Source organism: Limnohabitans simekii (SeqCode), assembly GCF_965234735.1.
In the GTDB taxonomy this organism is placed as follows: Bacteria; Pseudomonadota; Gammaproteobacteria; order Burkholderiales; family Burkholderiaceae_C; genus Limnohabitans; species Limnohabitans simekii.
The window spans coordinates 220,993-263,447 of record NZ_OZ248544.1; the positions used below are offsets into that span (position 1 = coordinate 220,993).

Here is a 42,455-nt window from a genome sequence, read left to right on the forward strand (position 1 = left end):
CCCCCCGATCTATGATGGCCTTGCCTGCTACTTTGGCCAAAGCCACGGTGTCATAGGCATAGTGAATGGTGTAGGGGGTGCATTCTTCGTTGGTCAAGCGAGCAGAGCCTGCCCCAATATTGATGTAGATGCGCTTCTTTTCTGCCGCCACTCGGCTGGTGGCCAGGGCCGTCCCAGAGTTGGTGCCGCCTAAAATCATGGCCACGTTTTGTTGGTCAATCCATTCACGCGCTTTGGATGCGGCGATGTCGGCTTTGTTTTGGTGGTCGACCGTCAAGAGTTCAATGTTGCGGCCCAAAACTTTGCCGCCAAAATCAGCAATCGCCATCTTGATCACTTCGGCACCTGCAGGTCCATCAATATCTGCATACAAACTCGACATGTCGGTGATAAAGCCGATTTTCAAGGGTGTATTTTGCGCATGCGCCGCAAACAAAGCAGCGGAACAAACTGCGGCAACGAGTATTTTTTTGAATTTCATTTGTAACTCCTCAAGTCATCTGAATTGGATTTGGCAGGCCATCAAACGCCCAGTAATTCGTTCAGTGCTGACATTTGACTTTGCAATTCATCGGCTGAGAATTGCAAAGCCACCTTGCCATGCTCAATCACGTAAAACCGATCGGCCAAAGGTGCTGCGAAATGAAAGTTTTGCTCGACCATGACAATGGTGAAACCTTGTGCTTTCAAGGTGGTGATCATGCGAGCCAAGGCCTGCACAATAACTGGCGCCAGACCTTCTGAAATTTCATCAAGGAGCAACAAATTGGCACCGGTGCGCAGAATCCGGGCCACCGCCAACATTTGTTGCTCGCCACCCGACAAACGCATGCCGGGGCTGTGTTGCCGTTCTTTCAAATTGGGGAACATGGCATAAATGGCATCCAGCGACATGGGCTTGCCACGGCCAGATACCACTGGCGGCAACAACAGGTTTTCTTCACAAGACAAACTGGCAAAGATACCGCGCTCTTCGGGGCAATAACCCACACCGTGGTGCGCAATTTTGTGGGTGGGCAAGCCAATGGTTTCTTCGCCATGCAAACGAATGGAGCCTTGCCGTTTGCCCACCAAGCCCATGATGGCTCGCATGGTGGTTGTTCGGCCTGCCCCATTGCGACCCAACAGCGTGACCACTTCACCAGGCTGCACTTGCAGACTCAAGCCATGCAAGATGTGTGATTCGCCGTACCAGGAATGAAGGTCTCGAATTTCCAGCGCTGGCACTTGGCTCATGCGTGTGCTCCTGCCAGCACGCCGTCAGCCGTGCCCATGTAAGCCTCCATCACCAAGGGGTTTTTCGAGACTTCGTTGTAGCTTCCTTCAGCCAACACAGCGCCCCGTTGAAGCACTGTGATTTTGTCGGCAATGCTGGCGATCACATTCATGTTGTGCTCCACCATCAGGATGGTGCGCCCGGCCGAGACTTTCTTGATGAGTTGTGTCACCCGTTCCACATCTTCATGACCCATGCCTTGGGTGGGTTCATCCAGCAACATCAACTCGGGGTTCATGGCCAAGGTGGTGGCAATTTCCAGGGCACGCTTGCGGCCATAGGGCAAATTGACCGCCATTGTTTGGGCAAAGTCGGTCAGATCCACCTCGGCCAACAACGCCATGGCCTGGTCATTGAGTTGATTCAACGAGGCGTCACTGCGCCAAAAAAAATAGGAAGTGCCGAGTTGGCGTTGCAATCCGATGCGCACGTTGTGCAGCACCGTCATTTGTGGGAACACGGCTGAAATTTGAAAAGATCGAATGATGCCCCGGCGTGCAATTTGAGCTGGTTTTTCAGCCGTGATGTCCACGCCATTGAAAATGATTTGACCACTGCTGGGTTCTAGGAATTTGGTCAGCAAATTGAAACAGGTGGTTTTGCCGGCACCATTGGGCCCAATCAAAGCATGGATGTGACCTCGCTGAACACTCAGATTGACATTGCTTACAGCCACAAAACCTTTGAATTCTTTGGTCAGTGATTGGGTAACGAGGATGGGGGAATCAGACATGTCTAGAAGAAGCCGAGGCGAAGATATCCAAGCATTGTCGCCCTAAAAATATGCGGTTGGCACAAGACATTCCCTTATTTTTCCGGGTCCGAGCTGGTTGAAAAACCATCTTGATGACAAGAAAAAGGGAGATTTTCAGAATAGAAGCCGTCACAAGCCGTGAAAAGTCTTGATTTGCGCCCATGCCTGCGCCGGATCGTCGACGAAGTGAAACCAGTCCAAATCTGCGGCTGAGATGGTGCCCTCCTCTACCAAGGCCTCAAAGTTGACAACCTTTTTCCAGTAGGCCGTGCCATAAAGCAAGACGGGAACCCTTTTGGACTTGCGCGTTTGAACCAGCGTGAGGATTTCAAACAATTCATCCAAAGTGCCGAAGCCACCTGGAAACGCAACGAGTGCTTTGGCCCGCATCATGAAGTGCATTTTGCGAATCGCGAAGTAATGAAACTTGAAGCTCAAACCTTCAGTCACATACGGATTGGGCTCTTGTTCGTGGGGCAACTCGATGTTCAAGGCGACCGATGGCGTACCAGCTTCTTGTGCCCCACGGTTGGCTGCTTCCATGATGCCCGGGCCACCGCCGGTGCAAATCGTCAAGCGATCGCAGGCTGGTAGTCCAGCACAGCCCTGTGACACCAAGCTGGCAAAAGCCCGTGCAGCTTCGTAATAGCTTGAATTTCGAACTGCCAATGCGGCCTGCGCTTGCAGGACAACATCGCCCTGCGTTTTGGCATGCGCCAGCATGGATTGCGCCACCTCCAAGGACACAAATCGTGCACTGCCAAACACCACCACGGTGTGCTCAATGCCCGCTTCAGACTGCATCAAGTCGGGCTTGAGCAACTCCAACTGCAAACGAATGCCTCGCGCTTCACGTCGCAACATGAACTCGGGATCGCCAAACGCCAAGCGGTGCGCTTGGGGTTTCAAATCCAAGCTTTCTAAATCAGGCATGGTTTTCATGGCTTCATTCTCAGGGAAAAAATCCTTCTATGATGAAGCATGAGCCTCAACATCCGTTTTCTAGGCGGTGCAAGCACCGTCACAGGGTCTAAATACTGCGTCGAGCATGATGGCAAACGCGTGTTGGTGGACTGTGGTTTGTTCCAAGGTTACAAGCAATTGCGCTTGCGCAACTGGAACCCGTTACCGCTGCCCGCATCTGAAGTGGATGCGGTCATCTTGACCCACGCCCACTTGGACCACAGCGGCTACGTGCCCTTGTTGGTGCGCGAGGGTTTCAGGGGTCGGATACACGCTACTTCGGGCACCCGCGACTTGTGCAACATCTTGTTGCCCGACAGTGGGCATATTCAAGAAGAAGACGCCAACTTTGCCAACCGACATGGCTTCTCCAAGCACACACCTGCACTGCCGCTTTACACCAAGCTGGACGCGAAAAACTGCATCAGCCATTTCCACACTGAGAAATGGGGCCAATGGTTTGAGCCCGTCAAAGGCTGGAAGGCCCAGTTCAGTTCGGCTGGTCATATCTTGGGCGCATCCAGTTTGTTGTTGGAAGTGGCTGGCAAACGCATTCTGTTTTCAGGTGATCTGGGGCGTCCTGACGACAGCCTCATGAATGCACCGGCGGACCCACCGCAGGCCGACACGGTGTTGATCGAATCCACCTATGGCGACCGCAGCCACCCCAAAGACAACTTGAATGCTGAATTGGCTGTGGCCCTCAAACGCGTGGCAGCTCGTGGCGGCGTGGCGGTGGTGCCGGTGTTTGCCGTGGGCCGCGCACAGGCCGTGTTGCACAGCATCGCGCAGCTCAAAGCACAAGGCGACATTCCTCATGGCCTGCCCGTGTTCTTGGACAGCCCGATGGCCATCCACACCACGGCCTTGTTTGACAAGCACATGGGTGAGCATCGGTTGAGCGCTGCCGAAGTGCAAGCCATGGACCATGTGGCGACCATGGTGGAAACGCCCGAACAATCCAAAGCCCTGATCAAACACCACGGGCCGATGGTGATCTTGGCGGCCAGTGGCATGGCCACTGGCGGGCGGGTGTTGCACCACTTGGCCAACTACGTGGGAGACCACCGCAACATGATTGTCTTGACGGGCTATCAGTCGCCTGGCACCCGCGGTGCCACCTTGGCCAGCGGCAGCCCGACCATCCGCATGCATGGCAAAGACCTGAATGTGAAAGCTGAGATTGTTCAACTCAGCTCGGCCTCCGCCCATGCGGACGCCAACCAATTGCTCGACTGGCTGAAAAAAATGCCCAAGCCACCCTCTCAGGTCTATGTGGTGCATGGCGAAAATTCAGCTTCGGACACCTTGCGTCAACGCATTGAACGCGAATTGAAAATACGCGCTGTGGTGCCCGAGCACGACGCGGTCTGGCCAGGGTGAACGACTTGACCTTGTCACTCACAACGACTCGCTTTTGACCCATGGTGGTGGACAGTTATCTCGTGCTGGCCAGCTTTGCCGCCTTGCTGATCGGTTTATCCAAAGGCGGACTGCCCACCATTGGCATGCTGGCCGTCCCTGTGTTGTCGATGGTGATCTCGCCCGTCAAGGCTGCGGTGTTGTTGTTGCCCATCTATGTGATCTCGGACATGGTGAGTGTTTGGCTCTACCGCCGAAATTTCAGCCTGCCTAATTTGAAGGTGTTGGTGCCCGCAAGCATGGTGGGCATTTTCGTTGGTTGGTTGACCGCCGCCTACACATCAGACAGTGCCGTCAAACTCTTGATCGGTTGTATTGGCATTGGTTTTTGCCTGAACATCTGGCTGCGTCAATCACCGCAAGCCGCCCAAGGCGTTGATAGGAAAAAAGGTGCTTTTTGGGGCGCATTGGCCGGTTTTACAAGTTTCATATCTCACGCCGGTGCCCCACCCTTTCAGGTGTTTGTCCTGCCACAACAACTTCCCAAAGCTGTTTTTGCTGGCACTGCAACGATTTTCTTCGCCATCGTCAATTTGGTGAAGGTGATTCCCTACCAACAGCTCAATCCTTATTCATTGGCCGACTTGACACAGGCCGCATGGTTGATTCCTACGGCCTTGGTGGGGACGTATGTTGGCGCTTACCTGACCAAAATCATTCATGACAAATGGTTTTTTCGATGGGTGCAAATCGCCTTGATGTTGGTGTCCATCAAACTCTTGGTTGATGGCGTTCAAGGCTTGTGGTTTTGACAGACTTCAACAGAAAACCCATTGATGCGCATCAAGATCGGCTCACTGTGACCACCCCATGGACGGCATCGACATGGACCCAATCGCCGGTTTGAATCAGCTGCAACGGGTCTTGGTCAAAGTCGGTCATCGCGGGCGAGTGGCTCACCACCGCGCCCAAGGCCACCTTGGTGCACATCAGGTTGAACAACCAAGCGGCTGGGGCCATGCCCATCAAACGTGCGGTGTGAAATTGCGCAGACCATCCCGATGAACCCTTGGCCCCTGGAAACACCAACACCTTGCCCGCAAAGGATTGACCACGCAGTGGATGGCGTGTTTCAACGATGGTGCCGGTGCGCGGATCGACACCGCCCCAGCCCGAAATGGGCTCGGTGCTGACCAGCGCTTGGGCCGACACCACACCGGGCACGACCACCCTGCCCTTGAGCTGGAACTCAGTGCTCATGCGTGGCTCCAAACACCCGTGCAAGCGGCGTCAATGCATTGCGCCGTCGTGCCAAACCAGGCTTGCACGCCCAAGATGGCGGGCAGGTAATGCGCTTGCTTGGCCGAGTCCAAGGCCACCACCCGTGTGCCAGGTGGCACAGCGCGGCTCATGGCCGAGCAGCTGTTGGTGAGGATTTTCACGCCCGCTTGTTCCAAGGCCACAGTGAGGCCCTGTGCATCGGCCTGTGACTTGATGTCATGCGGCGTGAAGAGCCACAGCGCAGATTGCGCACTGATACGGCGACCGTTCAGAAGTTCCAGAGCACGCTGCATTTGCGCCAAGTTGTAATGCGGGCAACCCAGCATCACATAGTCCACTTGGGTGTTTTGGGTTTGCCCGTTGAGTTTGTCCAAGGTTTGCGCACGTGCTTGGGCGTCGTAGATGCGCACTTCACCCTCTGGATTGCCGCCAAAAGCTTTGGCCCAACTCGGCGCTTCGGGCGTCACGCCCACCAAATGAAAAAGCTCGACGCCACCCGAACTTGAAGCGGCTGCGCCAAAGTGTTTCAGACTCGCCAAATCGGGTTGATGCTGAACGCCGTCCAACACCGCCACTTGGTTTTGCACCCAATGGCCCATCCAGTAGCCCAGCAATCCCCAATCCTCATTCGTCTGGGGGGTGCATTCAATTTTCACGCCCACCTGCCCTTGGCGGTTCTCATCCAAATGCAAACCCCATCTTGGAATACGGCAGGTCAGCATGGCCGCGCTGGTGCTCTCACGCCCCTCGGTGTTGGTACGCGCCCCCAACACCGAATTGGCATAGACCACGGCCGAAGATTCCATCCACGCACAGTGCTCGCCAAAGGCTGGCACATTGCCCACTTGATAAGGTGTGCAGGTGTTGATCATGTTCACGCCCATGCGGGCCACCACCGCTTCACTGCGCCGGTAAAACTGCACGGTTTCTTCGCTCACACCCATCTCTTTGGGGTGGTTCGGATCGAAACCCAATTGCAAGTGAAAACTCTTGGCCCGCACTTGCGGCACTTCCACCACATCCGCCGTGTCTAAGTTGAATTCGCTGAACACCGCGTCAAAGCCGCCCTTGGCCATGGCGAAGTCGCGCATGAAGGGCGTCGTGGCGGTGACGGTGCCGCAGACATTGCGGGTTTCCACAAAATCAGCTGCCCCCAGGGCATTGCCATAGCGAATCAGCAAGTCCATGGCTTTGGCCACGGCCGCGCCATCGCGCCCGTCTCGCATGGCTTTTTCTTCTTCGGTGAGTTGCATGCTCATGCCTGCACCTGTTGGGCGCTGGTTGTTTCAGCCTCAGCAGGTGGTTCTGAAGCGTTGTGGGGGCGCAGGTAAACGCCTTGCGCCAACAAGGCTTGCTGCAATTCGGCCACGTTGACATGGCGCGGCTGAATGCCGTGTTGCACCGCCAACGCCGCTGCCACGCCAGCGGCTTGCCCGGTGATCCAGCACTGCGGGATTTCACGCATGAAGCCATGCGAATTGCGATCACAGGACACATGGCGGCCACAAGCCAACAAAGCGTCGAGCTTTTCAGGCACCAAGGCGCCATAGGGAATCGAGATGTTGGGAAACTTGGGCGACACCGCAGGCGTCACACCAATCTCGGTGGGCAAGGCCACACCATCCGACCAGCGACTGCGCAACACCGCATCCACGCCCGTCAAACGGCGGGCATGGCGCACACCAATTTGCGGCGCGGACAACATCAGGTAGGCCTGCTCGAAGCCTGGCGCATGGGCTTTGTAAAACGCCAAGTGCGCGTCCATCGCCATGTGCGAGCGGATTTCCACCGCCGTCAAATCGTCCACATTCAAGGCGGAATAACCTGCTTGCCGTGGCCCCATGAACAAAGCCACATCATTGCGCCAGGACACAAACGGCCGGTCAAACAGGCCACAGGCCTCACGCCCTTTTTGCATGAAGTCGCTGTAGGCCTCGGGCTGCTGGGCGCGAAACGCGATCCAGCGGTTCATATCCACACCCGCAAACATCCAAGAGGTGTTCATGCAATGGTGCACATCCTCTTCTTCAATGTCATTGGTGAAAGCAGCTCCGGCGCGGGCAAACATATCGCCATCGCCAGTGGCATCAATCACCACATCGGCCAAGATGGCCATGCGCCCTTCCTTGCTCTCGAAGGCCACGCCTTTCAAAGCACCGTCTTTCATCAAGGGAGCCGCCACCCACGAGTGATAAACCAACTTCACTTGGCGTTCCAACAAAATCTGCTGCGAGAGCAGCTTCAGTCGCTCGGGGTCGATGGTGGGCGACCAAGTGACGATGCCGTGGTAAGCCGCAGTGCGAAACGACCAATGTTTGGCGGTGTCAGCGTCTTGCGAGCCCCAATCTGCGGGGTCCGGACCGGCCACAGCGTCGGCAGGCAAACGATCAAACAATTCCTTGGCAAAACCACGGATCACCAACTCGCCCTGCCAGTCGGTCATGCGGTCGATCCAAATCACCAAGCCGCCGGTGGAGAGCCCCCCCAAGTGGTTGTAGCGCTCGAGCAAAACCACATCCGCACCCTGCTTGGCAGCAGCAGCAGCCGCCGCCGTGCCCGAAGGCCCACCGCCCACCACCAAAACCTGACTACGGCGGTAGATGGGGATGTTCTGCGCGTCTTCTTGCCAAAAACCCAAGTCTTCACGTGCTTGTTGCGCATCACGGCCAAACACATCGGCTGACAATATCCGTTCATCCGTGCGTGTAATGGTTTTCATCATGATTTTGGTGGTTTTGTCGGGTCAGCGTCATCAATAATCGATGATATTGCACACAGCCAGGATCAGCCATGACGCCCCACCCTTTATTTCAACGACGCCTGCTCGGCGCGGCTTTGCTGACCGCCCTTTTGAGCAGCCCTCTGGCTTGGGCTCAAAACAGTGGTTTGCAAGCCGACCGCCCAATTCGACTGGTGGTGGGCTTGGCCGCGGGTGGTTCATTGGATGCCCAAGCCCGCGCCGTGGCCAAACGCATGGCGGAAATCAGCGGTATGCAGGTGATCGTTGACAACAAACCCGGGGCCAGCATGATGATTTCGGCTTTGGAAGTGAAAAAGGCCAAACCCGATGGCCACACCTTGTTGTTTGCGCCCTCCTCGGTGTTCACGCAAAACCCGCACACGCTCTCCAACGTGCAATACAACCCGTTCACCGATTTCACACCGGTCAGCATCATCAGCCGCGGCCCCTTGGTCTTGACCGTGCACCAGTCGCTGGGCGTGCGCACCGTGCCCGAGTTGTTGAGTTGGGCCAAAGCGCACCCCGGCCAGTTGAACTTTGCCTCATTTGGCACCGGCACCTCGTCGCATATTTACGCTGAAGCCTTTGGTAAGACCGGCAAAGTACCCATCACCCACATCCCCTACAAAGGCACGGCAGACGCCGCCAGCGACCTGCTTGAAGGCCGGGTGCAAGCCTATTTCGACGCCGCACCCACAGCGATTCAAAATGCACAAACCGGCAAAATCGTCATCATCGGCGTGGCATCCGCCAAACGTTATTCAGTCATGCCCAATGTACCCACCATCAGCGAGCAAGGGATGCCCGGACTCGACCTGACCAGTTGGCTGGCCGTGGTGGGCCCCGCCGGCATGAGCGCCGACACCACCCGCAAACTCAACGACTGGCTCAAACAAAGCCTGCAAACGCCGACGGTGAAAGATTTCATTGCCAAAGGCGCTTATGAAGCATCGCCCTCCACCCCCGCCGAATTGGCGCAAGAAATGAAAACCGCTTATGACAAATGGGGCGAGATGGTGAAGATGGTGGGCTTGGTGAAACAATAATGAAAAAAGCCACTGTTTTTCAACAGTGGCTTTTGTTTTGGAGGCGTGGGCCGGAGTCGAACCGACCTACACGGATTTGCAATCCGGTGCATAACCGCTTTGCTACCACGCCGTTAAGAGAAAAAAGGGAAGCATAGCTTCCCTTTGAATTGGAGCGGGAGACGAGGCTCGAACTCGCGACCTCAACCTTGGCAAGGTTGCGCTCTACCAACTGAGCTACTCCCGCTTGAGCGGCAAAGTATAGCCGAAAAACGACCCACTTTGCACCGACCTGCTTTCAATGTTTCACAGATGCCGCTGCTGGAATGTCTGCCTTGGCAGGCGCAGCCACCACCGGTTCTTCATCTGGCAAAGGGGTGGGCATGCGCACCAGGGAAATTTCCAAGACCTTGTCGAGCCAACGCACCGGAACGATCTCCAAATTCTGTTTCACATTGTCTGGAATCTCTTGCAAGTCCTTGATGTTCTCTTCCGGGATCAGCACGGTTTTGATGCCACCGCGCAGTGCCGCCAGCAGCTTTTCTTTCAAGCCGCCGATGGCCGTGACTTCACCACGCAAGGTGATTTCACCCGTCATGGCGACGTCGCTGCGCACCGCAATGCCGGTGAGGGCCGACACCATGGCCAAGGTCATGGCGGCACCGGCACTGGGGCCGTCTTTGGGCGTGGCGCCGTCTGGCACGTGGATGTGGATGTCGCTCTTCTCAAAGGTTTCAGCCTTGATACCCAGCGAATGGGCCCGGCTGCGCACCACGGTGCGGGCGGCTTCCACTGACTCTTTCATCACGTCGCCCAAGGAGCCGGTACGGATGATGTTGCCCTTGCCTGGCATGAGCGCGGCTTCGATGGTGAGCAAGTCGCCACCCACCTCGGTCCAAGCCAAACCGACCACTTGCCCGATTTGGTTTTCTTGCTCGGCGCGGCCGTAGGTGTATTTGCGAACACTCAAGTAGTCGTTCAAGTTCTCGGCGTTCACCTTCACCAAGGGCGTGAGCGATTTCAGCAGCAAGGCCTTGACCACCTTGCGGCAGATTTTGGAAATTTCACGTTCCAAGGAACGCACACCCGCTTCCCGGGTGTAGTAGCGCACGATGTCGCGCACCGCAGATTCTTCAATCAGCAACTCTTCTTCCTTGATGCCGTTGTTCTTCAACTGCTTGGGGATCAGGTAGCGCAAGGCGATGTTGATTTTTTCGTCTTCGGTGTAGCCTGAGAGGCGAATGACTTCCATGCGGTCGAGCAGCGCGGGCGGGATGTTCATCGAGTTGGAGGTGGCCACAAACATGACGTCGCTCAAATCGAAATCCACCTCGGCGTAGTGGTCGTTGAAGGTGTTGTTTTGTTCGGGGTCGAGCACCTCAAGCAACGCACTTGAAGGGTCGCCACGGAAGTCTGCGCCGAGCTTGTCGATTTCGTCGAGCAAGAACAAGGGGTTGCGGGTGTTCACCTTGGTCAGGTTTTGCAGCACCTTGCCGGGCAAGGCGCCGATGTAGGTGCGGCGATGCCCACGGATTTCGGCTTCGTCACGCATGCCACCCAAGGCCATGCGCACGTACTTGCGGCCGGTGGCTTTGGCGATGGACTGACCCAAAGAGGTTTTGCCCACGCCAGGAGGGCCCACCAAACACAGGATGGGCGCTTTCACTTTGTCGACGCGTTGCTGCACCGCCAAATATTCGAGGATGCGGTCTTTGACTTTTTCCAAACCGAAGTGGTCTTCGTTCAACACCGCTTCGGCATTCATCAAGTCGTGCTTGATCTTGGTTTTTTTGCTCCAAGGCAAATTCACCATGACGTCGATATAGTTGCGCACCACCGTGGCCTCGGCCGACATGGGCGACATGAGCTTGAGTTTTTTCAACTCGCCTTCAGTCTTTTTACGCGCCTCAGGCGACATGCGGGCGGCTTTGATCTTTTTCTCGATCTCTTCAATGTCCGCGCCCTCTTCGCCTTCACCCAGTTCTTTTTGGATGGCTTTGACTTGTTCGTTCAGGTAGAAGTCGCGCTGGTTTTTTTCCATTTGGCGCTTGACGCGACCACGGATGCGCTTGTCCACATTCAGGATGTCGACTTCGCGTTCAAGCTGTGTGAACAGGTTTTCCAAACGGGCTTTCACCTCCGGCAAGTCCAGCACGGCTTGTTTGTTTTCCAACTTCAGCGGCAGATGCGCTGCGATGGTGTCGGCCAAACGGCCAGCGTCGTCGATGCTGGCAATGGAGGTGAGGATTTCGGGCGGAATTTTTTTGTTGAGTTTCACGTACTGGTCAAACTGCTGCATGACCGCACGGCGCAAGGCCTCCACCTCGGTGTCCTGCTCGGCTGCGGCAGGCAAGGTGACCGGGGTGAGGTTGCAACTGAAGTGCGTCGGGCCGTCTTCGATGCGATTCACCGTGGCGCGTTGCTGGCCCTCGACCAACACCTTCACGGTACCGTCCGGCAGTTTGAGCATTTGCAAAATGGTGGAGACGCAGCCCACCTCGAACATGTCGGTGACCAAAGGCTCGTCCTTGGCCGCTGCCTTTTGCGCCACCAGCATGATGCTGCGGTCGGCGCTCATGGCAGATTCCAGCGCCTTGATGCTCTTGGGTCGCCCCACGAACAAAGGAATCACCATGTGCGGAAACACCACCACATCGCGCAACGGCAACAAGGGCAGATCCATGGGTTCTGAAGGCAGGGGGGTTTGTCCGGACATGGTCAAACTTCCAATCTAAAAAAAGGGGCAGCTATTGCCGCCCCGGGGAGGGAATCAGGCCTTTTTAGCGGCCTCACGGTACACCAGCAGCGGGGGCTTGTTTTCGTCGATGGTGGACTCTTCCACCACGACTTTCTCCACATTGCTGCTGTTGGGCAAATCAAACATGGTGTCAATCAGCGATTGTTCAAGGATGGAACGCAAGCCACGGGCACCGGTTTTGCGGTCCAACGCTTTTTTGGCAATGGCTTTGAGCGCGGTGGGGCGAATTTCAAGCTCCACACCTTCCATCGCGAACAATTTGCCGTATTGCTTGACCAATGCATTTTTAGGCTCGGTCAGGATTTGGATGAGGGCGTCTTCGGTGAGTTCGCTGAGCGTGGCCACCACCGGCAAGCGGCCTACCAACTCGGGGATCAGGCCAAACTTGATCAGGTCTTCGGGCTCGACTTGACCAAACATTTCGGTGAGGCTTCGTTCTTGTTTGGTTTTGACGACGGCGCTGAAGCCAATGCCCGAGCGCTCGGTGCGGTTTTCAATGACTTTTTCTAAACCTGCAAAAGCGCCACCGCAGATGAACAAGATGTTGGTGGTGTCGACCTGCAAAAAGTCTTGGTTGGGGTGCTTGCGACCCCCTTGTGGGGGCACGCTGGCCATGGTGCCTTCAATCAACTTGAGCAAAGCCTGTTGCACGCCTTCGCCCGACACATCGCGGGTGATGGAGGGGTTGTCGGACTTGCGGGAAATTTTGTCGATCTCGTCGATGTAGACGATGCCGCGCTGGGCCCGCTCTACTTCGTAATTGCAGTTTTGCAGCAACTTTTGGATGATGTTCTCCACGTCCTCACCCACATAACCCGCTTCGGTGAGAGTGGTGGCGTCCGACATGACGAAAGGCACATCAAGCATGCGGGCCAAGGTTTGCGCCAGCAAGGTTTTGCCCGAGCCGGTGGGGCCGATCAACAAAATATTGCTTTTGGAGAGCTCGACCTCGTCTTTTTTGGCGTCTTTTTTGTGCTGCAAGCGCTTGTAGTGGTTGTAGACCGCCACAGCCAAAGACCGCTTGGCCGGTTCTTGGCCAATCACGTAGTTGTCGAGGTTGTTTTTGATTTCTGAAGGGGTGGGCAAATCGCCACGACCTTCGCGCAGTGCAGTGGCGGGCAGTTCATCACGGATGATGTCGTTGCACAGGTCGATGCATTCGTCGCAAATGAAGACGGAGGGGCCAGCGATGAGCTTTTTCACTTCATGCTGGCTTTTGCCGCAGAAAGAGCAATACAGCGTTTTCTCGCTGGTGGTTCCTTTTTTGTCGGCCATGCCGTGCTTACCTTTGTGTGAGGATCAAGGACGTTTGGATATTACATCGTCCACCAGGCCGTAGGCTTTAGCCTCTTCGGCCGTCAGGTAGTAATCTCGCTCGGTATCCACCTCAATGCGGGACAAGGGTTGACCGGTGTTTTCGGCCAACATTTGGTTCAAACGCTCGCGGGTTTTCAAGATTTCGCGGGCCGCGATTTCAATTTCAGTGGCCTGGCCTTGGGTGCCGCCCAAAGGCTGGTGAATCATGACCTTGGAATTGGGTAAGGAGAAACGCTTGCCTTTGGCCCCTGCTGCCAACAAGAAAGCACCCATGCTGGCCGCCATGCCGGTGCACAGCGTGGACACCTGGGGTTTGATGAAGTGCATGGTGTCGTAGATGGCCATGCCAGCGCTCACCGAGCCACCGGGCGAGTTGATGTAGAGCGAAATGTCCTTGTCGGGGTTCTCGCTTTCCAAGAACAGCAACTGCGCCACCACCAAATTAGCGGTGTGGTCATTGACCGGACCGACCAAGAAAATGACGCGTTCGCGCAACAGCCTGGAATAAATGTCGTAGGCGCGCTCGCCACGACCGCTGGTTTCGATGACGACCGGCACCATGCCCAAGCCTTGAATATCCATTGCACTCATGCGTTTTCTCCTGTGGGGGTTGGGCCTTAAGCCTGGCCCATCAAATCGTCGAAGCTGATGTTTTTGTCTTTGACTTTCACCAAGGACATGACGTAGTTGGTGACGTTGTTCTCAATCACAATGGCTTCGACTTCCGCCATGCGGCGGTTGTCGCTGTAGTACCAACGCGCCACCTCGGAAGGTTTTTCGTAGCTGGCGGCCAAATCTTCCACGTGGGCTTTGATTTGGTCTGGCGTGGCTTGCAGCTTGTGCATGCGCACCACTTCAGACACCACCAAGCCCATGCGCACCCGGCGTTCGGCTTGCGGGCGGAACACGTCTTCGGGAATCGGGGCTTTGTCGGCGTCTTTGATGCCGCGTTGTTTCAGCTCTTCACGCGCACCTTCACTCATGCGGTCAAGTTCAGACTGCACGATGGACTGGGGCAAATCGAGTTCGGCTTGGGCCACCAGGGCGTCCAAGGCCGCTTGCTTGTTGCGACCCAGCAAACGGAATTTGACTTCGCGCTCGAGGTTGTTGCGGATGTCGGTGCGCAGGCCGGTGACGGTGGCATCCGCCACGCCCAAAGACTTGCAGAGCTCTTCGGTGAGTTCGGGGAGGTGGGCTGCCTCGAGCTTTTTCAGGGTGACCATGAAATCGGCGGTTTTGCCAGCCACATCCCGGCCCTGGTAGTCGTCGGGGAATTTCAGCGGAAAGGTTTTGCTTTCGCCAGACTTCATGCCGCGGGCGGCATCTTCGAATTCTTTCAACATTTGGCCTTCGCCGATGATGAACTGGAAGTCTTCGGCACGACCGCCATCAAAAGGTTCGCCATCAATCTTGCCTAAAAAGTCCACGGTGACGCGGTCGCCTTCGGCCGCAGCGGAATCCAAGCTGCGCTGGGCAAAACTGCGGCGTTGTTTGCGCAGGATGTCCACGGTTTTGTCGATGGCGGCTTCGGTCACTTCGGAGGTGACGCGCTCGACCTCTACTTGGGCCAAGTCTTTCAGCTTGACTTCGGGGTAGACCTCGAAGATCGCGTCAAAAGACATTTCTGTTTCAGAAGCCTGCTCTTTTTCGCTGATGCGGGGTTGGCCAGCCACGCGCAGTTGGGCTTCATTGGCGGCCAAATTGAAGGCCTCGCCCACTTTGTCGTTCATCACTTCGTAGTGGACGGAATAGCCATAACGCTGGGCAACGATGTTCATTGGCACTTTGCCAGGACGAAATCCATCCACCTTGACTTGACGCGCCAAGCGTTTCAAACGGGTGTTGACTTCGTTTTGAATGACAGAGGTGGGCAAAGTCAGTGTGATTTTGCGTTCTAGTTTTTCGAGGGTTTCAACAGTCACGGCCATCAGGCTTCTCCAAAATAAATCAGGCGCTTCTTGGTATTGGTGCGCGGGGGGGGACTCGAACCCCCACACCATTGCTGGCGTCAGGACCTAAACCTGGTGCGTCTACCAATTTCGCCACCCGCGCGGGTTCACAAAAAAGCAAAGGGCAGTCTGCCAAGACAAACCGCCCGTCGAAAATCGGTCAGAGCGAAATTCTACCCGCCCTGCCCTGAGCGCTTATGGCTTCAACGCTTGACCCTGAACCATGCGGCGTACATGGCTGGCAAGGCGAGCAGGGTGAGGACGGTGGCCACAATCAAACCACCCATGATGGCCACGGCCATCGGCCCCCAAAACACGCTGCGCGACAACGGGATCATGGCCAAAACCGCGGCAGCTGCCGTCAAAACGATGGGGCGCAAGCGCCGCACCGCCGATTCCACGATGGCGTCCCACGCAGGCACACCACGTGCGCGGTCTTGCTCGATTTGATCGATCAAGATGACCGAGTTGCGCTGGATCATGCCCAGCAAAGCAATGACGCCCAGCAAGGCCACAAATCCAAAGGGCCTTCCAAGCAACAGCAAAGCTGCCGCCACACCAGCAATACCCAAGGGACCAGTCAAGAACACCAACATCGATCTGCTGAAGCTTTGCAACTGCAGCATGAGCAAGGTGAAGGTGACGAACAACATGAGCGGCACACCCGCGGCGATGGAGGCCGAGCCTTTTGAGCTTTCTTCCACCGCGCCAGCGACGCTGATGCGGTAATCGGGCTGGCCCCATTTCGCCTCCAAGGCTTTGAGTTCAGGCAGCAATTGCGCCGTGACCGTGGCACCTTGCAAGCCTTCCACGATGTCGGATTGCACCGTGATGGCGTAATCGCGGTTCTCACGCCACATGACACCAGGCTCCCAATCGAACGCGGGCTGGGCAATTTGCAACAAGGGAATGGCGCGTCCAGAGGCGGTCGGCACATAGGCACTGGCCAAGTCGGCCATGGTTTGACGCTCTGATTGGGGTTGCCGCAGCACGATGTCAATCAGTTTGTCGCCTTCGCGGAATTGACCCACCACCGAGCCGGTCAACAGCACCCGGCTGGCTTGCGCGATGGACTGGCTGGTCACGCCCAGGGCGCGGGCCTTGTCTTGGTCCACTTGCAATCGCAACACCTTGACGGATTCATTCCAGTTGTCGTTCACGCCACGGGTGTTGGGGTTGGCCCGCATCGCGGCTTTCACCTCGTCGGCGTGCAAACGCAGCACTTTGGGGTCCGGCCCAGAAACACGAAACTGCACAGGGAAAGGCACCGGCGGTCCGTTGGGCAACAGCTTGACCCGCGCTCTCACTTCGGGGAATTCGGTGGCCATCAGCGCTGGCAACTGCACCCGCAGGATTTCACGCTGCTTCAGGTCTTTGGGGATGACCATGAACTGGGACACATTGGTCTGCGGAAAAATTTGGTCCAGCGGCAGGTAAAAGCGCGGCACACCCGAACCCACCCACACGCTCACCGCTTCCACACCTTCGAGCTTCAACAAACGTTGCTCGACGCGTTGGCTGATGGCTTCGTTGGCCTCGAAGGACGCGCCTTCGGGCAGCCAAATGTCCATCATGATTTCGGGGCGGCTGGAGTCTGGGAAAAACTGCTGCTGCACCTTGCCCATGCCCAGAATGCCCAAGGCAAAAATCAAGATCGTGGCCCCAATCGTCAGCCAGCGGTGCTTGACACACCAGTTCACGGCGCGGCGAAAACCGACATAAAACGCAGAATCAAACAATTCTGTGGGCGGGTCGCCAGGGCGGTGCGGTTTGACCTTCAGCAACCAGGTGCCCATGTAGGGCACGAAGAACACCGACACCCACCAACTCAGCAGCAAAGCAATCACCGTGACGGCAAAGATCGCAAAGGTGTATTCACCGGTCACCGACTTGGCCAAACCGATGGGCAAAAAACCAGCGGCGGTGATCAGGGTGCCAGTCAGCATCGGCATGGCGGTCACGTCATAGGCATAGGTGGCGGCACGGACTTTGTCAAAGCCCTCCTCCATTTTGCGCACCATCATTTCCACGGCAATGATGGCGTCGTCCACCAGCAGGCCCAAAGCAATGATCAAGGAACCCAAAGAAATTTTGTGCAGTCCAATGCCCCAGTAGTACATGGCCAAAAACGTCATGGCCAACACCAGCGGAATCGTGATGCCCACCACCAGCCCCGGGCGCATGTCGATGTAGTAGCCAAAGCGCCCGCCTTTGTGCCAACCGAGCGACACAAAACTGACCAGCAGCACGATGACCACCGCCTCGATCAGCACATTGACAAATTCACCCACCGAGCGGCTGACCGCTTTGGGTTGATCTTGGATTTGGCTCAAACTGATGCCCACTGGCATGCTGTTGCGCACATTGGCCATGGTCTTGTCCAAGGCATGGCCCAGGGCAATGATGTCGCCGCCCTTGACCATGGACACACCCACAGCCAAGACCTGCTGACCCTGGTGCCGCACTTTCACGCTGGCCGGGTCCACATAGTCCCGCCGAATCTGAGCAATGTCACCCAATCGCAGTTGCTGGCCCGAGGCGCCACGGATGGGCATGGTTTGCAGTTGGGCGATGGCTTCAAACTGACCCGCCACGCGGATTTGCACCACATCCGAGGGGGTTTGCAACGCACCCGCGCTTTCCACTGCGTTTTGCTGACCCAGTTGCGCCAGCACGGCATTCAGATCGAGACCCAATTGGGCCAAGCGTTTCTGCGGAATCTCGATGAAGATTTTTTCGTCTTGAACGCCAAACAATTCGACCTTGGACACGTCTTTCACTCGCAGCAGCTGTTGCCGAACCTTGTCGGCCTCGATTCTCATTTCGGCCGGGCTGAAGCCATCCGAAGACAGGGCATAAATGACGCCATAGACGTCGCCAAAGTCATCGTTGAAAAACGGCCCCTGCACGCCTTGCGGCAGGGTGTAGCGCATGTCGCCAATTTTTTTGCGCACCTGGTACCAAACATCGGCCACATCGGCGGCTTTGGACGAGTCCTTGATTTGGAAAATGATTTGCGATTCGCCGGGCTTGGAATAGCTGCGTATCTTGTCGGCGTAGGGCGCTTCTTGCAGGGTGCGTTCTAGTTTGTCGGTGACTTGTTCGGCCACTTGCTGAGCCGTGGCGCCCGGCCAGTAGGTGCGAACCACCATGGCGCGGAAGGTGAACGGTGGATCTTCGTCTTGGCCCAGTTGGAAATACGCTGCGACGCCCAGCAGCATCAACACCAGCATCAGGTAGCGGGTCAAAGCCGGGTGGTTCAAGGCCCAGGCTGAAAGATTGAAGCGGCTGTGCGGCTCGCCGTTCATGGTTGGGCACCCGGGGCTTGGTAAATACTGACTTTTTGCCCCGGCGACAACACGTGCACACCTGCGGCCACCACTTGCTGGCCCGCTTGCAAACCGGATTTCACGACCACGTCATTGCCCTGAATGTTGATGACTTCAATGTTTTGCGAACGCAGTGTCATGCTGGCCGGGTCTAGCACCCAGACCATGGTTTTGCCACCCTCTTGGCGAATGGCGGTGGTCGGCAAGGTGATGGCTTGGCTGGCTGGTTGGCTGTTGCTGAGGGTGACTGTGGCCGTGCTGCCCAGCGCCGCTTGGGGGTCGCTCAGCGCAGCGCGAACTGCAAAGGTGCGGGTGACCGGGTCGGCGCTGGCGGCAATTTCATAAATTTTGGCGGCTTGGGCGGGCGACGAGCCCCAGAGTTTGACCTCAACACCTTCCCCCAAGCGCAAAGTCGCCACTTTGTCCTCGGGCACCGCAAACAAGACATCCCGCTGCCCATGTTGTGCCAACCGAACCACGGGCATGCCCGCACTCAACACTTGACCCACTTCTGCATCAATCCCTGTGACCACGCCAGCTTTGTCGGCCACCAATTTGCTGTAGCTGAGCTGGTTGCCGCGACCGGCATATTGGGCTTGGGCTTGCTCAAACTGGGCTTGCGCGGCTTTGAATTGACTGTCGCGCCGCTCGAGTTCTGCACTGCTGATGAACTCCTTGTCTCGCAATTCCTTGAAACGCTTGAAGTCTGCGGCCGCCAGATCCCGGTTGGTCTGGGCAGCATTCAACTGGGCTTTGGCTTCATCGACTGACAGTCGATAGTCTTGCGGGTCAATTTCTGCCAAGAGTTGTCCGGCGCGTACCTGCTGGCCCAGCTCAACCCGCCTGGTCACCAATTTACCGCTGACCCGAAAGCCCAGGCGTGACTCGACACGGGCCTTGACCTCACCTGCATAGCTTGTGCTGAAAGACAAATTGCGAGCGCCAACCTGCAACAACTTGACGGCACGAACCGGCTCTTCGGATTTGGGCGGGGGCGAACAAGCGACCAAGGACACCGCAACCAACAACAGCGGGGTGGCTAAAAAACGAACCATGGGGATTTCCTGAAAATTAATGACTGACTGGTTAGTAATCTAATTCTCAGACCCCAGACTGTCAAGCGACAATCCAAAAACCATGCAATCTGTCAACCATTACGAGAATTTTCCAGTCGCTTCTGTGCTGTGCCCGCCCCCTTTGCGGCCGCCGATCCAAGCGATTTACCACTTCGCCCGCACGGCAGACGACCTGGCGGATGAAGGGGATGCCTCGCCTGAAGCACGGTTGACGGCGCTGCAAACCCTGCGACAAGACTTGTTGCAAAGTTTGGAAGAAGCCGAATTTATGAGCCCGCAATGGCCGCAGATGCTGAACGCATTGCGTGGCCAAGTGAAGGCCTTTGACCTGCCCGTGCCCTTGCTGTTGGACTTGTTGGACGCGTTTTCACAAGACGTTGACTACACCCGCCAAGCCCGGCGTTATGCCAGCCGCGACGAGTTGCTGGACTATTGCCGCCGCTCGGCCAACCCGATTGGCCGTTTGTTGCTGCATCTTTACGGCGTGAGCGATGCCGCTTCTTTGCAGCAAAGCGATGCGGTTTGCAGCGCCTTGCAACTCATTAATTTTTGGCAAGACCTGAGCGAGGATGTGCCACGCGGCCGCCACTACTTGCCTGAGAACGCCGACTTGCAAGAGGAAATGGCCTTTGCCAAAGCCTTGATGTTGCAAGGAGCGCCACTGGTGCACCGGGTGCCAGGCCGCGCCGGTTGGGAACTGCGCCTGGTGGTGCAAGGCGGCTTGCGCATCTTGGAAAAATCACAAGCCATGGACACACGTTTGCATCGACCCCAAATCAAAGCCACCGACCTGATGCTGATGGCTTGGCGAGCCTGCTGGATGCCACAATCTCGGGCATGACACCTCAGCGCTATGTTCAAGAAAAAGCCGCGGCCTCAGGCAGCAGTTTTTATTACGCTTTTTTGTTTCTGCCAGCACCCCGACGCGCTGCCATCACCGCTTTTTATGCGTTTTGCCGCGAGGTCGACGACGTGGTGGACGAGGTGCAAGACCCCAGCGTGGCCGCGCACAAACTGCATTGGTGGCAACAAGAAGTGGCTCGCAGTTTCGCCGGGCAAGCGCAACACCCGGTGATGCAAGCCCTGATGCCCTTGGCAGCTGATTACAAGATCACCGAAGCCCATTTGCAGCAGGTGATTGCCGGCTGCCAAATGGACTTGAACCAAACCCGTTATTTAGACTTTGCAGGTTTACAAACTTATTGTCATTTGGTGGCAGGCATTGTGGGCGAAGTGGCTGCCAACATTTTTGGACAAACAGATGACGCCACCACAGCTTATGCCCACACCTTGGGACTGGCGTTTCAACTCACCAACATCATTCGCGATGTCGGCGAAGACGCGCTGCGCGGGCGGATTTATCTGCCCATCGATGAACTTCAGCGCTTTGACGTGAAAGCGCAAGACCTGCTACAACGCCGCAACAGCCCGGCCTTTCAAGCCCTGATGCAGTTTCAGGCTGAACGTGCCCATGGCCTCTATGACCAAGCTTTGGCCTTGCTGCCCGACGCAGACCGACGCAGCCAAAAACCCGGCTTGATGATGACCAGCATTTACCGCACCTTGCTGCGTGAAATTGAAGCCGCCCACTTTCCTGTCCTGACCCAGCGCGTGGCGCTGACCCCAGCCCGCAAACTTTGGCTGGCGTGGAAGATGCAAGCCCTGGGGCGCTTTTGAAAACTGTCAACGTGGTCGGCGGTGGCTGGGCGGGTTTGGCTGCTGCAGTGCGAGCCACTCAGCTGGGCTTCAAGGTGCGCTTGCTTGAAGCTGCGCCCCAACTTGGCGGTCGTGCCAGACGCGTGATGCACGACGGTTTGGCCTTGGACAACGGCCAACATATTCTGATTGGCGCTTACACCAGCACCTTGGCGCTGATGAAAACCTTGGGCTTGAACACCCTCGAAACATTGCACCGTCAACCTCTGGATTTGCGCTTCATCGATGGCACGGGACTCCAGCTGAACCACTGGCCCGCACCCTTGAATGTGCTCATGGGCGTGGCCACAGCCAAGGGCTGGCCTTGGCGGGACAGATGGGCGTTTTTGCGGCGGGCCCAAGCTTGGCAAAACGCAGGCTTTGTGTGTGATGCGTCCACCACGGTTGGTCAGCTTTGCCATGGCTTGCCCACGCCGGTGATGGAGCAACTTGTTGAGCCCTTGTGCGTGTCTGCTTTGAATTTGACCAGCGAACACGCCAGTGGCCAGGTTTTTTTAAGGGTGTTGAAAGATGCGTTGCTGTCCGGTGCTGGCAGCAGCGACACCTTGATACCCCGCACCGACTTGAGCCAGTTGTTGCCCGACGCCGCCTTGTCGTGGTTGCAATCGCATGGCGCGGAAGTTGTTTTGGGTGAACGGGTCAGCGAACTGCCCGAAGGTCTGGTGCTGCTGGCCTGCCCGGCTTGGCAAGCCGCAGAACTCACGCAAAGCATTGCACCATCTTGGGCCATGCAAGCGCAGTCTTTAAAACACACGGCCATCGCCACTGTCTATGCCCGCTGCACAAGGTCCTTGGATTGGCCTTCCCCCATGTTGGCACTTCACCATGACCACCAATCGCCAGCGCAATTTGCTTTTGACAAAGGTCGTTTAGCCGGTACGCCAGACATGCAAGGCTTGGTGGCCATGGTGGTGAGCGACTGCACGCTTGAGCGCGACGCTGTCACAGCAAAAGTGTTGCAGCAAGCCCAGCAGCAACTCGGCCTGTCGCTGACATGGCTGACAACGGTGGTGGAAAAACGCGCCACCTTTGCCTGCACCCCGGGCTTGCAACGCCCGGCCATGCAGGTGGCCAAGGGTGTTTGGGCGTGTGGAGACCATGTGGCTGGCCCCTACCCCGCCACCTTGGAAGGCGCAGTTCGCTCGGGGTATGCCGCAGCCCAAGCCTTGATGTCTTGAACATGAAGGAAAATACCGCATGACTTCAACACCCCGATTTGCCGCCGAGCCGCCCTACAAGCACGGTCAGGCTGCCAAAACCGCCATCTTGTATTGCAATTTGGGCACCCCAGACGCCCCCACCGCCTCGGCTTTGCGGCGTTATCTGGCCGAGTTTTTAAGCGATGCACGGGTGGTGGAAATCCCCCGTTTGCTCTGGCTGGCCATCTTGCACGGCATCATCTTGCGGGTGCGCCCCGCCAAATCCGCCCACAAATACGCCAGCATCTGGACCAGCGAAGGCTCACCCTTGAAAGTTTGGACGCAACGGCAAGCACAAGCCTTGCAAGCCAAATTTGATGCCGCCCACGTGCAAGTGCGCTTTGCCATGCGCTATGGCTCAGATGCCATTCCGCAGGTGCTGGACGAACTGAAAGCCCAGGGCGTCAACCGCGTGTTGGTCTTGCCCGCCTACCCGCAGTACTCGGCCACCACCACGGCAAGCGTGTTTGATGCGGTCTACCACTGGGGCTTGCGCACCCGCCAACTGCCCGAATTTCGTTTCGTGAATCATTACCACGATCACCCTGGCTACATCCAAGCCCTGGCCGCCAAAATCAAAGCCCATTGGGCTGTACATGGCCGATCCGAACAGCTGGTGATGAGTTTTCATGGCGTGCCTGCCCGCACCTTGCAGCTGGGCGACCCCTACCACTGCGAATGCCACAAAACCGCCCGCTTGCTGGCAGAGGCGCTGTCACTTCGCAAAGAAGACTACAAGGTGTGTTTCCAGTCGCGCTTTGGCAAGGCCAAATGGCTCGAGCCCTACACCGAACCGACGGTGCGGCAGTTGGCCAAGGATGGCACCAAGTCGGTGGATATCGTCTGCCCTGGCTTTGTGGGCGACTGCCTGGAAACCTTGGAAGAAATCGCCATGGAAGTCAAAGCCGCTTTTTTGGAAGACGGGGGCAGCCAGTTTCACTACATTGAATGCTTGAACGACAGCCCTGCTTGGATCGAAGGTCTACAGTCGTTGGCCATGCAACACATGGGTGGCTGGCGCTTGGAAGGCGTGTCTGCCAAACACCGAGAAGATTCACGCACCGCCGCGCTGGCCATGGGTGCAAAGGACTGAAAGCCCTGCCTCAATTGCCAGCGTCAGCTGCTTTGGGTGTGGTTTCTGGCTTGGCTTCTGGTGTTGAGGGCGAGGAAGCTGCTGGCTTGATGTCCGTTTTGGGCACGGCCGTTGAAGGCGCCAACTTGTTTTCAGCGGCCACAGGTTTGTTTTCCAAGGCGGGTGGCGGCGCAACCGGCTCCATGGCCGCATTGCTCTCCACAGGGGGCACTGGCGCTGCGGGAATCTCTGCAGGCGCCTCTGCGGCAGGAGGTGGCGCTGGCATGTCTTCTGCTGCTTTGGGTTTGAGCAAAGCCGCGGCCGCCAAGGCCACGACGAACAAAGCCAAAATTTTGAACAGATAGCCACTGCCGGGGGTTTCAACCGTGTCTTTGGGCGCGGACTCTTCGGATGATGAAGCAGTGTCAGATGCCTGGGGTGACGAGGAGGCCTTTGGCAAATGGGCCGTGGGACTGGGCTCGATGGCTGCGCTGGCGGCAGCCAGGATGGGAGCGGTCACAGCAGGGGCTGTTTTGCCAGGCTCGGGGGCCGCAGTGACCGTGGCTTCTTCTTCCAGATGTTCTGGGGGTTGCGCCAACACATGCAGGGCTTCACTGCGGGTGATTGGGGCATGCTGGGTGTTCAAACCTCCGCCAAATCGGGATGCAACAGGGGGGCTGATGGTCGACGCATCCTGATCGAGGCTTTCGTCAGGTGCGTCATCAAGGTGGGCTTCTGTATGGGGCTGAATCTGTCCAAACAACTCAGCTTCAGGCAAGCTGAGCAACCCAGCCACTTTGCGGGCAGCAGTCAATTTGACGGTTTCGCTGTAGAAGGCGGTCATGCCCCCCTCTTCGATTTGCCGCACCTGCTTCACAGACAAACACGCACGGGTAGCCACATCAGCAAGCCCCAAGCTGAGGGACTCTCGCCGCAATCGAACTGCATTTCCATCTATTTGAGAAACGTCCGACATTCAAACCCTTTGAAAAGGTTTGCTCTGGGTTATTTGACCAGCAGCAACTCGCCTTTGATGGATGCGCCTTTTTGGACGGACAGGGTCTGGTAGACCACATGGCCGTCAACGGAAGCGGAAGAGGTGACAATCAATTCGCTGCAAGTGGCTGTGCCCGAAAACTTGCCCTTGATGTGCAAGCTGGAACATGTGACCACGCCTTCAACTTGACCGCGGGAACCAATGGTGAGTTCGTCGACCTGCACCTGCCCGTTCAAAGAGCCTTCCACATGGATGGCACCCTTGGCAGATATTTCGCCACGAAAAGAAAAACCTTCGCTGAGGATGGAAGGCTTGGTGGCATTGGAAGAAATGATGTCCATCATGTTGTTTCTCGGAGGTTGGGCGACAGGTGTTGTCTCTGCTGGCATTCCAGTCGAAGAAGGCACCGCAGGTGGGTTTTCCTGAGGTGCCGGACTGCTTGAATTATTGTTGGCTGTTTTGGATTTGTTGAACATACTGCGCTGTGCGAATTACTTTTTGGGGGTTGACTGGGTAGCCGCCGACCAAAATCTCCAAATGAAGATGTTTGCCAGTCGATGATGCGCCAGTATTGCCAATGTAACCCAACAAACTTTCCGTGGTTACTTTATCACCTACTTTAACCGCCAATTGAGCCAAGTGAGCGTAGAGGGACTCCACACCGTTCAGATGGCGAATCACCACGGTGTTGCCGTACTGGGGATGGAACTCAGCCATCACCACCACGCCAGCCTTGACGGCAAACACTTTGTCGTCCCCGGTTTGGCTCATCAAATCAAGACCTGTGTGGAAATGTGATTTGCCTGACAAAGGGTGTTTGCGAATGCCGAAATCAGAAGACACACTGAAATTGGCGACCGGCATTTTGTTGGGCAAGGCATACAAAACCTCGCGCAAAGCACGGTTGGTGGCCAACTCGTCCGCCACCTTGCCGCTCAGCAGTGGGTTGGATTGCAAATCGGTATCCAAACTGAAACCACCGTTCGCCGAGTTCTGTTGGATGATCTTGACGATTTTTTCAGTCAAGCCAGAAGTTTCAAGTTGCGCCTTGAGGGTGTCGTTTTCTTCAGAAACCGTGACCATCGACGTTTCCACGAAACGGCGAATGCTCATGTCCCGATCCCGGATGGTTTGAGCCAGTGTCACCATTTGCTCTTCGCTCAAAGAGGCATCTTCACTGCCACCGTCGGCTGTGCTGCTTAACAAGGCGCGGTAAACCTCTTCATGAGAGCGCTCTAAACGTGCCCGGCTGACACCCAGCAACAAGGAGGTGGCGGTGAGGACGACGATGGTGCCGACCAAAGCAAAACTGGTGACCACCGCACCACGCGCCATCACACGCTGAAAAACAGCGGGCACATTGAAATACTTCAGGTCGCCGTTTTGCTCCATGATGAGCTTGACATCTTGATAGTCACGCGACCAAACCTGCCTGACAAAGGCAGGCAAGCGACGCAGATGTGACAAATGAGAGCGAAGCGACAACATGGCCAGTTGATGGAACGATCAGTTCCCGGACTGCGGGGGTTTGCCCTGCACAGCGCCAGCATTGGGTGCTGGCGTGACAGGTGCGGCAGCTTGGGCAACAGGGGGCGTGGTGGCCACTGTCGGACTTGGCTCAGCACCCTGACTCAAAGCGCCTTCAATCTCGCCACCCTTTTCAATTTCAATTTCAGAGTAATGAATCTTGCCGACAATCTTGCCGGTAGAGCGCACGATCAGGCTTCTTTCACTGACGATGGTGTTGTGCAATTGACCACGCACATCAATGATCTTGGCAGACACACGGCCTGTGATCCGACCCGTGGGGCCGATCAGAACCTCTTCTGCGGTCAAGTCACCTTCAATGACCCCATTGATGACAGCTTTGGCAGGCACGGTGAACGCACCCTTCACGACAACGCCGTCGCCGATGACAACACTCTCTAATGATTCTGATGGATTGGCCATGCTTGCTCCTTGATCTGCATCTTAGCAAAGATTAAATTTGTGAATTAACTTTTTTACTGAACCTCTTGATTTAATTGAAAAAAATCAAAAACGTGCTGATGAATCCATTTCATTTTCAATTCAAAAAGACGATGAAGGCATTGTCTATTTTCACCGCATTAATCACAAGGAACTAATTTACAAATGGCCACAGGAAGTCAGCCGCCATTTGCAATAGAACAACAACCACTGGGCCAAGCTTGCGTGGGAACTACCTTCAAAGCCATGAAGGCAGTCCGCACTGCGACTGGCTTCAAGGTCGTGGGCCGCTGCGTGGCTTGAAACTGCTGCCACGTTTGGGGCCGGCAAATCCACGGCCAGCACCTGGCTTGCCGCCAAAGCCTGGCTTGGCAGCGCCACGGCGAGGTTCGTGCGAAGGTGCCCGTGGGGCGCGTTGCGTAGGCTCCAAACCAGGAATCATTTCAGAGGCCAGGGGTTGCTGGGTGAAATGCTCGATGTCCAAAATCTTGCGGCGATCGCGCCATTCGGCGAAGGTGACGGCCAAACCATCGCGGCCAGCACGTCCTGTGCGTCCAATCCGGTGCACATAGTCTTCTTGCTTCATGGGCAAACCAAAGTTAAACACGTGGCTGATGCTGGGCACATCCAAGCCTCGCGCGGCGACATCGGTGGCCACCAAAATTTGCACGCGGCCGTCGCGGAAAGCTTGCAAGCGGCGGTTGCGCAAACCTTGGCTGAGGGCGCCGTGCAAGGCCACGGAGGAAAAGCCTACCTGCTGCAGGTCTTCGGCCAAGGCGTCGCATTCGATTTGGGTGCTGGCAAACACAATGGCTTGGTCGATGCTGGTGTCACGCAACCAGTGGTCCAACAGTTTGCGTTTGTGTTGGGCACTGTCGGCCCAGAACAAAATCTGCTTGATGTTGTTGTGTTTTTCTTGGGGTGTGTCGATTTGCACACGTTGGGGCGTGCGCATGATGCGAACCGCCAACTGCTGAATGCGGGGCGCAAACGTGGCGCTGAACATCATGGTCTGACGGCGTTGCTCGGTCAGTTTATGGATGTCGGCCAAGTCATCGGCAAAGCCCAAATCCAGCATGCGGTCGGCTTCGTCGACCACCAAAAATTGCACTTTGTTCAGGTGCAGTTGCTTGGAACGCTGCAAGTCCAGCAAACGACCGGGGGTGGCGACCACCAAATCGGCATTGTGCAAACGGGCGATTTGCATGGCGTAAGGCATGCCGCCCACCACACAAGCGACGCGGATGCCACGGCAATGGCGCACCAGATCGATGGCATCCTTGGCCACTTGCTGGGCCAATTCGCGGGTGGGGCACAAAATCAAGGCGCCGGGCACGGCAGGTTTCACGTGGCGGCTGTCGGTGGGGTTTTTGCGGCGGGCTTTCTTGGGCAACTCTTCGCCCTTGGCTCTGGCTTCGGCGACTTTTTGGCCCCACTCTTGGGCTTCGGCTGTCTCTTGGGCTTGGCGCTCGACCAACAAGGTGTGCAACACCGGCAGCAAGAAGGCAGCGGTTTTGCCGCTACCGGTTTGGCTAGACACCAGCAAATCGATGGAAGGCTTGGAAGCGTCATCTTGCAAAGCCAGCGGAATGGCTTTGGTTTGCACGGTGGTGGGCTGGGTGAAGTTCAGGTCTTTCAGCGCAGCCAGCAGTTCTGGGGCCAAGCCCATGTCTGCAAAGGCGTTGTTGACCGGTGCTTTGGCAGCGGGTGTCACGATGGTGGGCTCGGCAACGTCAGGTGTTGCGTGGTCCAACAGGGTGTCGGCCAAGGCGTGGGAATTCAAATCATCAATCATGTTTTAACCACCACCTGAAAAGGTGAGGTGGCTCCATTCAAAGGTTGGAAAAAACATCAACCTTCAAACAAAGCATGCTGCAATGTGTTTGCAACGCGGTTCAATGTGAACCCAAGGTGTGAGGCAGATGTAACAAAGTCGCGTTGATTACTGCGCGACTAAGGGTATTCTCGCATAGAAATGATTTCAGGTTTGAAAGCCGAAATGAATTCTTAGGGTTTCAAGAAATGGCTGCGGTAATGCTCGAGTTCATCAATCGACTCGTGCACATCGGCCAAAGCTGTGTGCTTTTGACGCTTCTTGAAGGCCGCATACACCTCAGGCTTCCAGCGTTTGGACAACTCTTTGAGCGTGCTGACATCGATATTGCGGTAGTGAAACCAAGCTTCAAACTTGGGCATGTACTTGACCAAAAAACGCCGGTCTTGGCTGATGGTGTTGCCGCACATGGGCGTGGCGCCTTTGCTGACATATTTTTTCAAGAAGGCGATCAACACCTCCTCGGCTTGCGTCTCATCCACGCTGGATGCCTTCACTTTGTCTATCAGGCCGCTTTTCCCATGGGTGCCTTTGTTCCACGCATCCATGCCATTGAGCAAGGTGTCGCTTTGATGGATCACGATCACGGGGCCTTCAATCCGGGGCGACAAGTTGGGGCCGGTGATGACCACCGCAATTTCCAGCAAGCGCTCTTTTTCGGGATCCAGGCCGGACATTTCACAATCGAGCCAAACCAGGTTTTGATCGGACTTGTCTAAGGTGGCAGAGGTGTCGGCAGTCGCAGGGTCGGTGGGGGCAGTCATCGACAGATTGTCCATGAAAGCACCAAGCCGACCCACAAAAGCGCACAGCGCGCATGGAAAACAAAAACACCTAAACTCATGCAATGAACTCAAGCACCTCTTTCACCTTGGCATTTGCAGGCTTTTTAACCCTGAATTTGCTGCTCAAACTTTGGTTGGCGCACCGCCAAATTCGTCATGTCTCGCTTCACCGTCCTGCGGTCCCAGAAGCTTTCAAGGAGGTCATCAGTCTGCCAGCGCATCAAAAAGCCGCCGATTACACCTTGGCCAAACTGCGCTTGGGGCACTGGGATTTGGCCATTGACGCAGGCATGTTGTTGGTTTGGACTTTGCTGGGCGGTCTGGGCGCCCTGGATGCTTGGTTGGTCGAGATCAGTGGAAGCGGCATGTTGCAGCAACTGCTGTTGGTCATGGGCTTCATGCTCATCAGTGGCTTGGTGAACTTGCCGCTGTCTTACTACCAAACCTTCAAAGTGGAGCAACACTTTGGCTTCAACAACATGACCGTGGGTTTGTGGTTGAGTGATTTGGTTAAAGGCACGGCGCTGGGGGTGGTCTTGGGCCTGCCATTGGTGTGGGCCATCCTGTGGCTCATGGAATCAGGCGGTGATCAATGGTGGCTGCTGGCTTGGGCTTTGCTGGTGTCCTACCAATTGTTTGTGATGTGGTTGGCACCCAACTACATCATGCCCTTGTTCAACAAATTTCAACCGTTGGACGATGCGCAATTGCAAGCCCGAGTGGACGCCTTGATGCAACGCACGGGTTTCAAATCGGATGGTTTTTTTGTGATGGATGGCAGTCGCCGATCGGCGCATTCCAATGCGTTCTTCACCGGTTTGGGCAAACAAAAACGGGTGGTTTTTTTCGACACCTTGCTCAAGCAACTCAGCCCGTCTGAAATGGAAGCCGTGTTGGCCCACGAGTTGGGCCACGCCAAACTCAACCACATCCCCAAATCCATGCTGCGCGGCTTTGCGGTCAGCTTGGTGGGCATGGCGGCTTTAGGTTGGCTCAGCACCCAAGTTTGGTTCTACACCGGCTTGGGCGTGCAACCCCATTTGGCCTCTTCCAACAACGCTTTGGCTTTGCTGTTGTTCATGCAAGTGGTGCCCTTGGTCACCTTCATCACCACGCCATTGAACGCCATCAAGTCGCGCCAGCACGAGTTTGAAGCCGATGCCTTTGCCTGCGCCCATGCCAGCGGTCAAGACCTGCGCCAAGCCCTGCTGAAGCTTTACCAAGACAACGCCTCTACCTTGACGCCCGACCCGCTGTATGTGGCTTTTTATCATTCGCACCCGCCCGCTTCGCAGCGCCTGGCCCGCTTGACCGCATGACGCAATGGGGCCGCGTGGTGGCCAGCCACGGTCGGCATGTGGTGGTCGAAGATCTTCAGGGCGAACGCCGTTTGTGCCACCCGCGGGGCAAGAAAAACCAAGCCGTGGTGGGCGACCAGGTGCAATGGTCGCCCAGCGAGGACGAGGGCAGCATCGAGGCGGTAGAGACTCGGCGCAATTTGTTCTACCGCCAAGACGATATCCGCAGCAAATCGTTTGCCGCCAACCTGGACCAGGTGCTGGTGCTGGTGGCAGCCGAGCCCGATTTTTCAGAAAGCCAAGTGGCGCGTGCTTTGATTGCCGCGCAGCAGGCCAGCATCCGAACCTTGATTGCATTGAACAAGCAAGACTTGAAAGAACCCTTCGACAAGGCCTGGGCACGTCTGCAACCCTACCGCGACTTTGGCACTGTGGTGCTGCCACTGGGTCTCAAGGGTCATGATCACACCTTGGCCGCCTTGGAAGCCGAATTGGCGAATCGGGTGACCTTGGTGCTGGGGCCTTCGGGCGCTGGCAAAAGCACCCTGATCAACCGTTTGGTGCCACAAGCCAATGCGGCCACCAACATCATCTCCAAAGCCTTGCAGTCGGGCAAACACACCACCACGTCCACCACCTGGTATTGGATGGACGCGGCGAAAACGGCGGCCCTCATGGACTCACCGGGGTTTCAAGAGTTTGGCTTGCACCACATTCCGCCTACCGATTTGGCGGCATGCATGCCCGACATCGGGGCCCATGCGGATCATTGCAAGTTTTACAACTGCAGCCATGTGCACGAACCCGATTGCGGTGTGCGGTCAGCCTTGACACAGGGCTTGATTGACGCAGGTCGTTACAAAATTTACACCCAGTTGTTTGAAGAACTGTCTGCGCCCAAGCAGTATTGAAGCCACGCGAAACAGGCCTGCTCAGGGCTGACAAAACACCGGCCAGCGGGCTGTTGTCAGCCCAGCAAACGGGCCAAGGTGAGCAAGGCCAGCAGCACCATCCACATCACCACGGCACGCCAGACCAAGCCCACCATGCTGCGCAAATGCGCCACTTCGGGTTCGCGCCCAGCAGTGGGCTGAACCAGCGGATCGTCGGACAAAGCCTCGTTCGAGGCAGGGCGCAAACCCACGCCGCCCAAGCGCACATTGATGGCGCCTGCAGTGGCCGCCAGCACCACACCATCATTCGCATTGGGAAAGTGCTGTGCATCTTGGCGCCAAGCATCCACCGCATCTTCGAAATTGCCCACGACCGCGAAAGACAAACCCGTCATCCGTGCAGGCACCCAATCCACCTGTCGCCAAGCCAGTGCAGTGACTTCCTGCAAGGCCGGGCTGCTGTGCGCTGCATCCAACTGCGAACTGTCGGAGGAAGCCGCCCAGTCTGTTGACAACAAGGCAGACAGCCTGAAAAACACCGCCCCCGCTGGACCCAAGCCCATCGCGGCCAACACCGAAAACCACGCAATCACGCCAAACACATGGCGGTGAGCAGAAATCGAAGAATGTTCAATCACATGGCGAACGATTTCGCTGCGCGGCATGTTTGGTTCCAGATCCCCCTGCCATTGGCGCAGCAACTCTCGCGCCAGGTCATCGTCACCCGTGGACAAGGCGTCACGGATGCCCGAAAAATGGTGGCTAAAGCGCCTGAACCCCAAGGTGGCGTAAAGCACCACCAAACTCCACAGCATGGCCAAGAACCAACCGCCAAACCACCACAGCAACCAATGCACCAGCACGGTCAATGCGCAAGCGAGCACCACGGCCAATCCCCACGCGATCCAAGCATGCCGCTTGTCGCCAGCGTCCAGGGTGTGACGCAACCAGTCGGCCCATTGGATGAACAGCTTGTCGATGCCCGCACTGGCCGAGCGCGGACGGGCTTGTTCCAGCAACAAGGCAAGCAAGAGGGCGATGAAACTCATGGCCCAATGATAGTGATGCCCACGCGGTGGCGCTCAAGGCTCAAGTTTGGCTTGTAAAAATTCGTAGAAATTGCGCAAGATGCCAGCGGTAGCGCCCCAAATCACGCGGCGTGCCTCGGGCGATTCACAGGGCATGGCATACCACTCGCGCTGCACACCTTGCCATTGCACACCGTGGCGCTGGTGGTTGGCCGGGTTCATCAGGTGCAACAAAGGCACTTCAAACACATCGGCCACTTCGTGGGGGTTGGCTTGCAAACGCATCTCGGGGCTGAGCAAGGCCACCACAGGGGTCACCTTGAAGCCGGTACCGGTGACGTACATCGGTAGACAACCCAACACCGTCACATGACTGGGGTGCAAGCCCACTTCCTCTTGGGCCTCGCGCAAAGCCGCTGCCACTTCATCCGCGTCTGCCTCGTCTTGGCGGCCACCAGGAAACGCAATTTGTCCGGCGTGGCTGGACAAATGTGCGGTGCGCAAGGTCAACAACACCGTGGGCTCTGCCCGCATGACGATGCCCAAGAGCACCGAGGCTGGCGCGGGTGGTCGGCTGCTGAACGGCGGCTCGTAAATCGGTTGGGTCCACGCTGGCGGGTTGGCGAAATAAGTCCGCAAGGCATCGGGCTGCAGCCGTGACAGCGGCAAGGCAGGCAAATGCCCATCGGTGCCCAGCAATTGGGCCGATTCGGGATTGAATTTGGGGGGTTGGCTCAAAACAGCTTGCTTGAAGTCATGAAAAAGCCGCCGCAGCGTGAACTGGGGCGGCCAGGGATTGAGCTCAGACCCTGCTTACTTGGCAGCAGCTGGGGTGGCTTTGGCCGTGAGCTTTTCTTTGATACGTGCCGATTTGCCGCTGCGCTGACGCAAGTAGTACAGCTTGGCGCGACGCACATCGCCACGGCGTTTGATTTCGATGCCAGCGATGAGCGGGCTGTAGGTTTGGAAGGTGCGTTCCACGCCTTCGCCGCTGGAGATTTTGCGAACGATGAAGTTGCTGTTGATGCCGCGGTTGCGCTTGGCAATGACCACGCCTTCAAAAGCCTGAACACGCTTGCGGGTGCCCTCGACCACGTTGACGCTGACCACCACGGTGTCGCCGGGGGCGAACGGGGGAATGGTTTTGCCCAAACGGGCGATTTCTTCCTGTTCCAGGATCTGGATGAGATTCATGATTTCCTCGAAACGATCATGGATGCGCTACACAAAAGGCCGGTGCTGACGGTGCAAACACTGGCGGCCATCCAGAGGATCAGAGCCCGACATTATAACCAGCCGCCAAACCGCCCTGGCTGGCTGGCCATTGGGCCGCCAACAAGCGCTCAGGTCAGGGTTTTCAGGAACAGCTCGTCTTGGGGCTTGAGCAAGCCTTGCTGGCGGGCTTGGTCAATCAAATCAGGGCGCTTCTCAACCGTCAAGGCCAGGCTTTGGGCCCGCCGCCATTCAGTAATTTGGGCATGGTGGCCCGACAGCAAGGGGGCTGGCACGCCCTGCCCGCGCCATGCTTCGGGTCGGGTGTAGTGCGGGCAATCCAGCAAGCCGCTCAGGGCTGGGGTGAAGCTGTCTTGCAAATGGCTTTCTTCGTCGTGCAACACGCCGGGTTGCAAACGTGCCACAGCATCCAGCCAAGCCATGGCGGCCAATTCACCGCCCGACAAGACAAAGTCGCCCAAGCTGATTTGCAGGTCCACATGGGTGTCGATGAAGCGCTGGTCCACGCCTTCATAGCGGCCGCACAGCAGCACCGCGCCTTGGGAGGTAGAAGCTTGCAGCACTAGCGTTTGGTTCAAAGCCTGACCCACCGGCGAAAAATAAACCAAGGGGGCAGTTTGGCGGTCTTCACCACGGGCTTGGCGGATAGCGCCCAGGCAGGCCGCCAAGGGTTCGGCCAGCATGACCATGCCGGGGCCGCCGCCAAACGGGCGGTCGTCCACGCGCCGGTAGTTGCCATCGGCATGGTCACGTGGGTTCCAACAATGCACCGCCACTTGGCCGCTTTCGTAAGCGCGGCGGGTCACACCTACCTCGAGGAAGCTTTGAATCAGCTCGGGGAACAAGGTGATGATGTCTACACGCATGGCCGCCTCAGTAATCGGCTTGCCAGTCCACCAGGATTTGGCGGGCCGCCAAATCCACCTGATCGACGTAGGCGTTGACGAAAGGGATCATGCGCTCGATGGGCTTGCCCTCGGGGTCGGGGTTGGCTTGGGACAGCACCAACACGGTTTGCGGCCCGGTGGACAGCAGTTCGGTCACCTCGCCCAAATCGATGCCTTCGCGGTTGCGCACGGTCAAGCCGATCAGGTCGACCCAATAGTATTCGTCGGGGTTGGTAGAGGGAAATGAAGAGCGCTGAATGAATATTCGCGCACCTTTGAGGCTTTCGGCGACATCGCGGTCAGTCAGGTCGTGGGCCAAAGCCACCAAGCTGTCCGAGTGCTCTTTGGCCTCGCGGATGCGCAACAAGACGGTACCCACAAACGGCGAAGCACCGCGCTCGTTGGGTTGCAAAAACCAGCGTTTGGAAGAAAACAGCGCTTCGGGCGAAGCGCTGTGGGGCAAGACCTTGAGCCAGCCTTTGAGGCCCCAAGCATCCAAAATGCGCCCGACTTCGATGGCGTCCGCTGGTAATTCAGCAGGCTCCCAAGCGGGCTGCATGGGATGCGTTTAGGCGGGTTTGCCGGCCTGTTTGATCAGGCGGTCAACGGTGGAAGAGGTTTGAGCACCGACACCCACCCAGTAGTTCAGGCGGTCGTGGGCAATGCGCAAGCGCTCTTCGCCACCAGCGGCGATGGGGTTGTAAAAACCCACACGTTCGATGAAGCGACCATCGCGGCGAACGCGTTTGTCGGCGACGACGATGTTGAAAAACGGACGGGCTTTAGAACCGCCGCGAGAAAGTCGGATGACGACCATGGTTTATCCTTGGGTGCAGACTTTGATTCAGCGATGAGACACGCGACTTGACCACCCGGCCAGCGCTCGCTGAAAAGGCTGCCATTATAGACCGCCGCCCAGATGACCCTTTGGTTGGTCAGTCACACAGCCCCTTGAACAGCAAACCTGCGAGCCGCAACACATAATTCCCATCATGAAGAACAAAACATTGGCCACATGGCTCAGCATCTGCACCGGCACACTGGGCTTGCACCGTTTCTACATGTTTGGCTGGCGCGACTCCTGGGGTTGGGTCATGGCATTGATGAGTTTGCTCGGACTCTACGGCTACGAACGCGCCCAAACCATGGGCTTGGATGATCCGCTGAGCTGGTTTTTGCTGCCTGTGGTGGGTTTGACCATCACAGCCAGCGCCATGCAAGCCCTGTATTGGGGCTTGATGTCGAAAGCCAACTGGAACAGCTTGTACAACCCCTCGGAAGATGCCGAGCACAAAGCCGGAAGCACCAATTGGTTCACGGTCATTGCGATGGTCTTGTCCATGATTCTGGGCACCACCGCCATGCTTTCCAGTCTGGCCTATGGCTTTCAGCGCTATTTCGAAGCGCAAATCACAGAAGCCGAGAAGCTGTCGCAATAAGCATCTTTGAAGCGATGAGGGCTGCATTCAACATCTGACACCCCTTTTTTCACAAGTTGCCTTCAAGAGCAGGGTAGAAAGGCAGTCGCCGAATCGGCTGATCTGCGACAGCCGCCAGCATCCCTTCACTGACCAAGTGCCCAGCCACCTCTTGCAAAGGCCGCAGCACGAATGCCCGCGCTTGCCACCTCGGGTGCGGCACGGTCAACCAGCCGCTTTGAATGCGGGCGTCCCCATAAAACAGCAGGTCCAGGTCCAGGTTGCGCGGTGCGTTTTGCACGCTGCGCACCCGCCCAGCAGCCTGTTCCAAGGCTTGCAAAGCCAGCAGCAAGTCAACTGCATTCAATTGGGTTTCAAGATGGGCCACGGCGTTCACATACAGCGGGCCACTGGCCTCGTGGGGCGCGGTTTCATAGAGTGAGGAAGCGCTTACAAGCCGGGTGTATTCGATGTCGCCTAGCTGCGCCAAGGCGTGCTGAACGGCCTGCGCGGGCTCGCCCAAATTCGCCCCCAGCGCCACAAAGGCGCTGATGGGTTCACGCAGCGGGTTTGTCACCGGCAGCACCGGCTGCGGGTTTGCGCCGCCGCCGGGTGCGTTTGCGCGGCTCGCTGCCGTCGGCGCGCACCGCGCGGGCTGCAGGGCGCACGGCTTGAATCAGGCTCAAGCGGGCCTCGTCATCCGCATGCTGGAACTCTTCCCACCAGTCGGCCAGCTCGATGTCCAACTCGCCCACTTCGGCACGCAAACATAGGAAATCGAAACCAGCGCGAAAGCGGGCTTGGTCCACCAAACCAAAAGGTGCGCTGCCAGTGCGTTTTTCAAACCTCGGCTGCATGGTCCAAATTTCACGCATGTCACCGGCCAACTTGCCGCGTCCCGACACGTCACCGATGCGCGCATTGAACACGTCTTCAATGGCTTCTTGCAAGGCGGGGTAGATGGGCATCTCGCCGGTGCGGGCTTGCCAGCCTTCGCGCACATCGGCCCACAGCACGCAGGCCAGCAAAAAGCTGGGGGCCACCGGTTTGCCTTCACCCACGCGGCGGTCGGTGTCTTGCAAAGCGGCGCTGACAAAGGGCGTGTCGGCGCGCTCCACCACCACATCCAGCAGCGGGTAAATGCCTTTGGCCAAGCCCAGCACTTTCAACTGCTGGATGCTGGCCAAGGAATGACCGGTTTGCAACAGCTTCAACATCTCATCGAACAAACGGCTTTGCGGCACATCGGCCAGCAGCTTGAGCATGGCCTTCAAGGGCTTGGCGGTGCGCGGCTCCAGGGTGAAGCCAAGCTTGTTGAGCTTGGCGGCAAAACGCACGGCGCGGATGATGCGCACCGGGTCTTCGCGGTAGCGGGCTGCCGGGTCGCCAATCATGCGGATGACGCGCTTCTTGGCGTCTTCATACCCATGGTGGTAATCGATCACGTCGCCGGTGTGCGGGTCGTAATACATGGCGTTGACCGTGAAGTCGCGCCGCGCTGCATCTTCGTCTTGCGGGCCCCAGACGTTGTCGCGCAGCACCCGGCCACTGGCGTCCACCGCATGGGTCATGTTGGAGAGCGCCTTTTTGCTGGTGCGTTCATTGCCACTCACCTGCTCGGCGTCTTGGCTGTCTAAATGGGCGCGGAAGGTGGAGACCTCGATCACCTCGTGGTCGCGGCCTCGGCCATGCACCACGTGCACGATGCGAAAACGCCTGCCAATGATGAAGGCGCGGCGAAAACAGGCTTTCACTTCCTCGGGCGTGGCGTCGGTGGCCACATCAAAGTCTTTGGGCTTCAAGCCGACCAGCAAATCGCGCACCGCGCCGCCGACGATGTAGGCTACATAGCCGCGTTCTTGCAGGGTGCGCACCACGTTCAGGGCGCGTTCGTCCACCAACTCGTGGTCGATGCGGTGTTCTTGTTCACTGATGACGCGGCGCTTGCCAAAGCTGGCTTTGGGCGCAGCTGCTGGTTTGCCCAGCAAGCGGTCGATTATTTTTTTAATCATGGGGTCTCGAAAAGGTCGAGGATACGCCAACCCCGTTCAAGGGCGGTTTGACGCAACTCGGCGCTGCCATTGGTCACCACCGGTTGCTGCACCTGCTCTAGCAGCGGCAAGTCGTTCAAAGAGTCGCTGTAAAACGTGGCTTCAACCTCGGCCAAGCTGGTGCCTTGCGTGGCCAACCACTGCTGAACCCGCGTCACCTTGCCTTCGCGCAAGCTGGGCACACCGGCAATCTCGCCGGTGAAATGACCGTGGGCATCCCGCTCGAGTTCCACGGCCAACAACACGTCCATGCCAAAAGCCTCGGCAATCGGTCGGGTCACAAACTCGTTGGTGGCGGTCACCATCACCAAGCGCTCGCCACGACGGCGGTGTTGTTCCACCAAGTCAAGCGCAGCGGGCAAGATGGCCGGGCGAATGACGCGTTCCATGAACAAGTCGTGGGCGGCGGCGGCGGCAGCCGGTCCTTTTTCACGCACCGCCGCGGTGGAAAAGCGCACGTAGGCGTGGATGTCCAAACAACCCGCAAGATAGTCGGCGTAAAAGCCGTTGTTTTTGGCTTGAAAGGTATCGCGGTCGACCCAACCCAAAGACAAGGTGAACTCGCCCCAAGATTGGTCCGAGTCCAGCGGCAGCAAGGTGTGGTCAAGGTCAAACAGCGCGAGCTTCATTCAGAGTTCATCCAACATGGCCCGCAGCAAAGGGATGGTGAGCGGGCGCTGGGTTTGCAAGGCGTAGTGGTCCAAGCGTTGCAGCAAGTCCATCAGGTGGCCCAAGTCGCGGCTGAAGCGGCTGAGCAGGTAATCCAGCAAATCGGTGTTCAAGCTCATGCCCAGGGCTTGCGCGTGGCGCACCAACACCTCGCGGCGCTGGTCGTCGTCCAACAGCTGCAACTGAAACACATGGCCCCAGCCCAAGCGGGTGCGCAGGTCTTCGCGCAAAGGCAGGTCTTGCGGCGGCAAGGCACCAGCGGCCAAGACCCAAGGCTGACGCGATGAACCCGGGGTGGCGGCGTTCACAAACCAGTTGAAGGCGGCGTGTTGTTGCACGGGTGTGAAGCTTTGCACATCGTCCATGATGAGGACTTCCCACTCGGGGTTGAACTCAGCCGCTTGGCGGGTGCTGGCGTCCATCCAACCCACCAAGGCCCCCTGCCCTTGAATGTGCTCGGCCACGGCTTGCAGCAAATGGGTTTTGCCGCAACCGTGCTCGCCCCACAGGTAGGTGGGCACCGGCGAGCGGGTGCTGCCAGCCATCCACAGCTCCAAGTGCGCCAAGGCCGAGGCGTTGTTGCCGGGGAAAAAGTTGGCCAAGCTGGGGCCGACCGACACACCAATATCCAGGGCAATTTGTTTCATGGCCGATCAGCCTGCATACAAGCGGCTGGCCATGTAGCGGCTGCGCAAGCGGCGCAGCGCCACCAGCAACACGGCGCTGGCGGGCAAGGCGATCAGGATGCCGACAAAGCCCAGCAACTGGCCAAAGGCGAGCAAGGCAAAAATCACGGTCAGCGGGTGCAAGCCGATGCGCTCGCCAATCAAACGCGGTGTGAGGATGAAGCTTTCAATCAGTTGGCCCAGACCAAACACCACGGCCAGCATGAGACCGGCTTGCATCGGGGCCATTTCCAAAAAGCCTGCCAAGGCGGCCAGCAACAAACCAATGCCAAAACCCACATAGGGCACGAACACCGCCAAGCCGGTGAAGATGCCGATCGGCCAGGCCACCGACAAGCCAAACAGCTTGAGCGCCGCCACGTAATACACCGACAGGATCAGCATCACCAGCAACTGGCCGCGCAAATACTCGCCCAGCACCGCATCGGCCTCGTCAATGAATCCGCCCACGCTGTCTTTGGCCTTCACCGGAATCCAGTCACGCGCATGGGCCAAGACATGGTGGCCGTCCATCAGGAAGTAATAAAGCGCCACTGGAATCAACACCAGGTTGCCAATCAGCGCCAACGCCACGCTGCCGCCGATTTGCACCGAGGCCAACAGCGAGGACAAACCGCTGTCCCACAGATTGCTCATGTAGGTGCTGAAAAACGCTTTGATGGACGGTTGGTCGAAGTTCACCTCGACGCCCATGCGGGCCAACTGGGGGGCCAAGTCGGTTTGCAGCAAGGCCAGCAAGGTGGGCAACTGCGCTTGCACCCGGGCCGCTTCTTTGAAAAAGACCGGCACCACCAGCCCCAACAGCGCCACCACGGCCAGCAAAAACAGAACTTCCACCATCAGCACCAGCACAAAGCGTGGAACCCTTGTACCCAGGTGCGTTTGCAACCACACCACCAAAGGGTTCAGGGCATAGGCCATGGCCGCAGCCACCAAAAACGGTGTGAGCACCGGAGCCAACCACCACACAAGCCCGAGCAACACAGCGGTGATGGCCAACCAAGCGGCGTGGAATCGGTAGTCGGGGGAGGAGGTCATCAGGCGGTGTGAAACCCGGCAATTAGAATCTGCGCATTCTATCGACCCCTCCTCTCGGCGCTCGTCGCCCCGCCCCATGAACACTCCCCTTTCCTACAAAGACGCTGGCGTTGACATTGACGCTGGCGACGCCTTGGTTGAACGCATCAAGCCCTTGGCCAAGAAAACCATGCGCGAGGGTGTGTTGGCGGGCATCGGCGGCTTTGGGGCCTTGTTCGAGGTGCCGAAAAATTACAAAGAACCGGTGTTGGTGAGTGGTACGGACGGCGTGGGCACCAAACTGAAGCTGGCGTTTGAATGGCAAATGCACGACACCGTGGGCATCGACCTGGTGGCCATGAGCGTGAACGACGTGCTGGTGCAAGGGGCAGAGCCGCTGTTTTTCCTCGACTATTTCGCCTGCGGCAAATTGGATGTGGACACCGCAGCGGCCGTGGTGGGCGGCATCGCCAAGGGCTGTGAGTTGTCGGGTTGTGCCCTGATTGGTGGCGAAACCGCCGAGATGCCCGGCATGTACCCCGCTGGTGAATACGACCTTGCAGGCTTTGCCGTGGGCGTGGTGGAAAAAAGCCAAATTTTGACCGGCCAAGATGTGAAGCCCGGCGACGTGGTGCTGGGCTTGGCGTCCAGCGGTGTGCACTCGAATGGCTTCAGCTTGGTGCGTAAATGCATTGACCGCGCCGCCGCCCAGTTGCCCGCCACCTTAGACGGCCAGCCCTTCAAGCAAGCCCTGATGGCCCCGACCCGCTTGTATGTGAAAAGCGTGCTGGCGGCTTTGAAAGCCCACCCCATCAAAGCCCTGGCCCACATCACCGGCGGCGGCCTCACTGAAAACATTCCCCGCGTGTTGCCCGAGCACTGCGCCGCGCATTTGCAACGCGACAGCTGGCCGCGCACCGAGCTGTTTGCTTGGCTGCAAACCACCGCTGGGATTGACGACGCCGAGATGTGCCGTACCTTCAACAACGGCATTGGCATGGTGCTGGTGCTGGACGCCGCCCACGCTGCTGCTTGCGCCAAGACCTTGGCGGACTTGGGTGAGCAGGTGTTTCAAATGGGCGTGATCGCCGAGCGGGGCGATGGAGCGGCTGTAGTCATCCGCTGAAGTTAATTGGGGTCAGTTTCCAAAATAATTGGGGTCAGTTTCCAATTAATTCACGCGGCTTGCCGACCACGGTGGGCTCGTCCGCCGCTCACCGCCGCAAGCGGCAACGTTCGCTACGCAGCCGACCCCACCATGTTCGCAAGCTGAAGTGGTTTGTTTGGCTGGCCAAGTTGCTGAAAGCGATTTTTCGCAAACCGCGCCACCTTGCGCCGAAACATCACTTCAAAGCCGCACGGCCTGGGGACCATTTTTTGAGCGAAAGACCAGAAAAATGCGTCCCCATGGCGGGCGGCGAAAGCGTGACTTCAACGTCAAAACAATTGGAATCTGACCCCAATTATTTAAATATCAATGACTTAACTTCTAACGCTCAATACCCGTGTGATTTCGGTTTCTAAGTTTTGCGAAGATATGGGTTTAGATAAATACCCGTCTGCGCCTGCCATCAGATATTTTTCTTTATCACCCGTCATGGCATGGGCAGTGACCATGATGACCGGGCAATGACCTCCTGTTCTTTTTTCTGTTTCTCTCAATATTTCCAACATTTGAAGACCATCCATGATGGGCATCATGGCGTCCAATAATAAAAAATCACAGGTATTTTTGGAGGCGGATTCAAGTTCGAAGCGCAACGCGCTTGAGCGATTGATGAAACACCTCTGAGGGTGTTTTGAATCCCAATCTTTTTCTTGGTCTGTTATTCAATCTGTTTTGAATCATTCTAATTTCCTCATCGCTGACTGTG

42 protein-coding genes, 3 tRNA genes and 1 pseudogene (1 of these 46 running past the window's edge) are annotated in these 42,455 nt (G+C 57.2%); 11 read left to right on the forward strand and 35 right to left on the reverse strand.

Annotation, left to right across the window (positions count from 1 at the left end):
• The 4 genes from AC8GFP_RS11735 to AC8GFP_RS11750 all read right to left on the reverse strand — a co-directional run.
• Positions 1 to 481 carry the start of an ABC transporter substrate-binding protein gene (locus AC8GFP_RS11735; protein ID WP_506613395.1) on the reverse strand. It extends 716 nt beyond the left edge of the window, so the window shows 481 of its 1,197 coding nt (coding positions 1-481); the start codon lies at positions 479 to 481; the stop codon falls past the left edge of the window.
• 41 nt (positions 482 to 522) lie between these two features.
• The gene (locus tag AC8GFP_RS11740) at positions 523 to 1,236 is read right to left on the reverse strand and encodes an ABC transporter ATP-binding protein (RefSeq protein ID WP_506613397.1); all 714 of its coding nucleotides are present in this window, start codon (positions 1,234 to 1,236) and stop codon (positions 523 to 525) included.
• Positions 1,233 to 2,009: an ABC transporter ATP-binding protein gene (locus AC8GFP_RS11745; RefSeq protein ID WP_506613399.1), complete on the reverse strand. Its 777-nt coding sequence runs from the start codon at positions 2,007 to 2,009 to the stop codon at positions 1,233 to 1,235. The genes AC8GFP_RS11740 and AC8GFP_RS11745 overlap by 4 nt, the downstream gene beginning before the upstream one ends.
• A gap of 150 nt (positions 2,010 to 2,159) precedes the next feature.
• Entirely contained in the window at positions 2,160 to 2,972 is an 813-nt protein-coding gene (locus AC8GFP_RS11750) for an LOG family protein (protein ID WP_506613401.1), read from the reverse strand.
• 39 nt (positions 2,973 to 3,011) lie between these two features.
• Between AC8GFP_RS11750 and AC8GFP_RS11755 the strand changes: the two genes are divergently transcribed.
• Positions 3,012 to 4,376 (forward strand): MBL fold metallo-hydrolase RNA specificity domain-containing protein, encoded by a 1,365-nt coding sequence (locus AC8GFP_RS11755; protein ID WP_506613403.1) that lies wholly within the window; start codon positions 3,012 to 3,014, stop codon positions 4,374 to 4,376.
• 41 nt (positions 4,377 to 4,417) lie between these two features.
• Positions 4,418 to 5,167 carry a sulfite exporter TauE/SafE family protein gene (locus tag AC8GFP_RS11760; RefSeq protein WP_506613405.1) on the forward strand — a complete coding sequence of 250 codons (750 nt, stop codon included), beginning with the start codon at positions 4,418 to 4,420 and terminating at the stop codon, positions 5,165 to 5,167.
• Positions 5,168 to 5,198: 31 nt separating this feature from the next.
• On the opposite strand, the gene AC8GFP_RS11765 is transcribed toward AC8GFP_RS11760, so the two are convergent.
• Genes AC8GFP_RS11765 through AC8GFP_RS11775 form a run of 3 tightly spaced genes read right to left on the reverse strand, consistent with a single transcriptional unit; the run spans position 5,199 to position 8,355 of the window.
• Entirely contained in the window at positions 5,199 to 5,615 is a 417-nt protein-coding gene (locus AC8GFP_RS11765; protein WP_506613407.1) for an aconitase X swivel domain-containing protein, read from the reverse strand.
• The gene (locus AC8GFP_RS11770) at positions 5,612 to 6,895 is read right to left on the reverse strand and encodes an aconitase X (RefSeq protein ID WP_506613409.1); all 1,284 of its coding nucleotides are present in this window, start codon (positions 6,893 to 6,895) and stop codon (positions 5,612 to 5,614) included. Before AC8GFP_RS11770 ends, AC8GFP_RS11765 begins: the two co-directional genes overlap by 4 nt.
• Positions 6,892 to 8,355, reverse strand: coding sequence for an FAD-dependent oxidoreductase (locus AC8GFP_RS11775; protein ID WP_506613411.1), 1,464 nt, complete (start codon positions 8,353 to 8,355; stop codon positions 6,892 to 6,894). The genes AC8GFP_RS11770 and AC8GFP_RS11775 overlap by 4 nt, the downstream gene beginning before the upstream one ends.
• Before the next feature lie 71 nt (positions 8,356 to 8,426).
• Between AC8GFP_RS11775 and AC8GFP_RS11780 the strand changes: the two genes are divergently transcribed.
• Entirely contained in the window at positions 8,427 to 9,422 is a 996-nt protein-coding gene (locus tag AC8GFP_RS11780) for a Bug family tripartite tricarboxylate transporter substrate binding protein (RefSeq protein WP_506613413.1), read from the forward strand.
• Between the two features lie 38 nt (positions 9,423 to 9,460).
• Here the strand turns inward: AC8GFP_RS11780 and AC8GFP_RS11785 are convergent.
• The 9 genes from AC8GFP_RS11785 to AC8GFP_RS11825 form a co-directional block, all read right to left on the reverse strand.
• A tRNA-Cys gene (locus tag AC8GFP_RS11785) sits at positions 9,461 to 9,534 on the reverse strand.
• Between the two features lie 38 nt (positions 9,535 to 9,572).
• Positions 9,573 to 9,648 (reverse strand) — tRNA-Gly (locus tag AC8GFP_RS11790).
• A gap of 51 nt (positions 9,649 to 9,699) precedes the next feature.
• On the reverse strand, positions 9,700 to 12,117 hold the full coding sequence (gene lon / locus AC8GFP_RS11795) for an endopeptidase La (RefSeq protein ID WP_506613414.1): 2,418 nt from the start codon (positions 12,115 to 12,117) through the stop codon (positions 9,700 to 9,702).
• Between the two features lie 54 nt (positions 12,118 to 12,171).
• Positions 12,172 to 13,434, reverse strand: a complete 1,263-nt coding sequence (gene clpX, locus AC8GFP_RS11800; protein WP_506613415.1) for an ATP-dependent Clp protease ATP-binding subunit ClpX — start codon at positions 13,432 to 13,434, stop codon at positions 12,172 to 12,174.
• 24 nt (positions 13,435 to 13,458) lie between these two features.
• A complete protein-coding gene (clpP, locus tag AC8GFP_RS11805; protein WP_506613417.1) occupies positions 13,459 to 14,067 on the reverse strand; it encodes an ATP-dependent Clp endopeptidase proteolytic subunit ClpP in 609 nt (202 codons plus the stop codon).
• Positions 14,068 to 14,093: 26 nt separating this feature from the next.
• Positions 14,094 to 15,404 carry a trigger factor gene (gene tig, locus AC8GFP_RS11810; protein ID WP_506613419.1) on the reverse strand — a complete coding sequence of 437 codons (1,311 nt, stop codon included), beginning with the start codon at positions 15,402 to 15,404 and terminating at the stop codon, positions 14,094 to 14,096.
• A gap of 37 nt (positions 15,405 to 15,441) precedes the next feature.
• Positions 15,442 to 15,528 (reverse strand) — tRNA-Leu (locus AC8GFP_RS11815).
• 100 nt (positions 15,529 to 15,628) lie between these two features.
• Positions 15,629 to 18,733, reverse strand: coding sequence for an efflux RND transporter permease subunit (locus AC8GFP_RS11820; RefSeq protein ID WP_506613420.1), 3,105 nt, complete (start codon positions 18,731 to 18,733; stop codon positions 15,629 to 15,631).
• Complete coding sequence (locus AC8GFP_RS11825; RefSeq protein ID WP_506613422.1) at positions 18,730 to 19,809, reverse strand: efflux RND transporter periplasmic adaptor subunit; 1,080 nt, start codon at positions 19,807 to 19,809, stop codon at positions 18,730 to 18,732. Before AC8GFP_RS11825 ends, AC8GFP_RS11820 begins: the two co-directional genes overlap by 4 nt.
• A gap of 82 nt (positions 19,810 to 19,891) precedes the next feature.
• Between AC8GFP_RS11825 and AC8GFP_RS11830 the strand changes: the two genes are divergently transcribed.
• The 4 genes from AC8GFP_RS11830 to hemH are packed head-to-tail and all read left to right on the forward strand — an operon-like array spanning position 19,892 to position 23,838.
• A complete protein-coding gene (locus AC8GFP_RS11830) occupies positions 19,892 to 20,671 on the forward strand; it encodes a squalene/phytoene synthase family protein (protein ID WP_506613423.1) in 780 nt (259 codons plus the stop codon).
• A complete protein-coding gene (gene hpnD, locus AC8GFP_RS11835; RefSeq protein ID WP_506613425.1) occupies positions 20,668 to 21,507 on the forward strand; it encodes a presqualene diphosphate synthase HpnD in 840 nt (279 codons plus the stop codon). The genes AC8GFP_RS11830 and hpnD overlap by 4 nt, the downstream gene beginning before the upstream one ends.
• On the forward strand, positions 21,504 to 22,724 hold the full coding sequence (hpnE, locus tag AC8GFP_RS11840) for a hydroxysqualene dehydroxylase HpnE (RefSeq protein ID WP_506613426.1): 1,221 nt from the start codon (positions 21,504 to 21,506) through the stop codon (positions 22,722 to 22,724). The genes hpnD and hpnE overlap by 4 nt, the downstream gene beginning before the upstream one ends.
• A gap of 19 nt (positions 22,725 to 22,743) precedes the next feature.
• Positions 22,744 to 23,838, forward strand: a complete 1,095-nt coding sequence (gene hemH / locus AC8GFP_RS11845; protein WP_506613428.1) for a ferrochelatase — start codon at positions 22,744 to 22,746, stop codon at positions 23,836 to 23,838.
• Positions 23,839 to 23,848: 10 nt separating this feature from the next.
• On the opposite strand, the gene AC8GFP_RS11850 is transcribed toward hemH, so the two are convergent.
• The 6 genes from AC8GFP_RS11850 to orn form a co-directional block, all read right to left on the reverse strand.
• Entirely contained in the window at positions 23,849 to 24,793 is a 945-nt protein-coding gene (locus AC8GFP_RS11850) for a helix-turn-helix domain-containing protein (RefSeq protein WP_506613430.1), read from the reverse strand.
• 29 nt (positions 24,794 to 24,822) lie between these two features.
• Complete coding sequence (locus tag AC8GFP_RS11855) at positions 24,823 to 25,158, reverse strand: bactofilin family protein (protein WP_506613431.1); 336 nt, start codon at positions 25,156 to 25,158, stop codon at positions 24,823 to 24,825.
• A 100-nt stretch (positions 25,159 to 25,258) separates the two neighbouring features.
• Complete coding sequence (locus AC8GFP_RS11860; protein ID WP_506613433.1) at positions 25,259 to 26,302, reverse strand: M23 family metallopeptidase; 1,044 nt, start codon at positions 26,300 to 26,302, stop codon at positions 25,259 to 25,261.
• An 18-nt stretch (positions 26,303 to 26,320) separates the two neighbouring features.
• Positions 26,321 to 26,764, reverse strand: coding sequence for a bactofilin family protein (locus AC8GFP_RS11865; RefSeq protein WP_506613435.1), 444 nt, complete (start codon positions 26,762 to 26,764; stop codon positions 26,321 to 26,323).
• Between the two features lie 292 nt (positions 26,765 to 27,056).
• Positions 27,057 to 28,577, reverse strand: a complete 1,521-nt coding sequence (locus AC8GFP_RS11870) for a DEAD/DEAH box helicase (RefSeq protein ID WP_506613437.1) — start codon at positions 28,575 to 28,577, stop codon at positions 27,057 to 27,059.
• 212 nt (positions 28,578 to 28,789) lie between these two features.
• Positions 28,790 to 29,380: an oligoribonuclease gene (gene orn, locus AC8GFP_RS11875; RefSeq protein WP_506613438.1), complete on the reverse strand. Its 591-nt coding sequence runs from the start codon at positions 29,378 to 29,380 to the stop codon at positions 28,790 to 28,792.
• An 83-nt stretch (positions 29,381 to 29,463) separates the two neighbouring features.
• Here orn and AC8GFP_RS11880 point away from each other — a divergent pair, with 83 nt between their 5' ends.
• Positions 29,464 to 30,720 carry a M48 family metallopeptidase gene (locus tag AC8GFP_RS11880; RefSeq protein ID WP_506613440.1) on the forward strand — a complete coding sequence of 419 codons (1,257 nt, stop codon included), beginning with the start codon at positions 29,464 to 29,466 and terminating at the stop codon, positions 30,718 to 30,720.
• Positions 30,717 to 31,610 carry a ribosome small subunit-dependent GTPase A gene (rsgA, locus tag AC8GFP_RS11885; protein ID WP_506613442.1) on the forward strand — a complete coding sequence of 298 codons (894 nt, stop codon included), beginning with the start codon at positions 30,717 to 30,719 and terminating at the stop codon, positions 31,608 to 31,610. Before AC8GFP_RS11880 ends, rsgA begins: the two co-directional genes overlap by 4 nt.
• A 56-nt stretch (positions 31,611 to 31,666) precedes the next feature.
• Here the strand turns inward: rsgA and AC8GFP_RS11890 are convergent, their stop codons facing one another.
• From AC8GFP_RS11890 to rpsP, 6 genes are all read right to left on the reverse strand, one after another.
• Positions 31,667 to 32,641, reverse strand: a complete 975-nt coding sequence (locus AC8GFP_RS11890; protein WP_506613444.1) for a CobD/CbiB family protein — start codon at positions 32,639 to 32,641, stop codon at positions 31,667 to 31,669.
• A gap of 33 nt (positions 32,642 to 32,674) precedes the next feature.
• Positions 32,675 to 33,358, reverse strand: a complete 684-nt coding sequence (locus AC8GFP_RS11895; RefSeq protein WP_506613446.1) for a CoA pyrophosphatase — start codon at positions 33,356 to 33,358, stop codon at positions 32,675 to 32,677.
• Between the two features lie 75 nt (positions 33,359 to 33,433).
• On the reverse strand, positions 33,434 to 33,814 hold the full coding sequence (gene rplS / locus AC8GFP_RS11900) for a 50S ribosomal protein L19 (RefSeq protein ID WP_506613448.1): 381 nt from the start codon (positions 33,812 to 33,814) through the stop codon (positions 33,434 to 33,436).
• Between the two features lie 149 nt (positions 33,815 to 33,963).
• Positions 33,964 to 34,719 carry a tRNA (guanosine(37)-N1)-methyltransferase TrmD gene (gene trmD, locus AC8GFP_RS11905; protein ID WP_506613450.1) on the reverse strand — a complete coding sequence of 252 codons (756 nt, stop codon included), beginning with the start codon at positions 34,717 to 34,719 and terminating at the stop codon, positions 33,964 to 33,966.
• A gap of 7 nt (positions 34,720 to 34,726) precedes the next feature.
• Positions 34,727 to 35,299 carry a ribosome maturation factor RimM gene (gene rimM / locus AC8GFP_RS11910; protein WP_506613452.1) on the reverse strand — a complete coding sequence of 191 codons (573 nt, stop codon included), beginning with the start codon at positions 35,297 to 35,299 and terminating at the stop codon, positions 34,727 to 34,729.
• A 9-nt stretch (positions 35,300 to 35,308) separates the two neighbouring features.
• Entirely contained in the window at positions 35,309 to 35,557 is a 249-nt protein-coding gene (gene rpsP / locus AC8GFP_RS11915) for a 30S ribosomal protein S16 (protein WP_506613454.1), read from the reverse strand.
• 175 nt (positions 35,558 to 35,732) lie between these two features.
• Here rpsP and AC8GFP_RS11920 point away from each other — a divergent pair, with 175 nt between their 5' ends.
• Positions 35,733 to 36,179 (forward strand): hypothetical protein, encoded by a 447-nt coding sequence (locus tag AC8GFP_RS11920; RefSeq protein ID WP_506613455.1) that lies wholly within the window; start codon positions 35,733 to 35,735, stop codon positions 36,177 to 36,179.
• 49 nt (positions 36,180 to 36,228) lie between these two features.
• Here AC8GFP_RS11920 and folK read toward each other — a convergent pair whose 3' ends face one another.
• The 5 genes from folK to AC8GFP_RS11945 are packed head-to-tail and all read right to left on the reverse strand — an operon-like array spanning position 36,229 to position 40,602.
• Positions 36,229 to 36,735, reverse strand: a complete 507-nt coding sequence (gene folK / locus AC8GFP_RS11925; protein WP_506613457.1) for a 2-amino-4-hydroxy-6-hydroxymethyldihydropteridine diphosphokinase — start codon at positions 36,733 to 36,735, stop codon at positions 36,229 to 36,231.
• Complete coding sequence (gene pcnB, locus AC8GFP_RS11930) at positions 36,716 to 38,170, reverse strand: polynucleotide adenylyltransferase PcnB (RefSeq protein WP_506613458.1); 1,455 nt, start codon at positions 38,168 to 38,170, stop codon at positions 36,716 to 36,718. The genes folK and pcnB overlap by 20 nt, the downstream gene beginning before the upstream one ends.
• Positions 38,167 to 38,838 (reverse strand): histidinol-phosphatase, encoded by a 672-nt coding sequence (locus AC8GFP_RS11935; protein ID WP_506613460.1) that lies wholly within the window; start codon positions 38,836 to 38,838, stop codon positions 38,167 to 38,169. The genes pcnB and AC8GFP_RS11935 overlap by 4 nt, the downstream gene beginning before the upstream one ends.
• Entirely contained in the window at positions 38,839 to 39,525 is a 687-nt protein-coding gene (hda, locus tag AC8GFP_RS11940; protein ID WP_506613461.1) for a DnaA regulatory inactivator Hda, read from the reverse strand. It abuts the gene before it with no gap.
• 6 nt (positions 39,526 to 39,531) lie between these two features.
• A complete protein-coding gene (locus AC8GFP_RS11945; RefSeq protein ID WP_506613463.1) occupies positions 39,532 to 40,602 on the reverse strand; it encodes an AI-2E family transporter in 1,071 nt (356 codons plus the stop codon).
• A gap of 76 nt (positions 40,603 to 40,678) precedes the next feature.
• Between AC8GFP_RS11945 and purM the strand changes: the two genes are divergently transcribed.
• Positions 40,679 to 41,707: a phosphoribosylformylglycinamidine cyclo-ligase gene (gene purM / locus AC8GFP_RS11950; protein ID WP_506613464.1), complete on the forward strand. Its 1,029-nt coding sequence runs from the start codon at positions 40,679 to 40,681 to the stop codon at positions 41,705 to 41,707.
• A 356-nt stretch (positions 41,708 to 42,063) separates the two neighbouring features.
• Here purM and AC8GFP_RS11955 read toward each other — a convergent pair whose 3' ends face one another.
• Together AC8GFP_RS11955 and AC8GFP_RS11960 are read right to left on the reverse strand one after the other, a co-directional pair.
• Positions 42,064 to 42,282: a response regulator gene (locus AC8GFP_RS11955; protein WP_506613466.1), complete on the reverse strand. Its 219-nt coding sequence runs from the start codon at positions 42,280 to 42,282 to the stop codon at positions 42,064 to 42,066.
• Between the two features lie 43 nt (positions 42,283 to 42,325).
• Positions 42,326 to 42,455, reverse strand: a pseudogene (locus AC8GFP_RS11960) (IS30 family transposase); the annotation flags it as partial.

Coding starts and splice junctions, on each gene's coding strand:
- AC8GFP_RS11740 (WP_506613397.1), bottom strand. CDS start 1,236: ATGAGCCAAGTGCCAGCGCTGGAAATTCGAGACCTTCATTCCTGGTAC.
- AC8GFP_RS11745 (WP_506613399.1), bottom strand. CDS start 2,009: ATGTCTGATTCCCCCATCCTCGTTACCCAATCACTGACCAAAGAATTC.
- AC8GFP_RS11750 (WP_506613401.1), bottom strand. CDS start 2,972: ATGAAAACCATGCCTGATTTAGAAAGCTTGGATTTGAAACCCCAAGCG.
- AC8GFP_RS11755 (WP_506613403.1), top strand. CDS start 3,012: ATGAGCCTCAACATCCGTTTTCTAGGCGGTGCAAGCACCGTCACAGGG.
- AC8GFP_RS11760 (WP_506613405.1), top strand. CDS start 4,418: ATGGTGGTGGACAGTTATCTCGTGCTGGCCAGCTTTGCCGCCTTGCTG.
- AC8GFP_RS11765 (WP_506613407.1), bottom strand. CDS start 5,615: ATGAGCACTGAGTTCCAGCTCAAGGGCAGGGTGGTCGTGCCCGGTGTG.
- AC8GFP_RS11770 (WP_506613409.1), bottom strand. CDS start 6,895: ATGAGCATGCAACTCACCGAAGAAGAAAAAGCCATGCGAGACGGGCGC.
- AC8GFP_RS11775 (WP_506613411.1), bottom strand. CDS start 8,355: ATGAAAACCATTACACGCACGGATGAACGGATATTGTCAGCCGATGTG.
- AC8GFP_RS11780 (WP_506613413.1), top strand. CDS start 8,427: ATGACGCCCCACCCTTTATTTCAACGACGCCTGCTCGGCGCGGCTTTG.
- lon (WP_506613414.1), bottom strand. CDS start 12,117: ATGTCCGGACAAACCCCCCTGCCTTCAGAACCCATGGATCTGCCCTTG.
- clpX (WP_506613415.1), bottom strand. CDS start 13,434: ATGGCCGACAAAAAAGGAACCACCAGCGAGAAAACGCTGTATTGCTCT.
- clpP (WP_506613417.1), bottom strand. CDS start 14,067: ATGAGTGCAATGGATATTCAAGGCTTGGGCATGGTGCCGGTCGTCATC.
- tig (WP_506613419.1), bottom strand. CDS start 15,404: ATGGCCGTGACTGTTGAAACCCTCGAAAAACTAGAACGCAAAATCACA.
- AC8GFP_RS11820 (WP_506613420.1), bottom strand. CDS start 18,733: ATGAACGGCGAGCCGCACAGCCGCTTCAATCTTTCAGCCTGGGCCTTG.
- AC8GFP_RS11825 (WP_506613422.1), bottom strand. CDS start 19,809: ATGGTTCGTTTTTTAGCCACCCCGCTGTTGTTGGTTGCGGTGTCCTTG.
- AC8GFP_RS11830 (WP_506613423.1), top strand. CDS start 19,892: ATGCAATCTGTCAACCATTACGAGAATTTTCCAGTCGCTTCTGTGCTG.
- hpnD (WP_506613425.1), top strand. CDS start 20,668: ATGACACCTCAGCGCTATGTTCAAGAAAAAGCCGCGGCCTCAGGCAGC.
- hemH (WP_506613428.1), top strand. CDS start 22,744: ATGACTTCAACACCCCGATTTGCCGCCGAGCCGCCCTACAAGCACGGT.
- AC8GFP_RS11850 (WP_506613430.1), bottom strand. CDS start 24,793: ATGTCGGACGTTTCTCAAATAGATGGAAATGCAGTTCGATTGCGGCGA.
- AC8GFP_RS11855 (WP_506613431.1), bottom strand. CDS start 25,158: ATGATGGACATCATTTCTTCCAATGCCACCAAGCCTTCCATCCTCAGC.
- AC8GFP_RS11860 (WP_506613433.1), bottom strand. CDS start 26,302: ATGTTGTCGCTTCGCTCTCATTTGTCACATCTGCGTCGCTTGCCTGCC.
- AC8GFP_RS11865 (WP_506613435.1), bottom strand. CDS start 26,764: ATGGCCAATCCATCAGAATCATTAGAGAGTGTTGTCATCGGCGACGGC.
- AC8GFP_RS11870 (WP_506613437.1), bottom strand. CDS start 28,577: ATGATTGATGATTTGAATTCCCACGCCTTGGCCGACACCCTGTTGGAC.
- orn (WP_506613438.1), bottom strand. CDS start 29,380: ATGACTGCCCCCACCGACCCTGCGACTGCCGACACCTCTGCCACCTTA.
- AC8GFP_RS11880 (WP_506613440.1), top strand. CDS start 29,464: ATGAACTCAAGCACCTCTTTCACCTTGGCATTTGCAGGCTTTTTAACC.
- rsgA (WP_506613442.1), top strand. CDS start 30,717: ATGACGCAATGGGGCCGCGTGGTGGCCAGCCACGGTCGGCATGTGGTG.
- AC8GFP_RS11890 (WP_506613444.1), bottom strand. CDS start 32,641: ATGAGTTTCATCGCCCTCTTGCTTGCCTTGTTGCTGGAACAAGCCCGT.
- rplS (WP_506613448.1), bottom strand. CDS start 33,814: ATGAATCTCATCCAGATCCTGGAACAGGAAGAAATCGCCCGTTTGGGC.
- trmD (WP_506613450.1), bottom strand. CDS start 34,719: ATGCGTGTAGACATCATCACCTTGTTCCCCGAGCTGATTCAAAGCTTC.
- rimM (WP_506613452.1), bottom strand. CDS start 35,299: ATGCAGCCCGCTTGGGAGCCTGCTGAATTACCAGCGGACGCCATCGAA.
- rpsP (WP_506613454.1), bottom strand. CDS start 35,557: ATGGTCGTCATCCGACTTTCTCGCGGCGGTTCTAAAGCCCGTCCGTTT.
- AC8GFP_RS11920 (WP_506613455.1), top strand. CDS start 35,733: ATGAAGAACAAAACATTGGCCACATGGCTCAGCATCTGCACCGGCACA.
- pcnB (WP_506613458.1), bottom strand. CDS start 38,170: ATGATTAAAAAAATAATCGACCGCTTGCTGGGCAAACCAGCAGCTGCG.
- AC8GFP_RS11935 (WP_506613460.1), bottom strand. CDS start 38,838: ATGAAGCTCGCGCTGTTTGACCTTGACCACACCTTGCTGCCGCTGGAC.
- hda (WP_506613461.1), bottom strand. CDS start 39,525: ATGAAACAAATTGCCCTGGATATTGGTGTGTCGGTCGGCCCCAGCTTG.
- AC8GFP_RS11945 (WP_506613463.1), bottom strand. CDS start 40,602: ATGACCTCCTCCCCCGACTACCGATTCCACGCCGCTTGGTTGGCCATC.
- purM (WP_506613464.1), top strand. CDS start 40,679: ATGAACACTCCCCTTTCCTACAAAGACGCTGGCGTTGACATTGACGCT.
- AC8GFP_RS11955 (WP_506613466.1), bottom strand. CDS start 42,282: ATGATGCCCATCATGGATGGTCTTCAAATGTTGGAAATATTGAGAGAA.